Genomic DNA, 57,078 nt, shown 5'->3' with positions numbered 1-57,078 from the left:
GTTCGCGCGCGTTCCCTGACCCGGGACCCGGGTCGATCCTCTTGCCCAACTGGTCGAGCAGGAACATGGGGATGAAGACGAAGGCCGACGTCGAGCAGGACCATGTGCAGGGGTCGGGCGATCGCAGCAGTCGCCGGTCGCGTGCCCGCCGCGCGTGCAGGGGAAGAAGACCCCCGTACACCGAAAGCGACGAGCCGCCGAGCGCATCCGCCCGCAGGGAATGGTCGATCTGCGAGGGCGCGGGGATTCCGACGTCACCCTGTCCTACCCGCACAACGCGGACGTCATCGTGGCCGGGCTTCCCGGGAGTGGGAAGAGCACCCTGCTGAATGCCTGGGAATCCGCCGCCACCGTGGTCGACCCGCGCGCCACCCGCACCGCCTGTCAGGCGTTGATGCCCGCGCCGCCACCTCCCCTGGCAGTGGCACCCGCAGCATCTTGGTGACGACTTCGTGGACCCGCCGGCAGGCGGTGAATGGCGACTGCTGATCCGGCGATGAGCCCGTTGTCGATGGTGTGGGCAGTCGCCAAAAGTGCCGCGATGAACCCGTGCGGCCACCGGGAAGCCAGCCGCAAGGCGGCGGTTCGGGCTGGTGGCCCCGTCACGCAAGCGGGTCGTCGGAGGCATCTCCCGCTGCGGCAACGCCGTTCATCAGCAGGGTGACGGCCTGCTGGGCGAAGCCCTCGGTGACACCTCGGCGGCGTACGAGGATCCGGAGCCACAGGGCTCCGGCGAGTGCGTCGACGAGGAGGGCCGGATCGAAGTTCGCGGGGAGTTCGCCGCGGGCCACGGCGCGTACGAAGATCGGCTGGTGCCTGCCGAGACGGTCATCGAGGAAGGACGAGACGAGGTCGCGCATAGCAGGATGCCGTACGGCACCGACGAGGGCGGACTCGACGACCGCGCGCTTGTGCTCGTCCGCGAGCAGGTCCTGGACCCGGGCGCCGAGGGCGGCGAGGTCACCGGCCAGGCTGCCGGTGTCGGGCAGATCGAAGGCGAGCAGGCCCGAGTTGAGCAGGGCGTCGCGCAGCAGCTCGGACTTGGACGGCCACCAACGGTAGATGGTCGTCTTGTTCACGTTCGCCCGCTGGGCGACACCTTCGATCGTCAGCAGGTCATAACCGTGCTCGGCCAGTAGATCGAGGCAGGCCGCGAAGATCTCGCCGCGGCGGCGGGGACCGCCGCCCTTGCCTGGTGTCCGTGTGTCGTCCGTCATCGTGGCCCACCGTATCAAGCAAAACGCAACGGTGCGTTGCAGTCTCAGGTGCTCAACACCTAATATCGCAACGCATCGTTGCGTTGCATTGAAGGCTCCTGCCACCCCCCGTCACTGGAAGATCACTCATGTCACACGCCCTCCCCGGGCGACTCGCCCTGGGCGTCCTCCTCCATGGTCCCGTCGGTCACCGGGCCGGCCGGCGGCCGCAGCGGTCGACGAGGTCCGGCGCCGGCGGGACCCGGCCCACGCGGTCGACGCCTCGCAACTCGCGCCGCCGCAGGGGCATCCTGTGCTGTTCCGGGCAGTCTCCTCCGAGGCGGGGCGCGCCTTCGCCGCCCGCTACGCGGAGGTCGCTTTCACGGACCAGCGCGAGCTGGCCTCCGCGTGTCGTCCCGGCGGGCTGTGCGGGGCTCTCGCCCCCCCGGCAGGAGCCGTGGTTCTGCGGCTTCCCTTATTCCTGAAAGGCAGAGCACCCCTATGACGGCAATCGACGCGGGCACGCCCCCGCGGTTCGCCTCGCTCAACCCCGTCACCGGCGAGGAGATCGGCTCCTTCCCCGTCGACGACGAGCACACCGTGCAGGACAAGGTGGCCCGGGCCCGGCGGGCCTCCGAGGCGTGGGACCGCCTCGGCCACTCCGGGCGGCGACCGCTCCTGCTCGCCTGGCGTCGCGTGATGGCCCGCCGCCTGCCGGAGATCATCACGCTGATGGAGCGTGAGAACGGCAAGGTGAAGGCCGACGCCCTGGTCGAGATGGCGGCGGCCCTGGCCCATCTGGACTGGGCCGCGCGCCACTCCCGCAAGGTCCTCGGCCGGCGCCGGGTCCCCTCAGGGCTGCTCATGGCCAACCAGTACTCGACGGTCGAGTACCGGCCGTTCGGAGTGATCGGCGTGATCGGCCCCTGGAACTACCCGGTGCACACCCCGCTCGGCTCCATCGCCTACGCGCTCGCCGCGGGAAACGCCGTGGTGTTCAAGCCCAGCGAGTACACGCCGGCCATCGGTACCTGGCTGGTGGACGCGTTCGCGGAGGCGGTGCCCTCCCATGAGGTCCTCCAACTGGCCACGGGCGACGGGAGCACGGGAGCGGCCCTGTCCACGGCCGGGGTCGACAAGATCGCCTTCACCGGCTCCGCCCGGACCGGCGCGCGCGTCCTGGCCGCCTGCGCACCGTCCCTGACCCCCGTCCTGCTCGAACTGGGGGGCAAGGACGCGCTCGTGGTCGCGGCGGACGCCGACGTGGACGCGGCGGTGGAGTCGGCGCTGTGGGGCGCGTGCAGCAACGCGGGGCAGTCCTGCGCAGGCATCGAACGGGTCTACGTCGCCGCCCCGATCTACGAGCGCTTCCTCGACCGCTGCACCGAACGCGCCCTGGAGCTGCGGGCCGGCGCGGACTTCGGTCCCGTCACCATGCCGGGACAGCTGGACGTGATCCGGCGGCACATCGACGACGCCCTCGCCCGCGGGGGCCGGGCGGTGGTCGGCGGTCCGGAGTCGGTCCAGCCGCCGCATGTCCTCGGGCCGGTCGTCCTCGCCGATGTGCCGGAGGACTCCGCGGCCGTACGGGAGGAGACGTTCGGCCCGGTGCTCGTGGTGAACCGGGTGGCGGACGCGGACGAGGGCGTCGCGCGCGCCAACGACTCCGCCTACGGCCTGGGCGGCGCCGTCTTCGCCCGCCGCGACGCACGACGCCTGGCGGAGCGGATGCGGACCGGGATGGTGAGCGTCAACGACGTGCTGTCGTTCCCCGCCGTGCCGGCGCTGCCCTTCGGCGGACGGGGCGCCTCGGGCTTCGGGCGGATCCACGGCCCGGACGGCCTGCGGGAGTTCACCGTGCCGAAGGCGGTGACCCGCAAGCTGTTCGACGCGCCGATCGCGGTGTCGACGTACGCGCGCGGCGCGAAGGACATACAACGCCTCCAGCGCCTGATCACGTTTCTCAACTCCCGCTGATCCACAGGTGGCTTCCGGACTCCCGCCGACCGAAGAGGAGAAGGACATGTTGCGGATGCGTCCGCGCTGCATGGGCTGCACGCAGGAACTGGCCGGGGGCGACCCGGCGTTCATCTGCAGCTACGAGTGCACCTGGTGCCCGCCCTGTGCCCAGGGCTTCGCCGAGGTGTGCCCCAACTGCAAGGGTGAGCTGGTGGCCCGGCCGCGTCGTACGAACGGGGCGGCCGCGATCGTCTCCCGCCTCCCCGACCGCATGCGGCGCTTCGCGCGCAGGGCGACCGGACGGGTGTGAGAGCCGGGCGTGCGGCCGTGAGGCTCAGGCGAGCTCCACGGCCGCACGCGAGGTGATGAGCCCCGTGTAGGTCCGGCAGTCGAGGCCGGTCAGCTCCTGCCAGCGGTCCAGGCGGTACCTGAGGGTGTTGGCGTGCACGCTCAGGACCCGGGCGGCCGCCGCCACCGAGAAGCCGTGATCGGCGAACTCTCCCACGGCATCGGCCAGATGGGGGTGGGACCGGGCCGTGTCGAGGGCGCCGTCGAGCAGCGGTATGTGTCCCACGCCGACGTCGGCGATGAGTGCGAAGGGCCAGATGTCCGCGTAGCGGTGCATCCCCGGGCGGCCGCCGCCCGCGCGCAGCGCACGGCGGGCGTCGCCGATGCTCCGACGCGCCCCGGCGGGTCCGGAGCGGACCAGACCGACACCCACCGGTCCGCCCCCGTCCTCCAGGAGAGCGGCCTCGGCCTGGGCGGCCGGCTGGCAGTCCTGTCATGGCCCCGCCGACGGCGGTCGACGCCCTGTGCGACCGCCTCGCGGACTGCGCGGTCGAACGCGTCCACCACACCCCGGCCGGCCCGTCCCTCCGCGGCCACACGCGCTGGGCACGCGACGCGAAGGGCATGGCACAGCACCTCACCAACTGGCTGCGCCAGGCGTCCGCGCACTCCGATTCGGGGCTCTAGCCGGGCGGGCGCGGACCTCGGCAGTGGTCCGCGCCCGCCCGGCAATCGCGGAGTCGCCCTCGCCCGGTGAGACGTACACAGGAGCGGTCCGCCCCGGCAGGGCGGACCGCTCCTCGGGGGAGGGGTCGTGCACACCTCAGCGTGCGCTCTCCGGTGCCTGCTCCAGGGGCTCACCGGGTGCCTCGGAGGACGTCACGTCCAGATCGAGGGCCCCCATCGGGCAGGACCTGACCAGCCTCTCCAGGTGACGGACGTCCCCGTCCCCCTCGCGGACGACGAGCTGCTGCCCGGAGGAGGTGAAGAGCGTGTCCGACAGGCCTTCGCACTGCTGGTGCAGTTCGCACCGCCGGACGTCGATCCTGACCACCGCCAGCACTTCGCCGGGTTCAGGACGTTCGTCCATGGAGCGTCACGTCCATCTTCTCGATGCCGCGGATGGTGTTGTGCAGCCTCCACGCAGGTTCTCCGACCTCGATCCTGTCGACGTGGCGGATCAGCGCCTCCAGGAGGCTCTGCCCCTCCAGGCGCGACAAGGCCTGGCCGACGCACGCGTGGATGCCGTGCCCGAAACCGACCTGCTGGGCCACGCCCGGCCGGGCGATGTCGAACGTCTCCGGGTCCTTCCAGAACCTCTCGTCGCGGTTGGCCGAGCCGAACAGCAGGAGCACCCGCGACCCGCGCGGCAGGGGCGCGCCACCCAGCTCGGTGTCCTCCGCCACGTAACGGGTGAACCCGCGGAGCGGCGATTCGAACCTGATGATCTCGTTGAAGGCCGACGAGACCAGCGAGGGGTCCTCCTTCAGCCGCTCCCACTGGTCCTGGTGCGTGCCGAGCAGCCACATCATGCTGGACAGCGCGCTGACGGACGTGTCCATGGACGGGGCCAGGAAGTCGCCGAGCAGGCCGGGCAGCAGCTTGTCCTCGATCTTGCCCTCGCGGGCCTCGGAGACCAGTTCGGCCCCCCAGCTCCCCGGGCGCAGATTGCCCGGCTGCGACATCCGGTGGAGGAACTGGCTCATCTCGCCCAGCAGGGGGAGCCCGGCCTGTGTGCGCTCGTTCATCGGCCCGAAGGCGTTGAATCCGGCACTGGCCCACTCCAGGAGCCGTTCCTTGCCCTCGTCCTCCGGCCATCCCAGCAGATCCGGGACCACGGCCAGGGGGAACGCCACGGCGAAGTCCTGGACGGCGTCGAACGACTGCCGTTCCACGAGCTCGCGTACCAGCCGGTCCGCCCAGGAGGTGACGTACCCCGTGATGTCGGCCATCGCCCGGGGCTTGAGGTGCCGCGCCACCAGTCCGCGTACGTAGGCGTGGTAGGGCGGGTCGCTGGTGAAGCTGCTGCCCTTCTGCGCCTTGTTGAGGGTGTCGGTGAGGCCCACGCCTTCGCCGGAGACGAAGGTGCCGTGCTGGTGCAGGGCCGTGTACACCTCGTCGTACCGGGCGGCGCAGTGCACCTGGTGCGAGGTGAGGTACACCACGGGTGCGGCGTCGCGGAGCGCGCTGTACAGCGGGTACGGGTCGGTGATCGAGGCGTCGGTGTACGGATCGAGATCGGTCTGAGGAATTGTGGTCGTCGGACTCACCGGTTCACCTTTTCCCGCGCAACGAGGTCTTCGATCAGCGGCACCATTCCCACGGCGGTGGGCGCCGTGGCGGCCCGCTCGGCCAGTTCCCGGGCCTTGAAGCAGTACGAGGAGTCGCCCAGCATCTCCTTGACGACCTGCGCGATCGCCTCCGGACTGCCTTCCTCGCGGTACAGCGTCCGGGCGCAGCCGAAGTCCGTGAGCCGCTTCAGGGTCGGGGTGAAGGCCTCGAACGGGTTGAGGATCAGTTGCGGGGTCGCGGTGTTGATGGCGTTGACCGCCGTCAGGCCGCCCGCCGGATGGATGATCACCTCGCAGGTGGGGAGTATGGCCTCCAGCGGGATCCAGCCCGCCCGGACCCGCGGGTACTTCTCCTGGAGCTGCTTCCCCTCCGCCTCGCCGATGGCGACGACGACTTCGACGCCGAGCTCCAGCAGCCGCTCCACGATGGCCGAGATCCGGTCCATCGCGCCCGGGAAGGCGTACCGGAAGCTCCCCATCGTCAGGCACACCCGGCCGCTGTCCGGGGTCTGCAGCATCCACGGATCGATCTGCCGCTGCTTGTTGTGCGGCGTCCAGCGCATGAAGGTGCCGGTGGTCTCGGTCAGGCCCGGCGGGCAGATGTCGATGCGCAGCGACGGGTCGGGCAGCGTGTCGGCGCCGATCCTGGCGAGCTGGTCCGCCAGCTCCTCGTGGAGGTAGTCCTCGTAACCGTGGATGTCGAACAGGTCCCAGGACTGGCGGACGAAGGGGATGCCGGCCGCGCGGGCGGCGATCTCCGCCCCGTGCCCCTGGCTGCCCGCGATCAGGACGTCGGCGCCCCACAGCTGGCAGATGTCCACCAGGTCGTCGCACACGTAGCTGCCCTGGCGGCCGAACCAGTGGCCCAGGTAGGGCATCTCCTGTTCGGGCCGGTGGGGGTACTCGATCGCCGGCCTGCCGTGGGCGGCGGCCTTGATGCTCTCGGTCGAATGCCCGCGGGCCACGGGGATGGACGGCAGGCCGATTCCGGTGACCGCGCCGGACATCTCCTCGAAGGAGGCCACCATGATCTCGTGCCCGGACGCCCGGAGCGCCGAGGCGAGGGGACCGATCGCGAACGCGCTGGCCGGGCTCGTGCCCGCGGCGTAGAACAGGGCCTTCACGCGGCGACCGCCGGCAACCGGTCCTTGTCGCGCTCCGCGAAGTAGGCCTCCTCCAGGCCCACGGTCTCGAAGTCGATGACGGCGAGGCCCGCGGTCAGCAGGTGACTCGAACGCAGCTCCCGGACCAGGTCCAGGTAGTCCTCCATCTCGTCGAAGCCCAGGATGAAGAAGCTCTCCGCCTCACGCCCGTACTTGATGGCGCGCACCGGGGTGAGCTTTCCGCCCCTCTTCACGAAGGCCCCGACGCTGGGGAAGACGTGCTCGTGCTCGATTGCTACGCGCTCTTCGAGCGACAACTCGTACCAGGGGGCCAGGTAGTTGACGACGAGGACGGCGGCGAACTTCATGCGCGGATCTCCGATCGGGTTTCCTGCGGGCGCAGTACGGCGTGCATGTGCCAGATCCGGGAGACGACGTTTCCGGCTTCGTCGATCAGCTGGTCGGCGAGGTTGTCGGTGGGGGCGTCGACCTCGAAGGTGCGCGGGTCGACCATCTTGGCCACGGCTTCGGCGGGCAGCGAGCTGTGGTAGCGCGTCGCCTCGATCACCTTGATGTCCCAGTCCGCGGAGAACGCCTCCCGCAGCTCCGGCTCCGAGACGCGGCGCGGGCCCGGGTAGTCGGGGGTGAGCTCCTTGGAGAAGGTGAACAGGTGGAGTTCGGCGCCGTCGTTGCACACGGCCCTCAGGAGTTCCGTGTACCGCGGCGTCTCCTCGGCCGGCAGCGTGTGGAAGAAGGCGCTGTCCAGGACGACGTCGTACCGGGGGCCGTCCGCCGCGAGGGAGAACGCGTCGGCCACCCGGAAGTCGACGGTCGTGTCGTTCCTGCGGGCCTTCTCGCGGCCGCACTCGACGGCGACCTCCGACACGTCGACGGCGGAGACCCGAAGGCCCTGGGACGCCAGGTACAGCGCGTTGTCCCCGAGGCCGCACCCCAGGTCGAGCACGTGCCCGTGGAAGCCGCCGTCGTCACAGATCCGGCGTACGGCCGGCTGCGGGCCGCCGATGTTCCACGGCATGAGGGGGCCCGACTTCTCCCCCTCCTGGTAGAGCTTTTCGAAGGGGATCTTCTCCGTGCTGCCGGTGCGCATCGTTCGCGGTTCCTCTCAGAGTTCTACGGACATGGCGTGGTGGAAGACGTTCAGGGGGTCCCATGTGCGTTTCGCCGCCCGCAGACGCGCGTAGTTGTCCTTGTAGTACAGGTGGTGCCAGGGCTGCTCCGACCGGTTGCGCTCGGCGTCCAGCAGGTCGGTGTCGGGGTAGTTGATGTAGCAGCCGTCCGTGCGGTCCCCGGTGACGGGCACCCCTCCCGTGCCGGCGAAGAACTCCTCGTACAGACCGCGCAGCCAGCCGAGGTGGAGCTCGTCCATCGAGGCGTCCTGCCAGGCGGTGAACCACGACGACTTCGCGACGGAGTCCCGCTGGGGAGCGGCGGTGGCCGACGGCGCGCGGCGGTTGATCTCGCCGCCGTAGCTGTTGAACATGACGTACGACGCCTGGCCGGGATGGTCGGAGTTCAGGTGCCGGTGGAGCACCGCGAACTGGTCGTCGGTGGGTGTCGCGCGGTGATAGGCGGACTTGGAGGCCGACCGGGCCCCCATGACGTCACCGCAGTCGGCCTGGCTCATGTAGCGGGTGCCGGTCAGCCAGCTCATCACGCCCCCGCGGGGGATGCCCACCGCGCGGGTGCCCTCCGTCAGCGACGCGACGAACTCGCCCAGGATCCTCCCCTCGGGGTCCACGTCGGCGTCCTGCTGGACCATGAGCTGGAGGAACCCGGAGTTGCGGTGGTTGACGAAGAAGCTGGCGAACAGCGAGTTCTCCGGTGTTCCTGGCGCGGAGTGGCGTTCGTGCCATTCGAAGAAGCGCCGCATCACGGTGACGAAGGACTCCTCGTCCATCGCGGCCCAGGGGTAGACGATCTTCTGCACGTGCACTCGGCTGCTCGCGCGAGCCAGTCCGATCGGCTCGGTGGCGAGGTGCTCCGGGCTGCGGAACTCGTAGGCGGTGACCACGCCGAAGTTGCCGCCCCCACCGCCGGTGTGCGCCCAGAAGAGGTCTCCGAGGTCGCCGGTGTCGTCGGCGCGCGCCGTCACCAGGCGGACGTCGCGCGACTCGTCCACGACGGCGACCTCCACGGCGTGCAAGTGGTCGACGGCCAGGCCGAGCTGGCGCGACAGCGGACCGTAGCCGCCGCCGGCGACCAGCCCTCCCATGCCCACCGCGGAGCAGGCGCCGAGCGGCAGGGACGCGTTCCAGCGGCGGAAGAGGGCCTTCTGCGCCTGGTCGACCGTCGCACCCGCACCGATCCACACCCCCGGCCCTTCGGCGGACGGGCCGACGGTGTTGAGGTTGTGGAGGTCCAGGACGAGGTCCCGTCGCGGCGAGCCGACGAAGTCCTGACCGCAGTGCCCGCCGGACCGGCAGGCGACGGCCCGCCCTTCGGCGACGGCCTTGCGCAGGGAGGCGACGACGTCGTCCGGCGTGAGGGGAAGGTGGAACTCCGCTGGCTCGACGGCGAACCGGTGGTTGTCCGAGTGCGAGAGCTCAAGGTACCGGGGGTCCTCGGGACCGACGGTGAAGGGTGACATCGGCAGGGTCACGACGCGTAGCCTTCGCACGACTGGGAGAAGACGGTCTGGTAGGTGTTGGCGTCCCGCGAGGTCAGCAGGGACTTGCCGCGTGCGCGCATCTGCCGGTCGTGCGCGGGGCGCTGTTCCTCCGGCATGGTGTGGAAGGCCTCGTAGGAGGCGGCGTCGTCCCACTGGGCGTAGTTGACGACCATGGTGCCGTCGAGCGCGCGCAGGATGCTGTGGGAGCGGTACCCGGGCACCTGCCGCATCCACTCGTCCGGCTTGTCGAGCAGGGACACGAGCTCGCTCTGGTCCTTGCTCTCGCACCCCATCAGGACGATCACGGTGAAGTCGTCCCGGTCCGGGCCTATTTCCGTCCGGGCGTCGCCGTCCTTCGTCTGGACGGACACCACCTCGGTCTTCAGCAGGTGCACCGACGTGGTGAGGTCGGTGAAGTAGGGAACGGTGTTGTGCTTGAAGTTCTCGCCGTCGTACCGCTCCTTGAGGTCGTCGATGGACCTCCACTGGATGTAGTTGGCCGCGCAGGGCTTCGCCACCCCCGCGTGCAGCGTGGACGACCGCCATCCCGGGTAGTTCGCCTTGGCGATGATGCCCCGCATGGCGTCCAGGAGAGTCGCCTGCTTCTCCGAGTCGGTGGTGTTGAACAGGTTGAACACGGTCAGGGAGCCGTTCTCGGGCTCGATGATCGGCATACGTCCTCCTAGGAGACTTTCTTGCCTTCGATGACGGACTGCAGTCCCGCGCGGCTGACCCCGACCAGCTCGATGCCGACCTCGGACATCAGGGTCCGGAACTCCTGCACGGTGCGCTGCTTGCCCTCGCAGAGGACGAGCATGTCCATGTCCATGAGCGCGATGGCCTGGTCCGCCTTCTCGTCCACGCCGGCCACGGCCTCGACGACGGCGAGGTGCGCTCCCTCGTGCATGGCCGACGCGATGTTCTTGAGGATGAGGCGCGAGCGCGCATCGTCCCAGTCGTGGAACACGTTGGAGGCCATGTACAGGTCGCTCCCCGCGGGGACGCTGTCGAAGAAGGAGCCGGCCTTCACCGTCACGCGGTCGGCGACGCCCGCGTCCGACAGCTCCGGCCAGGCCCGCGACACCACGTCCGGCTGGTCGAAGAGGACGCCGGAGGTTCCGGGGTGTTTCTGCAGTACGGCGGAGAGGAGCGCGCCTCGCCCTCCACCGACATCGGTGATGCTGCCGAACCGCGAGAAGTCGAATGCCTCGACCACGGGTCGGATGATCCTCTTGGAGAGTTCGGTCATCGCGGAATTGAAGACCGCGGCGGTGTCGGGATTCGATTCCATGAATTCCCATACGCCGGAACCGTGCATCGCGGCGAAGGGGGATCGGCCCGTGCGTACCGCTGTGGGCAGGTGCGCCCATGTCGCCCTTTCTGCAGTGGATCCCGTCCAGCGCGCGAAGTTGCGCATGGAGGCGTCGTCGTCGGTGGCCAGGGCGTGGCCCAGAGCGGTCAGCTCCATGGTGTGCTGCTCGGTCTGCCGCAGCAGGCCCACGGAGGCGCTGGCGCGGAAGAAGCGTTCCGCCATATCGCGTTTCAGGCCGAGCCGAACGGCGAGTTGCGCCGGCGTCAGGCCGCCGGGACCCAGCGCGTCGGCCACACCGAGTTCTGCGAATGTGCTGACGACACCGGCGCGCCAGCTACCCATGAGGAGATCGAGAAGCTGAATGCTGACGGGGGGCGACGGCGGGCGCAGCGATCCCGTGCTTGTAATGGTCATGATTTCCCTTCGACTGGTTGCCATGCGTCGAAATGAGGCACCGCTGCAAGGGCAGTTCGTTCTCGAACACACTCTGTTGCCGGTGCCGGAGCGGCGCTAGGTATTCCCATGGGATGGTCCTGGGAATCAGCGCCGGAACAGTGCAGAGTGCTGCGGGACGGAGCGGATTCGCCCGTCCTGCAGCACTCTGCGGCTGGTGGAGCTATGGGGCCGTGCGCTCTAGGAGGCAGGCGTCTGCTGGACGTCGGCGCCGGCTTCCGGCGCCCCGCCGGAAGCGTCCTGTCCGCCCCACTGCCGGGCGTCCGGCTTGCGCTGGGGGATGAGGAAGGTCGCGAGCATTCCGAGCACCAGCAGCGCGGCGCAGGTGTAGCCGTTGATCTGGACCCCGTAGGACATGGCGTCCCGGGCGGCGTCGGCGGCCGAGGCCGTCTCGGGGTTCTGGCTCAGCCCGGAGATCATCGCGCCCGCGCTGTCGGAGACCGCCGAGGACAGCTTGTCCGCGTCGGGCGTTCCCTGCTGGGCGAGCCGCTCGGACAGGTCGGAGTCCAGCGCCGTGAAGAACGTCGACGTCAGGATCGCGATGCCGAGCGCGGAGCCGAGCTGACGCGCGGCGCTCTGGATTCCGGAGCCCTGGCCGGCCTGCTGCGGCGGTACGTCCGCCAGGACGACGTTGGTGACCTGCGCGGTGGCGAAGCCGACCCCCATGCCGTACAGGAACAGGGCGATGCCGATGACCCACCACTGGGAGTCGCTGCTCGCCAGCAGGCCGAACATCAGCAGACCGAGCGCTTCGAGCACCAGGCCGATGCGGACCAGGCCGACGGGGCCGGTCTTCTCGGCCATGCCGAAGCTGGCACCGCTCGCGAAGAAGCTGCCGACCGCGACGACGAAGACCATCAGGCCGGTCTGGAGTACGGAGTACCCCAGGGTGTACTGGAGCCACAGGGGCAGTACGGCGAGGATGCCGAACTCCGCCAGCGCGATGATCAGCGTCGCGATGTTGCCCGTGCTGAAGGACTTGATGCCGAACAGCGAGGTGTCCATCAGCGGTGCCGTGCCGTTCGCGCGCGTCAGCCGGACCTGCAGCCGGAGGAAGAGCGCGAGGCTGACCACGGAGACGGCCAGGGCGACCGGGACGACCGACAGGTTCACCCCGTCACCGAAGGGGCCGAAGCTCTTGCGGGCCTCCCACCAACCGTAGTTGCGGCCCTCGATCAGACCGAAGGCGAGAAGTCCGAGGCCCAGCACCGACAGCACTCCGCCGACGGCGTCGACCTTGCCCGGCTGCCGGGGGGACGGCTGGAGGAACCGCATGATGCCCGCGAGGATCAGAACCACGACGAAGATGTTGATGCCGAACGCCCACCGCCAGGAGTACTCGGCGAGCCAGCCGCCCAGCAGCGGTCCGACCGCCGCGGCCGCACCGATCGTGGACCCCCAGATGGCGAAGGCCTTGCCGCGGTCGCGTCCCCGGAAGGTCATGTTGAGCAGCGCCAGCGACGTCGGCATGACGATCGCGCCGCCGACGCCCTGGGCGAACCGGCTGACGATCAGGGACTCCCCGGAGGGCGCCACCGCCGCGGCGATGCTCGCCAGCCCGAAGATCACGGTGCCGACGACGAACAGACGGCGTGCTCCCACGATGTCCGACAGGCGCCCCATCAGCAGCAGCAGGGCTGCCAGGATGATCGCGTAGGACTCCTGGATCCACTGGGCGCCGAACGCGGTGATCTTCAGGTCGTCGATGATGGGGGGCATCACCACGTTGACGATGGTGAAGTCCACGACCACCAGCGACACACCGAGGGAAATCGCGACCAAACCCAGCCAAGCGTCCCGATTGGCCGATGAGGGTCGAGTTGGATTTTCAGACACTGCGTTCTTCCGATCTTCTCGATGCAGCGCACCCGGTGGAACGCCGGGGGCGAAATACTGGAGCGGGAGGGGGACGTGCGCCGCCCCCGGAGCAACGGGACCATCGCAGGAGAAGAGGACGCGTGCTGACCTCTACCGATCGCAATCGGAGGGCAATTCTTGATCGCCAACCGCACACTGGAGCTCCTCAGCCTGCTTCAGGCACAGAAGGAGTGGACCGGCGACGGGCTGGCCGAGCGCCTGGGGGTGTCCCCGCGAACCGTCCGCCGCGACATCAACCGGCTCCGCGAACTGGGCTACCCCGTTACGGCGACGAAAGGCCCCTCCGGCTACTACCGGCTGTCCCGCGGGGCGCGTCTTCCCCCGCTGATAGTCGACGACGAGCAGGCCATCGCCATCGCGCTGTCCCTCCAGACGGCGCCCGCCTCCGTGGCCGGCATGGGTGACGCCACCAAGCGCGCGCTGAACTCCATCAGGGAACTCCTGCCGCCCCATCTCTCCCGCCGCCTCGCGACCTTCTCCATCGAACAGATAGAGAACGCCTGGGAGCTGGCCCCGCCCCAGGTCGACCCCGGACTGGTGGCGCAGCTGAGCGCCGCCGCGCAGGAGCGGGAACTCGTGCGGTTCACCTACCGGTCCATCGAGGTCGACGAGGTGGACGGCAGTGAGGTCCTCGCCGAACCCCACCGGCTCGTCGTCTGGTCGGGACGCTGGTACATGGTCGCCTACGACCAGCGCGGGTGCTCCTGGAGCGCCTACCGGCTCGACCGGATCGAACAGCCGGCGTCCACCGGGTGGCGCTTCCCTCAGCGCGACGTCCCCGAGAGGGACATCACCCGCTTCGTCCAGAGCCAGCCCGACCGCGGAGACACCCCGGACACCTGGCCCTGCTGGGGGACCATCCTGATGGAGTGCCCCGCGCCGCTGGTGGCCAAGTGGGCCCCGGGTGCGGCGAGTTTCGAAGCGATCGACGAGCGGATCACCCGGATACGGATGGGGGCCTGGTCGTGGTCGGCGCTCATCGGCTTCCTGGTCACCTTCGGCTGCCGGTTCACGGTCGAGAGCCCGCCCGAACTCGCCGAGGCTGCCCGCCGTGTGATGGGCCGCATCGACGTCGACATCCCCCGGGCCGACGCGCGTGCGGCGGCCCCGGCCGACGCGTCCGCCCCGGGGGGCGAACCGGCCCTGTGATCGCGCTCACGTGAGGCAGTAGAGGTCAGAAGCTGACCTCTACTGCTCCTAGCCTGGCTCGCCCAGCCCCGGCAATCACAGGAGACTCCTTGAATCCCGCCCGATCACTGACCGAGGCAGCGACAGTGGTCGCCGCGGAGCAGCCCGTCGACAGCGCACACCGCCACGAAGCGGCCGGGGCGACGAACAGGCTGTCCCACGACAGCGGCCACATCGAGGTGCGCGGGGCACGCACCAACAATCTCCGAGACGTCTCGATCGACGTACGCAAGGGCGCGCTCACCGTCTTCACCGGTGTCTCGGGCTCAGGCAAGAGCTCCCTGGTACTCGGCACCATCGCGGCCGAGTCGCAGCGCCTGCTCAACGAGACCCAGCCGACGTTCGTCCAGGGGCTGCTGCCCCAGACGGTGCGTCCGGACGTCGACAGCCTGCGCAACCTCTCCGCCGTCGTGACCGTGGACCAGAAGCGACTGGGCGCGGACCCGCGGTCCACCATCGGGACCGCCACCGACACGTACGGCCTCCTGCGCCAGCTCTTCTCGCGGCACGGCTCCCCGCACATCGGGTCCCCCAGCCGGTTCTCGTTCAACGACCCCTCCGGCATGTGCCCGACCTGCTCGGGCACCGGAGTGGTCACGGAGGTCGACATCGATCAGCTGGTGGACCGGGACCTCTCCCTCAACGACGGCGCGCTGCTGTTCCCCACCTTCGCGGTCGGCACCGGATTCTGGTCGATCTTCGTCAACTCCGGTTTCTTCGACCCCGACCTCCCCCTGGGCAAGTACGACGACCAGGAGTGGGAGAGGCTGCTGCACCTGGAGCACGCCAAGACCGACAGCCGCTCGCTGAAGGTGACGTACGAGGGCCTCCTGCCCAAGCTGCGGCGCCTGTACCTGAACAAGGAGCGCGAATCGCTCCAGCCGCACGTGCGGGCCGCGGTCGAGCAGATCGCCAGCACCGCGCAGTGCACGGCGTGCGAGGGCAGCCGCCTGTCGGAGGAGGCCCGCTCGGTACGGGTCAACGGCGTGGGCATCGCCGAGTGCACCGGTATGGAGATCGCCCGGCTCCTCGAAGTCGTGCAGCAGTGGAACGATCCCGCGATGGCGGGCGTCGTCCACGGCATCCGCGGCGCGCTCACCGCCATGGTCGAGCTCGGCCTGGGCTACCTCAACCTCCAGCGCCGTGCGGGCACGCTGTCCGGCGGCGAGTCCCAGCGGGTCAAGATGGTGCGCCACCTCGGCTCGGCGCTGACGGACCTGACGTACGTCTTCGACGAACCGACGACCGGCCTGCACGCCGACGACGTCGACCGGGTGCTGAAGGTGATGGCGAGCCTGCGCGACAAGGGCAACACCGTGCTCGTCGTGGAGCACGACCCGCAGGTCCTCGACGTCGCCGACGCCGTCGTCGACCTGGGACCCGGCGCGGGCACCCACGGCGGGACGATCGTCTACGCCGGTCCGCCGAGCGGGCTTCCCGCCTCCGACGGACCCACCGCCGCATCGCTGCGTACCGTGCCGCAGCTGCGGACCGCCCGCGAACCCCGGGGCTGGCTGCGGGTGGAGAACGCGGACCTGCACAACCTGCGCGACGTCACCGTGGAGATCCCCCTCGGCGTCTTCGTCGCCGTGAGCGGTGTCGCGGGCGCGGGCAAGAGCTCGCTGGCCCGTGGAGTGCTGCCCTCCCGCCTGGACTCCTACGTGATCATCGACCAGAGCCTGCCCCGGGGCAGCAGGCGCAGCACCCCGGCGAGCTGGACGGGCATCCTCGACCCGATCCGCAAGGCCTTCGCCCGCGCCACCGGGGCGAGCGCCGCTGAGTTCTCGTCGAACTCGGCGGGCGCCTGCCCGGCCTGCAACGGCCTCGGCGTCGTCGTGACGGAGCTCGGCCGCGGCGACACCGTGGAATCGCCCTGCGAGGAGTGCGAAGGCACCCGGTTCCGCAGCGAGGTGCTCGCCCACCGGCTGCGCGACCGCAGCATCGCCGACGTCCTCGCCATGTCCATCAGTGAGGCGTGCGCGTTCTTCACGGAGCCGGCGATCCGGGAGGTGCTGGCGAGCCTGGAAGGGGCCGGGCTCGGCTACCTGGGGCTCGGACAGCCGCTGTCGACGCTCTCCGGGGGAGAGCGCCAGCGGCTCAAGCTCGCCGTCGAACTCGCCTCGCCCTCCGACTTCTACGTGGTCGACGAGCCGACGGCCGGGCTGCACCGCCAGGATGTGGGGCGTCTGCTCGGTCTTCTGCACCAACTCGTCATGAAGGGCAGCACCGTTGTCGTGGTGGAACACGACCTGGACGTCATCGCGCAGGCGGACTGGGTGATCGACATGGGGCCGGGCGCCGGTGCGGCCGGCGGCGACGTCGTGTTCGCGGGGCTGCCCGAGGACCTGATGGAGAGCCGGGCTTCGGTCACCGGACGCCACCTCGCGAGCCGGGTCCGGGGCGAAGGCGCCGGCCACCCCGGGGCGTGACGCCGCCGTACTTCCCAGGACACGAAGCCGCCGGGCGGCCCGGGGCTCGGAACAGACAGAAGGAGCACATCAGATGATCAGGATCGCCGTCGTACTCGGAAGCACCCGCCCCGGCCGTCGCGGTGAGGCGGTGGCGCGGTGGGTCACCGAGGTCGCCGCGCGGCACCCCGCGGCAGTGGTGGGCGAGGTGACCTTCGAACTGGTCGACCTGGCGGACTACGCGCTGCCGTTGCTGGACGAGCCCGTCCCCGCCATGTTCGGCCAGTACCGGAACGAGACCACCCGGCGGTGGGCCGACGCCATCGGCTCGTTCGACGGGTTCGTGTTCGTGACCCCCGAGTACAACCACTCCGTGCCCGCGGCGCTGAAGAACGCCGTCGACCACCTGTTCGCCGAGTGGAACGACAAGGCGGCCGGATTCGTCAGCTACGGCGTGCACGGCGGGACCCGCGCCGTCGAGCACCTGCGGCTGGCGCTGGCCGAGGTGAAGGTCGCAGATGTACGGAGCCAGGTCGTCCTGTCGGTGTTCGCCGACTTCGACTACACGGGATGCGACATGACGGACCCGACGTCGGCCGGCCGGTTCACGCCGGGGGAGGGGCAGGAACCGGCGGTGAACACGATGCTGGACGAGGTCGTCGCCTGGTCGGCCGCGCTCAAGCCGCTGCGCGCGGACGTCGCCGCGGAGTCCGGGGAAGACGTCGTTCCGGTATGACGCACCAGGGCCGCCGCCTGCCCGTCACGGGAGTTCCCCTGCGATAGCACGGATATACCCCCGTCCTCACCACAGGTGCCCTACTCCGGCCGCGCAATTCCGAGCACTGTAAACGGCATGACGTTGCACGCCGCAGAAGCCATTCGGTCGCACGTACCGGTTCTCGTCGTGGGAGCCGGTCCCGCAGGTCTCATGCTCAGTGCCGAGCTGGCGCTCCACGGAGTCCAGCCGCTGCTGATCGACGCACTGCCGAGCCCGAGCGGACAGTCCCGGGCCCTGGGCTTCACGGTCCGGACGCTGGAGATCTTCAAGCAGCGCGGCATCCTGGGCCGCTTCAAGGGGCTCGCCCAGGTACCGGGAGTGCATTTCGCCGGCCTGAACATCGACGGCGACTTCCTGTCCAGCACGCTGAGACCGGCCAACCAGTACCCGCAGTCCAGGACCGAACAGGTCCTCGCCGACTGGTGCGAGGAGTGGGGGGTCACGGCCCTGAGGCCATGGAGGCTGGAGTCGATGGAGCCCACCGGCTCCGGATACCGCTGCGTGCTCAGCGGTCCGGCCGGGCGGCGCACCGTCGAGGCGGACTACGTGGCCGGTTGCGACGGGGCGGCCAGTGGCGTTCGCGAAGCGATCGGCATGCCCGCCCGCCGCACGCCCCCTTCCGTCCAGATGCTCCTCGGCGACCTGCGCGGTTGCGGGCTGCCGAACGAGCCCTTCGGGGTCAAGCACGAGAAAGGCATGGTCATGTCCGCGCCGCTGGGCGACGGGACGGAACGGGTCATCGTCTGCGACTTCTCCCAGCCGATGCGGCCGCAGGGCGCACCGGTCACCCACGCCGAGATCAAGAACGCGTACGAGAACGTCGTCGGCAAGCCCCTGACGGACGGCGAATGCCTGTGGGCGAGCTCGTTCTCCGACGCCTCGTCCCTCGTGGATTCGTACCGGGACGGCCGTGTGCTGCTCGTCGGGGACAGCGCGCACACGCACCTCCCGGCGGGCGGCCAGGGCATGAACGTTTCGCTCCAGGACGCGGTGAACCTCGGCTGGAAGCTCGCGCTGGTGAGCCGGGGCCGCGCACCGGATTCCCTCCTGGACAGCTACCAGGCCGAGCGGCACCCGGTCGGCCGGGAACTGCTGCTGAACACGGCCGCCCAGGGGCAGCTGTTCCTGCGCGGACCGGAGGCGGACCCGCTGCGCGAGATCGTGAGGCGGCTGCTGGAGGTGCCGGAGGTGTCGGTCCGGCTGGCCGACGGAGTCAGCGGACTGGACATCCGGTACGACATGGGCGACCCGGAGGCGTCGCCACCGGTGGGTGAGCGGTTGGCACCGGACGCCTTCACCGTGGTCGGGGCCGGCGGCGACGTCGTCGAAGAGCTGCGGCACGGCTCCGCCCTGCTGGTCCTCCTCGCCGACGACGGCGAGGCGTCCCCGCTCGCCGCGCAGTGGGGGGACCGGGTGCGCGTGGTGCACGCGCGGCCGATGGAACCGCGACGGAAAGCCGGTTCCGCCGAGCCCCTGAACCTGTTCGTCCGGCCGGACGGCCACATCGCCTGGGCGGGCCCGCGGAGCGACGGGCTGAGCACCTCGCTCAGCCGTTGGCTCGGCGAGCCCGCCGCGTAACCAGAGGAGGAAGACCCTTGTACAGCTCTCTGATCGTCGCCCGGATGGACCCCGGCCACGCGGGCGCGGTGGCGGACGTCTTCAGCGCGTTCGACGCCACCGACATGCCTGCGCGGATGGGCACCCTGCGCCGCGAGCTCTTCCGGTACCGCGGCCTCTACTTCCACCTCCAGGACTTCGAGACCCCCGACGGGACCGCCGCGGTGGAGGCGGCGAAGACCGACCCGCGGTTCATCGGCATCAGCAACGACCTCAAGCCGTACATCGAGGCCTACTCCCCGACCTGGCGGTCGCCGAAGGACGCGATGGCCGAGCGCTTCTACCACTGGAGGGCCGAGCGTTGAGCCGCCGCGTATTCATCACCGGGGTCGGGGTCGTCGCACCCGGCGGCGTCGGCCGCGACGCCTTCTGGGACCTCCTGACCCAGGGGCGTACCGCCACCCGGAGGCTCAGTCTCTGCGACCCGGAGCCGTTCAGATCCCAGGTGGCCGCCGAGGTCGACTTCCGGGCCGAGGCCGCGGGACTGACCGAGCAGCAGTCCGTGGAGCTGGACCGGGCAGCCCAGTTCGCCCTGGTCGCCGCCCGTGAGGCGGTGGAGGACGCGGGCTGGCGGGACACGTGCCCGCCCGACCGCGCCGGGGTCGTCGTGGGCTCCGCCGTCGGCGCCACGACCAAGCTGGAGGAGGTCTACCGGCAGCTCAGCGCGGACGGGTCCCTCTGGGACGTGATCCCGGACTCCCCCGCCCAGCTCTACTCGTACTTCGTGCCCAGCTCCTTCGCCGCCGGCATCGCCCGGGAGTTCGGCGTCACCGGGCAGAGCGGCGTCGTGTCGACCGGCTGCACCTCCGGGATCGACGCCGTGGGCAACGCGTGGGAACTGATCCAGGACGGCATCCTGGACTCCGTCGTCTGCGGGGCCACCGACGCGCCCATCTCGCCCATCACCGTCGCCTGCTTCGACACGATCAAGGCGACCTCGACCTACAACGACACCCCGGAGACCGCCTCCCGGCCGTTCGACGCGACACGGGGCGGATTCGTCCTCGGCGAGGGCAGCGCGATGTTCGTCCTGGAGTCCGAGGAGTCCGCCCTGCGCCGCGGCGCGCGCGTCTACGGCGAGATCAAGGGGTACGCCAGCCGCTGCAACGCGTACCACATGACCGGCCTGAAGGCCGACGGGCGTGAGCTGGCGCAGGCCGTCACCGCCGCCCTGACCCAGGCCCGGATGGACCCGGGCGAGCTCGACTACGTCAACGCCCACGGCAGCGGGACCAAGCAGAACGACAGGCACGAGACCGCGGCGCTCAAGGTCTCCCTGGGCACCGCCGCCCGCCATGTGCCCATCAGCTCCATCAAGTCCATGGTGGGCCACTCGCTGGGGGCCATCGGCTCGCTGGAGATCGCCGCGTGCGCCCTGGCGCTGCGGTACGACGTGATCCCGCCGACGGCCAACCTCACCCGGCCGGACCCGGAGCTCGACCTGGACTACGTACCCGTACATGCGAGGAAACAGCAGACCGACGGAATCCTGACGACCGGCAGCGGTTTCGGAGGGTTCCAGAGCGCCATGGTCCTCGCGGATCCGGAGAAGCGCTCATGACCGCACACATCACCGGCATCGGTGTCGTCTCCCCGCTGGGCCTGTCCCGGGAAGAGCACTGGAAGGCCCTCCTGGACGGGTGCAGCGGCCTGGGTCCGACCCGGTCGTTCGACTCCACCCGCTACGACAACCCCATCAGCGGCGAGGTCCCCCACTTCAGCCAGGAGGAACTGCCCAGAAGGCTGCTGCCCGCCACCGACCGCATGACACAGATGTCGCTGGTCGCCGCAGCAGGGGCGTTCGACGACAGCGGCATCGACAGGGACCAGGTCGACCCCCTCGACATCGGCGTCATGACCGCCTCCACCGCGGGCGGATACGCGTTCGGGCAGAAGGAACTGCAGAACCTGTGGTCCAAGGGCCCCAAGTACGTCAGCACCCACCAGTCCTACGCCTGGTTCTACGCGGTCAACACCGGCCAGATCTCCATCCGCCACGGCTGCCAGGGGCACAGCGGAGTGATCGTCGCCGACGACGCCGGCGGCCTCGACGCGATCGCGACCGCCGCCCGCCGCCTGGCGCGCGGGAACCGCGTCATGCTCACCGGCTCGGTGGACAGCACCATGTGTCCCTGGGGGCGGGTCGCGCACACCTCGACCGGCCACCTGTCGAAGTCCGCCGACCCGCGCACCGCGTACCTGCCGTTCGACGAACGGGCAGGCGGGTGGGTCAACGGCGAGGGCGGGGCCCACCTCGTCCTCCGGTCCGAGAGCGACGGCCGGTACGCGTCGGTGCTCGGCCACGGGGCGACCGTGGACGACCCGCGGGCCGACCCGGGGGCGGGTCTGGTCCAGGCGATCCGCCTCGCACTCGACGCGGCGCGGCTGCGCGCCCGCGACATCGGCGTGGTCTTCGCCGACGCGGCCGGCACCCGGCAGGCGGACCGGGCCGAGGCCGCCGCCCTCGCGGAGGTCTTCGGGCGGAACTCCGTCCCCGTCACCGCGCCCAAGGCGGCCACGGGCCGCATGGGCTGCGGAACCGCCTCGCTCGACGTCGCCACGGCGGTACTCGCCCTGCGCGACCAGACGATCCCCCCGACCGTCAACGTCGAAGCGGACGCGTCCCTCGGGATCAACCTGTGCACCGCGGCCGCCCCGCACCGCATCACCCACGCCCTGGTGCTCGCCAGGGGCATCGGTGGGTTCAACTCCGCCCTGATCGTCGGGGCATGACCGAAGGAGAGAACGACATGACCGCACGCGTCACCATGGACGACCTCAAGCGCGCCCTCCAGGAGGGCTCGGGGGTCGACGAGGGCGTCGACCTCGACCGGGACCTCCCGACCAAGGCGTTCGCCGACCTCGGCTACGACTCCCTGGCCGTCCTGGAGACCGGCCTGCGCCTCGGACGCGAGAACGACATCGAGATCGACGACTCGGTGTTCAACGACCTCGACACGCCCCAGCAGCTGCTGGACGCGATCAACCAGGCCCTCGAGAACCAGGCGGCGGCATCATGACGGCTCTGCGTCACGCCCTCGTCACCGGCGGGTCGAGCGGCATCGGCAAGGCCGTCGCGCAACGCCTCGGGAAGGCCGGGCACACCGTGTCGATCTGCGGCCGGGACCCCGAGAAGCTCCGGTCCGCCGCCAAGGAACTGGCCGAACTCGGCGTGCCCGTCACCACGTTGAGCGCCGACGTCAGTGACCCCCAGCAGGTGCGCGAGCTGGTCGGCCGGGCCGTGGAGGCGAGCGGGCCCATCGGGATCCTGGTCAACAACGCCGGCAGGAACGGCGGCGGCAAGACGGCGGAGCTGACCGACGAGCTGTGGCGGGAGGTGCTCAGCACCAACCTCGACAGCGTCTTCTACGTCACCCGGGAGGTGCTGGCCCGCGGCGGCATCCACGAGGTCGAGCACGGCCGCATCGTCAACATCGCCTCCACCGCGGGCAAACAGGGCGTCCTGCTGGCCGCCCCCTACTCCGCCTCCAAACACGGCGTGGTCGGCTTCACCAAGGCCGTGGGCAAGGAGCTCGCGCCCCAAGGCATCGCGATGAACGCGGTCTGCCCGGGATACGTGGAGACGCCGATGGCCACCCGGGTGCGGCGCGCGTACGCCGACGCCTGGGAGACCACGGAGGCGGAGGTCCTGTCCGCCTTCGAGGCGAAGATCCCGCTCGGCCGGTACAGCACGCCCGACGAGGTCGCCTCCCTCGTCGAGTACCTCACCACCGAAGGCGCCGCCTCGATCACGGCCCAGGCACTCAACGTGTGCGGCGGCCTCGGAAACTTCTAGGAGATGATCCGCATGACCGACCGGCCCCGCGTCGACGTGCACACCACCACGATCAGCAGCAGCGCCGACGAGGTGTACCGCCGCTTGGAGAGCGTCGGACAGTGGTCCCAGATGTTCGAACCGACCATCCACAGCACGGAACTGGCCCGGGAGGGGAACAAGCAGACGATCCAGCTGTGGGCCGTCGCCAACGGGGAACCCAAGTCCTGGGTCTCCGAGCGTCACCTCGACCCCGTCGCACGCACCATCCGCTTCGCGCAGACGGTCACCGCGCCGCCCGTCGCGGAGATGTCGGGCGAGTGGAAGGTCCTGCCCCTGACCGAGGACAGCTGCTCCGTCCGGCTGACGCACACCTACCGCGCGGAGGACGACTCCGAGGAGGCGCTCGCCTGGATAGCCAAGGCCGTGGACACCAACAGCACCAAGGAACTCGCGGCGCTGAAGACCGCCCTCGAACGCGAGGCGGACAGCGAGCTGAGCGCCTTCACGTTCGCGGACTCGGTGGAGACGACGGCCGACCCCGTCCTGCTGTTCTCCTTCCTGGACCGCGGCGAACTGTGGTCCGGACGGCTGGACCACGTCGCCGAGGCCGAGATGAAGGAGTTCTCCGACGGGCTGCAACTGCTCCGGATGCGGACGAGGACCCCGGACGGCGACAGCCACGTCACGGAGTCCTACCGGGTGTCCCAGAGCCCGGCCAGGCTGCTGTACAAGCAGGTGACGCTGCCGGCGCTGCTGGACCTGCACACCGGCGAGTGGACCATCTCCCCGTCCGGCGAGAGCTGGAAGGTCACCTCGAAGCACACGGTGGCGATCGACCCCGAAGCGGTGCAGAAGGTCCTCGGCCCGGACGCGACCGTCGCGGACGCCAAGGAGATCGCCCGGCGGAACCTGGGGAACAACAGCCTGCGGACCCTCGAAGCAGCGGTCCGCTGGGCCGATGCCGCCGCGCCGCAGCGGTGAGCGGGAACGTGACCGCGCCCGAGGTCTCCGACGTCGTCGTCGTCGGCGCCGGGCCCAGCGGCCTGCTCCTGGCGGGGATCCTCGCCGGGGCAGGCGCGCGGGTCACCGTACTGGAATCGCGCGGCGCGCCGGACCCGCAGATCCGCGCCTCGACCCTGCACGCCCGCGCCATGGAGATCTTCGACTCCCACGGAGTGGAGTTCGCACCTGAGCTGCCCCACAGCACCCACGGGCACTACGGCGGCCTGCCCGTGGACCTCTCGCACGTCGAGTCCGACCGGGCCGGCGTCTGGCGGTGCCCGCAGCCCGAACTCGTACGGACACTGAGCGGCTGGGCCGGCCGCCACGGCGCGCGGCTGCTGTACGGGGAACACGTGGAGTCCGTCCACGGGCAGGGCCGGCACCGTCTGGTACGCACCCGGACCGGCCGGACCTTCGGCGCGGCGCTGCTGGTCGCGACGGACGGACAGCAGAGCACGGTCCGTGCGCTGCTCGGCATCGCCTGCGAGGGTGCCCCGGCCACGCGCGTCCTGGTGCAGGCCGACCTCCGCCGGTGCCGCGTGCCGGGACGGCGCTTCGAGCGGCGGGGGCGTTACACCGTCACCGCCGCCCCGCTCAGCGACGAGGTCACGCGGCTGATGATCCACGATCCGCGGTGGCCCGTGGGCCGGCCGCGCACGGCGGAGGACCTCCGCGCCGCCTGGCACGCCGCCACCGGCGAGGTGCTGCCGGCCGAGCCTTCGTGGCTGCGGACGTTCAGCGACGACACGAGCGTCGCGCACCGACTGGTCAAAGGCCGTGTCGTGCTGTGCGGTGACGCGGCCCATCCCTTCATCCCCATCGGAGGGCAGGCGTTGAATACGTCCCTGATGGACGCCGAGGCACTCGGCTGGCGGGTCCTGGCGCACCTGGAGGACGGGGACCCGCAGGGGCTCCTGGAGTACGGGGAGGAACGCGCCGCCTGGCTGGACGTGCTCGCGCGCAGACTGCGCGCGCAGGCGCGCCTGCTGTTCGACACCGACGAGGCAGCCACCGCGCACAAGGCGCGCGTGGCCGAGCGCCTGAACAGCGACGAGGCCTACCGGCAGAAGATCGCCGACTCCCTGGCGGGTGTCGACGTGTGCTACCCGGCGGCCACCGGCGGGATCCGCCGCCGTCTCGGCCCGGCCCAGCTGCGCGAGGCCGGGGCCGCCCGCCGCACGACCCGCGTCCGACGGGGGTCCGTGACCGACGGCGGCACCCGGGTGGACGCCTGGATCAGGCCCGATCACCACTGGTACCCGACGGCCCCTGACGAGGCCCGGCAGGACTGGAATGACGCGGTGCGCCCGCTTGACGACCACGAAGCCGAGGTGGCGCGGTGAAAGCGTTCCTGTTTCCCGGCCAGGGGACCCAGAAAGTCGGCATGGGCTCCTACCTGCGCGAGGAGTACCCGGGCCTGGTCGAGCCGCTGTGGCAGGAGGCGGACGAGATCCTGGGGTACTCCCTGACCCGCCTCTGCGAGGAAGGGCCGGTCGAGAAGCTGCGGCACATGCCGGTCACGCAGCCGGCCGTCTTCCTGTGCAGCTACACGGCCCTGGTCGCCGCGCGGGCCAAGGGCGCGGAGCCGGACGTCGTCGCGGGCCACAGCCTGGGCGAGTACTCGGCTCTCGCGGCGGCCGGTGTGCTGACCTGGAGGGAAGTGCTCCAGCTCGTCCATCGCCGTGGTGAGCTCATGGCGCAGGTGCAGGAGCGGGTGGACGGGAAGATGGCGGCCCTCCTCGGACTGCCGATCGAGCAGGTCGAGCGGGCCTGCGCGCGGGTGCGGTCCGACACCGGGGAGGTGGTCGAGGTGGCCAACCACAACGAGCCCCTCCAGGCCGTGGTCTCCGGCCAGACCGCCGCCATCGACCTGCTGGTCGAGCGGGTCACGACGATGACGGACGCCCGCGCGACCGTGCTGAGGATCGGCGGCCCGGCCCACTCCAGTCTGATGGGCAGCGCGACGGCGGACTTCGTGGAGTACCTGCAGCGCTTCGACTTCCGGCCGCCCCGGGTGCCCCTGATCTCCGGTTCGACCGCCGCACTGTACGCGTCCGGTGAGGAGATCAAGCGCCAGCTCGGCGATCAGCTGGTGCACCGGGTGCGCTGGGTCGACGTGATGGCCGAGCTCAAGCGGCTGTCGGTGTCGCGGACCTGGGAGCTGGGACCGGGCAAGGTCCTCTCGGGGTTCGTCCGGAGGTCGCTGCCCGGCGTGCCGACCTATCGTGCCAACGACCTGCCGTCCTTCCTGGCCGGCGTGACGGGCTGGTGAACCGGTGAATCACATGGTGCGACGAGCGCCGACCGCTGCCCGGGGGGAGCGGTCGGCCGACGGGGCGGGCACCTCGCCCGGCCCCCTCGTCCTGATGCTGCCCGGCCAGGGTTCGCAGTTCGGCGCGATGGGGGCCCCGCTCTACGACGCCGACCCCCGTTTCCGGCGGGCGCTCGACGACTTCTTCGACGCGTTCGGCGCCGGCGCGCAGCGGCTCAGGCAGGTGTGGCGTCACGGCTCTCCCCGGGAACTAGAGCAGGGGGCCTTCGCCCAGCCGCTGCTCTTCGGGATCGGCTACGCCGCCGGAAGGGTCTGGCTGGAGGACCTGAAGGGCGCCGACGTGACCCTGATCGGGCACAGCGTGGGTGAATTGGCGGCGGCCACGCTCGCGGGCGTCTTCGACCTCGAACTGGCCGGTGCGCTCCTGAAGGAGCGGGCCCGGCTGCTCGAAGAGGCTCCCCGCGGCGGCATGATCGCCTGCCGCGGCACGGAGGCAGAGGTTCAGGAGCACCTCGACGCCCTGGGCGGACGGGCTGTCGTCGCGGCGGAGAACGCGGACAACCAGTGCGTCGTGAGCTGTGCGGAGGAGGACCTCCCGGACATGGTGCGAGGCCTTGGCGCCCAGGGGGTGCCGTGCATGCGCGCCGCGGCGGCCGAGCCGTTCCACTCCCCGCTCCTGGCCCCGGCCGCCCTTGAGTTCGAGGAGTTCCTGGCGCGGCGCGAGCGGGAGCTGTCGCCGGCGAAGTCACCGATGGTCTCGGCCTACTCGGCACGAAGGGTCAGCGACCGGAATACGGAGCCAGCTCGGTTCTGGACGCATCAGATGGCTGAAAAGGTGTTCTTCTGGAAGGCGATCGTCAGCAACTGTGGTTCCAGTCCGCACACATTTGTGGAGATCGGCCCCGGAACGGTCCTTTCCATGGCTGTCCGCCGGTTGCCGTCGGTTCGCGGCGGAGGTTCCGAAGTAGTCACCACGATGCCGCGTCATCGACGTGAGGTCGAACAGTGGAATTCCGTCCGGCGTGAGGTGGTCGAGCTGTTCAGTTGAGTTCTCAACGATTCTTAATGGGGCCGGGGTGAGGGCTCCTGAAGTCGTGCTGTGTGCAGAATGTGTCAAAAGTTTGCATGTTCCAAAAAATAAGTACATGGATCGGAAGATACTGGTACTGTTGCCGAGCGTTGAACAGTTGCTGATTCCGCAGATGTTTTCTCGTCCTCTTCTCTCCGGTGTCCCTCTCGAATCTCGCTCCCCCTTCTTTCTTCAGCTTTTTTCGCTGCGCGTCAGGAGGTTGATGGCCAAGATCACGCGGAAGGCTCTTTGATAAATATTCACCCTGGCCGGGTCGAATAGTTAGCACGGGGGAAATGCAATGGGTTTAATCCGTTTCGATGTGCTGGGGTCACTCCGGGTGCGGTGCGACGACGCGCTTGTGCGGCTGACCGGACAGAAATACCGGACCGTGGTTTCGTGCCTCGCTCTCCATCCCGAGAATTCGGTGAGAATGGAGGAACTCCTCCACGCCGCATGGAAGGGGAAGCGTCCGTCCAGCGCCCACCACCAGGTGCGGAAGATGATTTCCGCGCTCAGGCTCAGCTTCGACCAGGGCTGGGACCTGGTGGCGACGTCCCACGAGGGCTACATGCTGAAGTTGACGCCCGAGCACTCCGACGTCTCCGAGTTCTGCCGGCTCTACGACCGGGCGATGTCGAGTGCCTTCGCGAGCGACGAGGACCTGTCGGTGGCGTATTCGGCGCTGGCGCTCTGGCGGGGGAGGCCCTGCGAGGGATCGGAGCCCCGCGGGCAGGAGCACTGGATCTCCGAACTGGTGGAACAGCACCGGGTGCTCGTGAACAAGACGGTGCACGCCTTCCAGGAGCGGGGACGCTCCGACGAGTTGACCTCGATACTGCGCGTGGCGTCGAAGATCCACAGGCAGCCGGTCCACCCGCACTCCGATACCGCCCTACCCGCCCCGGCCGGCCGGCCGTCGGGCGGGACGCACGCCCGCGAGAGTCCGGTACCGCCGCCCCTCCCGGCACGGCCCGGCGTCCCGGTCGGGCCGAACTGCCTGCCGCGGGACCTCCAGGACTTCGGCGGACGCGAACGCGAGATCGACGAACTGCACACCCTCCTCTCGGGGCAGGGGACCCACTCGCCGTCGGTGGCGACCCTTCACGGAATGGGCGGAGTCGGGAAGACGGCTGTCGCCGTCCGGCTGGCGCACCTGCTGGCCCGCCACTATCCGGACGGCCAGCTCTTCGTCTCCCTGGACGGCTTCTCGCCGTCCTGCACGGCCAGCGTGTCCAGCGCGCTCGGGGTGCTGCTGCGGCAGAAGGGCATCCCGGACGACGAGATCTCCTCGTCGGAGGAAGGGCGGCTGGCGCAGTGGCGGACCATCACGGCCGGTCAGCGGCTGCTCGTCGTGCTGGACGACGCCCGCGACATCGAGCAGGTGGAACCGCTCATACCGCCCTCGCGCGACAGCGCCTGCATCATCACCTCCCGCATCATCCTCAACGGCATCGACGGAGCTCATCACACCTCGCTCGAAGTGCCGGACGAGGACGAGTGCCTGGAAATGCTCAGCTGCATGCTCGACCAGCGCTTCGAGAGCCTCGACACCCAGGACGCGCGGGCGCTGATCCAGCAGTGCGCCAACCTGCCGCTGGCCCTGCGCCTGGCGGCGGCGCGCATCTCGACCCGCGACTTCCTCGACCTCCGGGAGCTCAGCGACCGGCTCGCCGCCACCTCCGTCTTCAACGAGCTGGAGGTGCCCGGACGCAGCCTGATCGGCCGGCTCATCACCTCGTTCACCTCCCTGGAAGACTTCGACCACGACCGCTATCTGCGGCTGTCGCTCCTGCCCTGCCCCGATCTGGACGAGACCTCGGTCGCGGCCGCGCTCGGCCTGTCGACCGATCTGGTTCGGTGCGCCTGCCGGCGCTTCGCCGACCGGGCGCTGTTGCAGCGGACACGGGCCGGCGCCTACCGGGTGCATCCGCTGCTGCTGCACGCGGCGCACCTGGAAGCACAGAAGAAGATCACGTTCGACGAGCAGCGCCGCGTCATCCGCGCCGCCTTCCTCCACTACAAGGCATCGAACGGCCTCGTGGGCTCCAGCCGTGTCAGCCCCTCGCCGAGTCCTGACGGGCATGTGGTGCTGAGGACCCTCACCCGGTCCGCCGAGCTGGCGGCGCGGCTCGACCTCCAGCAGGAGTTCATCGAACTGTGCGTGGCCTGGGAGGGGATGGTCAGCCAGGTGCTGGACACGCGCCAGCAGGAAGTGGTGTGGAACCTCGTGCGCGACGCGACGCAGCAGTCCTCGCAAGCCGCATCGCAGCACCACCCCGGACCGCCCGCACGAGAGCACGTCACGAACGTCGCCCGGGGCAGGGAGACGGAGCTCGTCCGCCTGACCTAGCGCTGTGACCGGAAAGGTTTGCCGGGTTGCGGCGTCCGGTGCATGGGGTCTCCCCAGGCCCGCAGGGCCTGGGAGAAGCATCGCGCGGCGGAGGGGCGCCCGTGTACTGGACGTACTCGGGTGTCCCGACAACCTGGCGGTCCCCCCCCCGGACGGAGTCTGGGGGATGAGGTGCCGTGCCGGGCGGGCCGGGCCCGGCAAGATCCGGAAGAGACGGCCTGGTCCCTGGTCCCTGGTCCAACGGCGGCCCTCTTCGCGCGAAGGGCCGGAACTCCACGCCGTGCGCGTGATCGGCACAAGACGCCTCCACCCGTGATCCCCAGAGGAAAGGAAGTCGGACGATGGGCCGTGTCCTTCCGTATCCGCCGGACGGCGAGGTACTTCTGCTGCCGAGACAGTACGGACCGGCAGCGGGCGAGCAGGCCGTCACGACGAGGGAAGTCGTGGTGGGCGGGGGAGGCCTTCTGGGGAGGCACGTCCGCGCCGCGCTGGGCGGCCGGCTGAGCGAACGGGTGCGCGTCCCCTGGGACGACCACGCCCTCGCCTGTGCCCGACTCTACGAACTGGGAAGGGAGCTGGCCGCTCGAACCGACCGCTGGAACCTCTACTGGTGCGCCGGCCTGGCCGTGTTCCACACCCCTGCCGAGCAGGTCGAGCGAGAACGCGTCCAGGTCGGTCGGCTGCTCGCGGGAATCCACGACGGACTCGAACGGTCCGGCCTCCCTTCCGACGGCGCCCTGTTCTTCGCGTCGTCGGCGGGCGGTGCGTACGCGGGCTCGGCACACGCGCCCTTCACCGAGTTCTCCACCCCCGCTCCCCAGAACGCCTACGGCGAGGCCAAACTCGCCGTGGAGAAGGAGGCCGAGGCCCTGTCGCGCCGATGGCGGCTGCCCGTGGTGGCGGGCCGGATCACCAACCTCTACGGTCCCGGACAGAACCTCGGCAAGAACCAGGGACTGGTCAGCGCCCTCGTCAAAGCACAGCTGACCGGAGAACCCCTGCGCCTGCGGGCCGCGCCGAGGACGACGCGCGACTACATCTACGCGCGGGACTGCGCACGGATGGCGGTCGCGACGATGGATGCCGTGCGTTCCCGCACCCTGGGCAGGGACCCGTACGTCTGCAAGATCTTCGCCAGCGGGCGGTCCTTCCGGATCGACGGGCTTCTGGAGGTGGCCGAGCGCCTCTTCGACCAGCCGGTGCCCGTCCTCCACGAGTACCCGGCGGGCGGCGCGAGCACGGACTTCTCCGTCACGTCCCGGGTGTGGGCGGACCTCGTGCCGTCCCCCTTCCTCAACATCGAGGAAGGGATGCGGGCCGTCCGTGCGGACCTCAGATACCGGCTCGACCTCGACTAGGCCGTCTCTTCCGGATCTTGCCGGGCCCGGACCGGCCGCCCACCCGGCCCCCGGCACCGCCGTGTCCACCACCGCGCAGGCCCTGAACGTCCGTGGCGGCCCGGACGATTTCCGACCCGGGGAACAGGAGTCGACCAGGGCAGCCGCCCACCCCGGAGGACGGCCGCCGTATCCCGGCACGACTGCTTGGAGGCAAGGACAGTCCGTTACGTCATGGGAATCGCCGAGGCCGGCTGACAACCCCCACTTCGAACCGCGGAGAGTCATGTCCCTCATCTCGCCCCACGCCCCCCAAGCCCCCCGAGGTACCCACCCAGCCGGGCGCCGCTCTTTCCCCACCCTCGTGAGCGGCGCCGCCGTCGGCCGGCTCTCCGAGCCGAAGGAGGCCGTGTCATGAGGTTCCTGGTGACCGGGGGCGCCGGGTTCATCGGCTCCCACTACGTACGGTCCCTGCTCGCGGGGGAGTACAAGGGGGCGGAGAACGCCAGGGTCACGGTCCTGGACAAGGAGACCTACGCCGGGAACCGCGCCAACCTGCCCGCGGAGCACCCGCGGATGACCTTCGTCCGCGGCGACGTCTGCGACCGGGAGCTGCTGCTCGACCTGCTGCCGGGGCACGACGCCGTAGTCCACTTCGCCGCGGAGTCGCATGTCGACCGCTCCGTCACGGGCGCGGCCGAGTTCTTCCGCACCAACGTGCTCGGTACGCAGACCGTCCTCGACGCGGCGCTGGTCACCGGCGTGGAGCGCGTCGTGCACGTCTCGACCGACGAGGTGTACGGCTCGATCGAGAAAGGTTCCTGGACCGAGGACCGGCCGTTGCTGCCCAACTCCCCCTACGCGGCGTCCAAGGCGGGCTCCGACCTCGTCGCCCGCTCCTACTGGAACACCCACGGCCTCGACCTCTCGGTGACCCGCTGCTCCAACAACTACGGCCCGTACCAGCACCCCGAGAAGCTGATCCCGCGGTTCGTCACCCATCTGTTCGAGGGCACTCCGCTCCCGCTCTACGGCGACGGACGGAACCGCCGCGAATGGGTGCACGTCGACGACCATTGCCGGGCCGTGCACCACGTGCTGATGTGGGGCGGGGCCGGCGAGATCTACAACGTGGGCGGCGGAAACGAACTGACCAACCTGGCCCTGACCGAGCGGATCCTGCGGCTGTGCGGAGCCGACCGGTCGATGATCCGGTACGTCACCGACCGAACGGGACACGACCTGCGGCACTCCCTGGACGACACCAAGATCCGTGAAGAACTCGGCTGGTCGCCGCGCATCGCTTTCGACGAGGGGCTCGCCGGGACTGTCGCCTGGTACAGGGACAACCCCCAGTGGTGGAAGGCGGCCTGGAACCCGTCGTCGGCGGTCCTGCCCTGATGCCGGTGATCGACGAGATCCTGCCCGCCGCCGTGGCGGTCTCCGAGGCGTTCGCCGACGATCCCGCCGCCTTCCTGTTCCCCGAGGAGGAGGCGGCGATCGCGCGGGCCGTGCCCGGCCGCCGCCGTGAGTTCGCCACGGCCCGCCTCTGCGCCCGCCGGGCGCTGGCCAAGCTGGGGCGGCCGCCGGCCCCCCTGCTGCCGGGCGCACGCGGAGCCCCCTCATGGCCCGCGGAGGTGGTGGGCAGCATGACGCACTGTGAGGGCTACCGGGCGGCCGCGGTGGCGCGCCGTGGCGACTTCGCCGCCCTCGGGATCGATGCCGAACCCCACCGGCCCCTTCCCGCGCATGTGCTGGAGGCCGTCGCGGTGCCCGCCGAACACGCCAGGCACCGCGTGCTGAGCGCCACTGTCCCGCGGGTCTGCTGGGACCGTGTGCTGTTCTGCGCCAAGGAGGCGGTGTACAAAGCGTGGTTCCCGCGGACCGGCCTGCCGCTGGAGTTCGGAGAGGCCGACATCGCCTTGCGTACGGACGGTTCGTTCACCGTCCGCGTCCGACGCCGCCACCCCTCCCCGGAGCACTTCACACCCCTTGCCTACGAGGGCCGCTGGGTCGCCACCTCCGCCCTGGTGGCCGCCGCCGTGGCCGAACCCGCCACCGTCCCGTCCACCGCCGCGGGGCCCGTACGTGCCGCGGACCGCTGAACACGAGAGCGCCGGTCCCGGACGCGGCCGACCACATCGCAGACTGGGCGAAGAAATTGTGGACAGTCAACAAAGCGCGATGTTGAGGCAGACGCCATCCGGCAGGCTCGCCAGATGCGCGAGCAGACGGGGCACGGGGACGGCGCCGTCGCACCAGCTCCTCGGGAGCGGGCTGTCGGGAGGGGAACCCGCCCGGGACCGCTGACCGGGCGGCCGGCGGCGCGGCCGCGGTGGCCGTTGACGCACCTGCGCGGGCCGGACTCTGAGCTCGCGCGAGGATGGAGGTGTGGGGGATCCGCGAGGCGCAGGCCTGGCACACCTCGGCCAGAGTCCAGAATGGTTCGCCTGATCGCAGTCCTCAGGCGTGCGGCTCTGCTCCGACGCCGATCCACCGTACCGATCGGGCGCGCGGTGATGCCTTCTTCTTCGGCTTGCGGCGTTGGCTGCTGCCCTTCCCTCGTGTCCATCTCCGGCAACGAGTCTTGGGTGCGCCCCGACGGACTGCCACTGCTGCCCCTCGTCGCCGCCATCCGAGGTACAGGTTCACGTCACCGGGTCAGGCGGGTGACGTCCCGCAGCGGCCCGCCGCGCCCAACCCCGCACGCGGAGGCCGGACCCGCACCCGTCCGCCGTCAGGAACCCGGCGCGTCGACGGGGTGGAGGTCCAATTCCGTCCGGACGCGGCGTCGGATGGTCGCGACGACGGGAGAGTGGGTGAACGCTTCGGCGACGAGGGCGAGTCGGGAGCTCTCGGTGCGGAGGTCGGGAGCGATGGTGGGCGGGGTGTGGCCGTGGGTGCCCGGGTACGGGTAGCGCCGACCGGCGGCCAGCGCCTCCAGTGCGGCCGCGAAGACCGCGGCCTCGACGGTCGCGGCGGTGCGCCGCTGGTCGAGGCGGGCCGCGCGGCAGGCTTCGGCGGCCCACTCGGGTACCCCGGCGTGGAGGTGTGCGCGGAGGGCGAGCTGCCCGTCGCGGATCTCGATGACCCGCCGGTAGAGGGCGAATTCGGGGTTCACGGTCAGGCTGCCGAGGCGGCTTCCGGTGGTGGGCGGTTCCAGGGCGATCTCGGGGCGGACGGCGTACAGGGCCGACCAGAGCGGGCCGATGCGGCGGTGGTTGCGGCGGGCGCGCATGCGGTGGACCGGCGCCGCCAGGCGGTCCCCCCAGGCGGTGAGGGTCATTCCGCAGATGATCAGCACGAGCGTGGCCAGGCCTACGGAGGCGGAGTACAGGTTTGCCCCGCCGTTCTGACGGCCCGTGCGGAACGCGGAGATCAGGGGGAAGACACTCCGGGCGGACCAGAGCAGCCCGCAGGCGCCGGCTGCGACGATCAGCCACAGTCCCGTCCGCAGGAGGCCCGGGCCGAGCTGCCGGACCGAGCGGTGGATCATCACGGTGAACAGCCCGACGCACCAGAGGCTGTGGACGGTGAAGAGCACGTCGTAGCCGGTCAGCGCCGCCCGTCCGCCGTCCTCGACGGTGAGCATGGAGCCCACCGGCGTTACCCCGGCTGCCCGGTAGAGGACCGCGGAGGCCACCATCACCAGGACCGAGCCGACGACCTGCCACCTCATCCGGAGGCGGTTGCGGCCGCCGGGCCGCACGGCCAGCACCGTCAGGACGAGGAAGCACTCGGCTGCGAGTTTGAGCTCGGCGGACAGTAGGGGCATCAGGCGGCACGACGGCGTGGTGATGTGCAGGCCCTGGGTCAACGGCGTCAGGACCATGGACAGTCCGATGGCGACCGTGAAGGCGACCAGGTGGCGGGCGCCGGGCTGGAGCGGGCTGCCGCGCCAGAGCCGGATCCGGAAGAGGAGCCCGACGATCGCGACGGCCCCGGCCAGCCACGAGACCGTGCCGATCACGGCGCGGCCGGCGGGCGGTGCTGCAGGCGCCGCGGGGTGTCGAGGATTCCGCAGAGCCCGACCGTCTCCTCGCTCGGGTGCGCGGCGCCGGGCGCGGCCGGACCACTGGGTCTGGCTGTGCGGTGCAGAACCAGCGAGGCGAAGAGTTCGGCCTCCTGCTCCTGGGTGCTGTCGTACACGCTGCGCCCCAGCACCCGGCGGACCAACTCACCGGAGAGGTGCGGCACCAGTACCGCGACGCCCGCGTGGGCGGAGTGCCCGGCCGCCGGCGCCGCGCCCTGGTGGCCGCGGAGCAGGTGGCCGACCTCGTGCAGCACGATGTGCTGCTGGTGCAACGGGGTGGTGTCGGTCGGGTAGCCGATGTACTCGGCGCGGTCGGTGCTCAGCAGCATGCCGCAGGTGCCGGCGGCGCCCGCGGGCAACGGGAGGAACTCGACCGGTCGGCCCATGCGTGCGGACAACACCTCGGCGAGGGCGGGCAGTTCGAACGGATCCGGCAGGGCCAGCGTCGCAGCCAGCCGCCGACAGCGCCGCCAGAGCCTGCGCCGCTCCCCGTTCGTCATTTCCGCCCCCAGCCGTCGCGCCTCCCGTTGACCGACCCTGGTGGGGTGTCGGCCCCGCGTGCCCAGCGCGCCCCGCGCACCGGACAACGCCTCCGCGAGATCACTCGGAGGACCGGGCTCTCGCCTCGCGGCGGGCGATCGCTTCGATCATGTCGCTGATGGTACCCAGCCCCTCCGGCGAGAGGGTCACGGCCCGGAGGGCGACGTCGTGGACGCCGGCGTCCCGCAGTGCCCCGAGCAGGGCCAGCTCCTCGGCGATCCGCGCGCCCTGCTCGTCCTCGAAGAAGTAGGCGGGCGGTACCTGGAAGAAGTGGGCCAGGGCTTCGAGGTGACGCTTGGTCGGGTTGTCGCGCCGCCCGGTGCGCAGCTGCCAGAGGTAGGTGGCGGAGAAGCTCTCGCCGGTCGCTTCCCGGCAGGCCCGGGCGACTTCCTCGTTGCTGTGCGGCTCCCCGCCCGGCCGGCGGACCGTCCGGAAGAGCTGCTCGATCCGGTCCGCGAGGGTGGCTGGTGCACCCGGCCCGTCTGCCGTCACTGTGCGCCTCCCCGTCCTGCCTATGTGTCCGGCACCATCGTACTCATTCATTTCAGCTAACGCGCGGATGGCTGAAATTCATCCTAGCTAATGCCCTGAGGCTCTGTCAGTGTTGCGCCGACGCCCCGACAGTCGCAGAACTGTTCGAACGGGCTTCCCCGAGCCGAACCCTCAAGGAGCACCAGTGAAACTCCGGACGTCCCTGGCAGCCGTCACCGTCGGCGCCTCGCTGCTCACCGCCGTGCCCGCCGCGGTGGCCCCCAACCTGGCCGCCGCGGTCGGCGATTGCTACATCATGTGGCCCCAGTTCGACGACGCCATGGGGTGCGCCACCACCTTCTCTGAGACCATCAACTGGAGCAACGGCGGCATCGGTGACACGTATGACATGCAGCGGGTCGAGATCGTGGGGAAGTCCGAGCGCGTGAACCCCCCGTACAACCCCTTCGGCTGGGAAAGCGTGCCCGGCAGCGGCGGCGGAGGCCCGAGCGGGGGATCCAACGGCGGCGCCAAGCCCTACAGCTACGGCCAGAAGTGGACCGTTTTGACGGACTGTCTGCAGAACAATTCCGGGGTCGACCAGGAGTTCAAGAAGGACTCCACCTACACCGTCAACTACGAGGTGAGCGCGAACGCCTCGGTGAAGGCCGTCGAGGTCCTCAACGCCAGTCTCGGAACGAAGGTGAGCTCCACGGAATCCCGGGTCACGGGCTGGAAGGTCACCATCAAGGCGGGTCAGAGGATGGGTCTGGCGGTGGAGTACCAGACCATCACCTACCTGGTCTCCACCGGCAGCCGTGCCGAGCTCGTGAACGTCACCGCTCCGACCGCCATGGTCGCCGGCGTCCCCTGCTGACGGCCCGCGTGCGTACGGCGTCCAGCGTCCTCAGATCGGGCAGGTCGAGGGTGTAGCGCATGTAGCCGCCGTGCCGGCGGGCCGTGAGACCGCTCGCGGCCCGCCGGCGGTGCGCGCACCCGGGCGCGTGGACGGCCGACACGGCGACGGTGAAGATGTGCCTGGTCAGCGGGCGAGTACGTGGCCGTCGTGGGGGCGGTGGTCGCGGGAGCGGCGCAGGTCGGTGGTGACGTAGGTGCGTTGCAGCCAGCGGTCTGCTCCGTCATAACGAGGGTGGAAGGCGGTCCGTCCGTGGACGGTGACGCGGTTGTCGATGACGACCAGGTCGCCGGGTGTCAGGCGCAGGGTGCGGGCACTCGCCTCGCAGGCGCGGCCGAATTCGGTCAGTGCCGCGGCGGCCCGGGGGGTGAGCGGAGTAGTGACGAGTTGGGCCATGCGTATGTCGGGGTCCTCGACTGCCCCGGAGAGCACCGCTCGGGGCCTGCGGCCCGGCTCACCGGCGGCGTCGGGGCTGAAGGAGGGTGGTGGTGTGGTGATGAACTCCGGTTCGAACAGGGCCTGACGGCTGGCCGGGGTGAGGTGCGGCAGTGCCTGGCGGATACCGGCGATGCGCATGCCGGCGCGTCGGTCGTGGTCGGCGCGCAGGCACAGGAAGACCACATAGTCGGGTGGGTGGGGGTGGAAGCCGTTCTCGGTGTGGAAGGACAGTGGCACCGATCCGGCGTTGCCGTGGAAGGTCTCCTGCCCAGGGACGGGCACGACGTCCTGCACGAGGGCGCCGGATTTCTCGGCCAGGTAGGCCAGGGGCTCGCCGAGCCCGCATGCCACCATGGTGAGCACCGCGGCCGAGATGGTGGCTTGGCGCTGGACCGAGCCGGGTACGGTCGGCGTCGGGGGCAGCGCCGCCTGATCGACGGGCAGGCCGCCGATCACCAAGGTGCCGTGCGGGCCGGAGTGCCGTCGGAACCGGCGCACCTCACGGCGCAGCAGTAGCGGAAGGTCCTCCCAGGCGTCCCGGGCCCGTGCCACCCACTCGGGGTTGTCGACCTGGTCGTGCCCGCGGCTGCACAGGGTGCGGGCCAGCCGCTCGCACGCGCCGGCATCGGCCGGGTCAAGTGCCCTGTCGGCGGCGACGGCAGAACGCGGGGTGGTGTCGGGCGTCGTCTCGGGCATCAGGGTCTCCTGCCGGAGGTGGGGGCGGCGGACACGCGGACTCACGAGTGGCGCAGGCCGGCCACGGCGTCGGCGATGTAGTGGTCCCCGAATCGGATCAGCGAGGCGTACTGGGCCGCGCGGCGATGCCGCATCAGCCGCAGTTCGGCGACCGCGTTGTCAGGGCCTTCGGGCTTCTGCGCGATGGAACGGCGCAGGTGCACCATCGAGTACGCGAGGGTGACGTGCCGTTCACCGTCCACGATGTCGGCTTCCAGGAGGGCACCCCGTGCCTCGGCCAGCTCCGGGGCGCGGGCCGCCAAGTGCTCGTAGGAGTCGGGAACCACGGACAGCAGGTCCTTCATCGCCGCCCGGAACAGCTTGTATCCGCGATGCTGGCGCCCGCTCAACGGGACGTCCACCGACGGAGGCGCCATGGTGTGGCGTATCGCCGCCATGTAGTAGTCGGCCGGGATCGTACTGGCGTGAGCCATCGCCGCCGGGAAGCCGCGCACGTACACCGTCGCATCGGCCAGCCGCGTGAGCGCGGCAACGCCGTCGCCGAGCCGCAGATGGTGGGCGGCGTCGGCCACGGCAACCGCGGCGCAGACGTTGAACAGGACATGGACCTGGTGACCGATGAGCCACCGAGCACTCCACACACTCTCCAACGACGATCCCGCACCGGCCTCGGGGACGGCCACCGGCGGGACGGAGCCATGATCCGCGCCCGGAGCTGCGCCGGTGAGATCGAGCACCGACCGCCGCATCCCGGCCACCTCCAGCGCCAGGTCGGAACCCGACAGCGGAGCGTCACACAGATCTTCCAGACCGCGGTGGATGACCAGGACACCGTGCAGGGCAGCCTGTTGATCCGACAGCTCCCGCTCACGGACCTGGAAGAACGACTGACTAGTCGACTCGGCCGGCAGTCCCTCACCGACCACGGCCGGAGCCAGATCCGACAGCGAGGCCGCCAACTCACCGGCGACCGTGGCGGCCTGCCGCAGCGCGAGGGTGCGCTCGACAGGTCTGGCATGGCTCGACACCGCGGCCAGCACGCGCGCGGTCTGCTTCGCCTCAGCATCGACCCGTGGACCCAACACCGGGACGGACCGGCCGCCTCGAGGCTCTCGGAAGACAGCGACAGCAGGATGACCGGCAACCGGTGATAAGCCCATGGTGGAAGTACTTCGCCAGGAACACTCCGCGCGAAACCTGATCTGCGAGACCGTTCCCATGCAGCGCACCGGAGTTGGCAGAGAAGGTGAGCGGCGGCGAGCCCGGTACGCCCGCGGACTCCGTCCGACTCAGGCCGTCAGCGCCGCCGCCACCGCGCCTCTGGCACCCGCTCCGCGGACTGGGCATCGCGCGTTCGGTGCTCCTCCACGGGACGCGGTGGAGGCGGGCGCAGCCGGACGACCTGCCGAACCCCATGACAGCGGCCCGCCGATTCATGGCCGCCGTCACCCGAGTCCGGCTACGGCCCCCGGCGTGCGGCCACCCGTGCGCTGGGCCGCCGACAGCCGCTCCCAGCGGATGGCCCGGCTGCAGGCCCGCGCCGCCGAGAACGTGGCCGAGGCCGAGCCTCAGCCGGCGAGGGCGGCCTACTCCAGCGGCTGACGATGCGATTGGCGGCTCGTCCGGATCCGGCCCCAGGCCCTGCTGGTCGATGTGGTCGCCCACCCAGCAGACGAACGCCCCACAACAGATGGCGATCGTCCACTGAGCCCGGCAGCGCGTCGAGGCGGTGTTGGCCGCGGCCGTGCCCCTGATCAACGCGGAGCGGTTGCCTGCGCGAGTTGGGCCGGCGGGTCGGGAAGGGGCTTGGCCGGGCGGGTCAGGTGGAGTTCGGCGGTGGCCCACCGGACCTCGCCGCCGAGGCGGGCCTGGAAGCGCAGCAGCCGGCCGTCGGCGTCGATCCAGTAGCGGGTGTTGCCGAGCCGGCCGCGTCCCGCGGGGGCGCCCGGGGCTCCCGGGCCGGCCGCGACGATGACGGGGACGTCGTCGATCCGGTCGTCGCGCAGCCAGCGTGCGTCGCTGCGGGCCAGGAGTTGTGCGTTGTCGGGCCTGTCGGAGCCGAGGTGCAGGAGGAGGAGCAACAGGGAGTCCAGCGCTGTCGAGTGCGGCCGGAGTGGATGGAACTCCCACCCGGAGGCGGGTGGCCGGTCCGGGAGCCCCCCGGTCCACCGGGGGCGGGTGGCGACCCCGTGCGGGCTCCAGTGCACCAGCTCGTGGGTGGGAGGTGTGGCGTCGTCGCGGATCTCCGCGTAGCCGTGGTGGCCGCGCCAGTCGATGCGCCCGGTGAGGGTGAGGGTCCGGCCGTGGGACGGGATGGTGGCGGTGACGTCGCCGGTGCCCCGACGGTAGGTGGCGAACCGGGCCAGCGCCATGCGGTCGGCTTCCGCGGAAGTGAGGCGCCGGGGTGCGGCGGCCTCGGTGTCGCGGGCCGGGGCGGAGCAGGCGGTGAGTGCGAGCAGGGACGCCGGCACAGCGGACAGGAAGGTGCGGCGGTTCATCGGCGGTCCCGGCTGTGGTCCGCGAGCAACGTCGGTGAGGGCACGGGGACGTCTGCCGGATCGACCGGTGCGGGCGCTGTGACGGGTGTGGCCGGTGCGGTGGCGGCTCGGGGGAGCTGGGGCTGCGCGGGGGGCAGCGGGACGTCGAGGAACGGGAGCCCAGGAGGTGCCGGCGGGGTGGCGGGCAGTGTGTGGCCCCCAGGCGCAGGGGTGGTGCGACCCGGGCAGGCCATGGCCGTAGCCAGGTCCGCGGGCACCGTGCGCCCGACCGGCCCGGTGAAGCAGTTGCCGGTGCCGGGAGCAAGGGCCGAGGCGAGGTGGGCGGCGTCGAAGGCGTTGGCGGCGAAGACGTTGCCGGTCACCCGGTTGCCGACGGGCGGAAGGTCCTCGGTGGAGGTGAGGACCAGTCCGGCCCGGGGGTGGCCGGTGATGCGGTTGCGCGTGATGGTGTTGTCGCGGCCGCCGGCGATGCCGAGGCCGATCCCGTAGCCGCCATCGGCCTGTTCGGGGGTGCCGGGGGCGGCGTTGCCGGCGATGAGGTTGCCGGCGATGGTGGCTCCGGTCTGGGGAGTGAGGGCCTCGAGGTAATCGGAGCCGATGGTCATCCCGACCCGGTTGCCGGTGAAGCGGTTCCCGACGATCCACAAGGGGCCGCTGGCGTTGGTGTTCTCGTAGCCCACCGCGTTGCGCTCCGCGGTGTTGCCGCGCACGAGGATCCCGCACGGCTTGCACTGACCTACGTAGATGCCCGAATCGGCGCTGCCGGACGCGTAGTTGTGCTCGATGGTCCCGTGGCGGGCGTTGAAGGCGTAGATACCGTAGAGGCCGTTGTTCGCCGCGGTGACGTAGCGGATGCGAAAGCCGTCGAGCGGAGGGTCGGTCGCCGGGTCGAGGCGGTGGTAGCCGTCGCTGCCGCGCCCGACGCCCTCGTCGCCGTTCTTCAGCCCCGTCACCAGGACGCCGTTCTGCAGATGGCTTCGGACGGTGAGGTTCTCGACGGTGACGCCGGGCGCGGTGACCACGATGCCGTTGCCGCGTCGGCCCTCGCCGTCGATGACCACCCGATTGCGGTCGGTGCCGCGCAGGGTTACCTGGCGCGTGCGGAGCCGAACGGTCTCTCGGTAGCGGCCGGGTGAGACCAGTACCAGGTCGTGGGGGCGGGCCCGTCCGAGTGCTGCGGTGATGGTCGGGGCTTCGGCGGGTACGCGGATGGTGACCGGACCGCGCGGGGCGTCGTCGCCCGGGCCAGTGGTTCCGGCGGCGCAGGCGGTCGCCGCCACGCAGGTCAACAGCGCTGCGGCAAGTCGGAGTCGGTGTGGGGAGCGGGAAACGGACACGGTGTGACGTCCTCGTCCGGGAGCGTGCGGAGCGGGCCGCGACAGTCGGCCGTCGATCATTACTGCATAGAGTACTCGCATGAATACACAGCGTGACAACTCTTCGACGGTTCGCCGGTCCCTGCTCGGTCTGCTGCCCATCGCGGCGGCCCTGGGTGCCTGTCGGCCCGACATCCACTCGGTCACCCTGCCGCGACCACGCGCGGCGGGAGACGGATCCCCTGTGCACGGCGGGGCCGAACCGGCCGACGCGCACCAGGCGGGGGTCGACCGCCCGGCGCAACCGCAGACCCACGCGGTGGTGTCGGTGTACGACCTCCCCTTGGAAGCCGGTCCCGCGCGGGTGGCCGCCCGGCTGGGAGAGGCCGTCCTGGAGCTGACCGGGAAACCCGGTACGGGTAAGGCGCTGGGCGTGGATGCCGGAGGCCTGACCGTGACCGTGGGGTTGGGGCCGCGTCCGGTCGGATCCGCCGGACAGGGACTGTCGGGCGGGCTGGAACTGCCGGCCTTCGCCCGTGAGGAACGGACGGCTCGGACGTGGGGCGGTGACCTGCTGGTGCAGGTGTGCGCGAACGACCCGGTCGCCGTCGCCCTCGCCGACACGCGTCTTGCCGAGATCCTCACCGCCGGGGGTGCGTCGGGCCGGTGGTCGCAGGCGGGCTTCCGGCCGCCGGGTGGCGGGCCTGTCCGTAATCTGCTGGGGTTCCCCGACGGGATCGAGAACCCCCGCACGCGCCCCGAACTGGACCGGGAGGTGTGGCTGGACGGTCCCGGCCCGTTCGCCGACGGGACGATCGCCGTCGTGCGGCGGCTGCGCATCGACGTCGCCGGTTTCCTCGACCAGTCCGTCGTCCGGCAGGAGGAGGCGATCGGCCGCCGCAAGGCGGACGGCGCACCGCTCAGCGGCGGGGAGGCGCTGGGCCGGCTCGACCTGTCGGCGAAGACGCCGCGCGGCCGCTACCTGGTGCCGGCCATGGCGCATGCCCGGCGGGCCAATCCGAACGCCACGGGCAGCGGCAGGATGCTCCGCCGGGGATACGGCTACCGCAACGGCCCCGATGACCAGGGGCTGCTCTTCGTCAGCTTCCAGCGCCGGCTCCGGACCTTCATCGCCACGCAGCGACGCCTGGACGACGGCGACGACCTGATGCGGTTTGTGACCGCCACCGCCTCCGGAGCCTTCTTCGTACCGCCCGCGTTCACACCCGAACGGCCCCTTGGCGGAGGCCTCTTGGGGGAGCGGGGCTGAATCCGTTCTTCAGGGCCCAACCCCTTGGTGGGGAGGGTCACTCAATGGTGCGAACTGGACGCCGCAGCCTTTCAGGGAAGATCGGCAACGCGAAACGATGGTCACTCAACGTATTCATCCGCACTTTGCGTGACATCGAGGAGAGTCTTGAGAGCCCTGAGGAAGGCCCTGGTGGCAGTCGCCGCCGGCCTCGCCCTGACCACCGGCGTGCTCCAGCAGCCCGCCCTCGGCGTCGATCCCAGCGACGGCACCGTCCGCATCAAAGTCATCCGAGACTCCAACACCGACGGCCGCCACGACAGCGCGACCGAACCCCCGGCAGCCGGCATCACCGTCGAGCTGACAGACGTCGACGGCAACCAGGTCACCGCAGTGACCGGTCCCGACGGATACGCGGTCTTTCCGCCGAACACCACCCTTACCGGCGGCAAGTACTACGTCCGGATGAAGATGCCCAACGGCTCCTTCCTCCAGCCCACCTTCGGTGCCGCTGGTGGCCTCGCGTCGAACGCCACCGTCATCGACGTGATCGACGGGGACGCCGAGCTCACCATGGGCGTGCGCAACCCGGCCGACTGGTGCGAGGACAACCCCCGGCTGAGCACCGTCTGCCAGGTCGCGGCCACCAAGTCCGGCGGCGTGCGCACCACGGTGACCTTCGACTTCAACGAACGCGGCGACAGCAACAGCGGCAACACCACCACCCTCGCCACGCGCAACGACACGGGCAACACCTACGGCGTCGCCTACCACAAGGCGCAGCGCCGCATCTTCACCGGCGCCCACGCCAAGCGGCACACCGTCTACGGTCCCTCGGGGCAGGGCGCCATCTACGTCACCCCCCGCGCCGGCGGAGCCACCACGCTGTTCACCACCGTCCCCAACGCCGGCACCACCGCGCACCAGGACTCCGTCCGCTTCGACGGCCCCTTCGTCGGCACCGTCGGCAAGGAGTCCCTCGGCGACATCGACATCTCCGAGAACAACCGGCAGCTCTACGCCGTCAACCTCAACGACCGCCGCCTGTACACGTACGACGCCGGGCAGCCGACCGCCGCCGCGCCGGTGACCTCCGTGGCCATCCCCGACCCGGGCTGCCGGGCCGGGAGCGACTGGAGGCCCTTCGGACTCGGCGTGCGCGACGGCGTCGTGTACGTCGGCGGTACCTGTTCGGCCGAGTCCACCCAGAGCGCGGGCGACCTCAGAGCGGCCGTGTGGGCCTACAACCCGGTCACCGCGACGTTCGGCGCGACGCCGCTCCTCACCAAGACCCTCAACTTCCCACGCGGCGAGGCCTCCGTCGGCACCCCCTCGTCCAACCGCTGGTACCCGTGGACGACGGGCGTCGCCACCTTCCCGCAACCGAGCCAGATGGTCGCCCACCCCGAGCCGATCCTGAGTGACATCGCCATCGAGGGCAACGGCGACATGGTCCTCGGCTTCCGGGACCGCTTCGCCGACATGACCGGCTTCCAGATGGAGCATCCCAATACCGCCTACAGCGGCCTGTACTCCACCATTTCCGGCGGCGACCTGAACCGGGCCTGCCGCAAGGCGGACGGCTCCTTCGAGTGGGAGGGCACCGGTAACTGCCCGAACAACGCCGCCACCCGGCCCAATGGCGGCCAGGCCGCCAACGTCATCGAGTTCTACCCGGGTGAGAACTGGCCCAACGTCCACCAGGAGGTCGCCCAGGGCGCCATCGGCCTCTCGCTGCGCGAGGGCCGCCTCGCCGGCACCGCCCTGGACCCGACCAACCAGGCCTGGACCGGCGGCATCGGCTTCTTCGACCGCAACACCGGAAGCCGCGGCACCAACACCTTCGAGCACGGCTTCAGCATCCAGAAGCTCAACGACCCGCTCGACGGCGGCTTCGGCAAGGCCAACGGCCTCGGTGACCTGGAGACGCTCTGCGACGAGCCGGCCGTCCAGATCGGCAGCCGCGTCTGGTACGACCGCAACAAGGGCGGCGCGCAGAGCGTCGACGACGACGAACCGGGCATCCCCGGCGTCACCGTCCAGCTCCTGGCCGAGGACGGCACCCTGATGGCCACCGTCCGCACCGGCGCGGACGGCGCCTACTACTTCGGCCCCGAGCACGGTGTCCGTCCGAACACCAAGTACAAGATCCGCTTCGACAAGTCCACCGCCGACACCAGCGTGATCAACTCCCGCCGCCCGCCCGCCGCGAGCGGCCTCGTGTGGTCCCCCGTGCAGAGCGCCGGCCCGGGCTCCACGGACATCGACTCCGACGCCGTCCCCGAGACTGTGGCCACCGGCCAGTACGCCACCGCCGAAGTGACCACCGGCGTACCGGGCACCGTCGACCACACCATCGACGCCGGCCTCTTCATCAACCGCCTCTGACCCCTCCCGAGACATGGGTCCGCCTGTCGCAGCGCGCTTGGTACCCGCGCTGCGACAGCGGGACCGCGACGCGCATCGAGATCAACTGTCGGGTGGCCGGAACGCCACGGGCAGCAGCGGACCGGGGCCGAGGGACGACCCGAGACCCGCCCCACGACGGGGCAGGAGCTGGACCGTTTGAGCCCCGGCTGCCCGGCTGCCCGGCTGCCCGGCTGCCCGGCTGCCCGGCATGGCGGCCGAGCAGGATGGCGGGCCGGGCATCCAGTGGCCGGGTCCGGCCGGCAGGGGCGAGCGGCCGGCCGCTTGGATCCGTGCACCGAACAGCGCAGATGCGTCCATGCGGTGGTGGAACTGCCCGCTCCCGTCCCGGCCGGTTTCCCCGGGAGTTGGCTGCCGGAGGAACCGAGCCGGTCCACCGATCCTGAATCGTCGGCAGCACACACCTGGACCGGACGCGCGAGGACTGCACTGTTTGCGTCGCCGAATGGGATAGTCGGAGCTTCATCTCCCCTGTGCATCACGGCTCGTGACGGATCGCCATGGAGGCGTACGGAGACATGGCACCCCTCGACCCGTCTGCGGGACCCACGGACGAGGAACTCACCCGCAGGGCTCAGGTCGGCGAGACCGGAGCCCTCGGGCTGCTGCTGGCCCGCCATCAGGCATCGATGCGCGCAGTGGCGCTGAGCCTGCTCGGATACGGCCCCGACGCGGAAGACGTGGTCCAGGAAGCCGCATTGACCGCGCTGCGGCGCATCGGTGACGTGCGGGATCCAGCGGCCGCGGGAGCGTGGCTGCGTGCGATCGTACGCAACGCCTGCCGCATGCGCCTGCGCAGCACACGGGAGGTGCCGGGCCTGGACGGCCTCGACCGACTGCACCTGAGCGACCGCGAGGCTTCGGACCCCGAGCGGCGCATCGAGCGGCACGCGATGCGCGACTGGATCTGGGACGCGGTGGAGGAACTGCCGCAGCAGCTGCGGCTGGTGCTGATGCTGCGCCACTTCAGCGGTATCACCTCCTACCAGGAGATCGCCGACGCCTGCGAGGTGCCGGTCGGCACCGTGCGCAGCAGGCTCAGCCAGGCCCGCACGAAGATGGCCCAGGTGCTCATGTCGACCGCCGAGCAGGCGCACGACGACGCTTCCACAGTGACCGACGGGAGCAGGCGCGAGGCGCTGGCGACCCTGCAGGCGTGGGAGACCGGTGGTTTGCCCCGGGAGATCTCCGAGCTGTGGCCGGCGGAGACCGAAATGGTCGGCAGGCTCGGCAGGCCGGGCGAGCGCGTCCATCCCGTCCCGGTCATGCGCAGCTACCTGGAAGGCGGGGTGCGCCAGCACCTGCGCCACGTCGTGGCCGGTCGGGACATCGCCATCTGGGAGATGGACGTCACCCACCACGGCGCCGACCACGTCTGCCCGCCGTCGCTCGCCTGGCTCATGTTCCGTCGCGACGGACGAGTCGAGAAGCTCCGGGTGGTCTTCCCCCGGCCGGCGCAGTAACGACTCGGTACGCGGTAGCGCGGGGTCGGCAGTGACATGACGACGGCCGCGCCGGTTGAGTGGATTGTGACGTCCTTCTCGGCCCGCGCGGCCTTGTCCCGTCCTGCCTCTGCGGCCTTGATCGTGCACATCTCGGCGACTTGATCGAGGAAGTGGCCGGGCCGTGGGCGGCACAGCGCGAGTCTGCGCTCCAGGAACGGCGCGGCCACGACCGTCGGCGGGCGGCCGGTGCCGGGCCCCATCACCAGCTGGTCTTCGTCGACCGGGTGCTGATCACCCTGGTCTGCCTGAGGCTGCAGCTGCCGCACGCGGCGCCGGCCGAGCGCCGAACTGGTTCCCGTCCACCGCACGGCGTGCTGATCACCACCAGACAGTCCACCAGGCCGGCACGTCCCGACCTCAGTCGCGTACCAAGTCGTAAGGGGCTTAACGGGTTCAAGAGGCGGGCTGGCTCGGCGACGTCGCCCTCGACAACCCGCCGCGGCCCGGCTTCAGCACCCTCGGCCCCCACGGCGGCCTGATGGTCGCGCCGCTGCCCGGCGGGCGCTACCGCGTGGTCGGCGTCAGCCCCGACAGCCTCACCAGCACATGGCCGGGCGACCTCACCCTGGAGGAGCTGCGGGCCAAGGCCGTCGCCATCGCCGGAGAGGACTTCGGCATGCGCGATCCCGAGTGGCTCTCCCGGTTCGGCAACGCCACCCGGCTGGCCGCGCAGTACCGGCGCGGGCGGGTGTTCCTCGTGGGCGACGCCGCCCACCAGCACTTCCCCGCCGGCGGAGTCGGCATGAACGTCGGTATCCAGGACGCGCACAACCTCGGCTGGAAGCTCACCGCGACACTGAACGGCCGGGCGCCGGAGGGCCTGCTGGACACCTACCACGACGAGCGCCACCCCGTCGGCGCCCAGTTGATGGAACACAGTCGCGCCCAGACCGCCCTGATGACCGGCTTCACGCCCGAGAACCTGGCCCTGCGCTCACTGCTCAGCGCAATGGTCGCCCGTGAGCCGGAGTTCAACCGGTCCCTGTCCGAACGCCTCACCGCGCTCTCCGTCAGCTATCCCTCGGCAGATCCGGCGGCCCACCCCCTCACCGGCACCCGCGCCCCGGACCTGGGCTTCATCGGCTCCGAGGGTGGCCTGTTCTCCCTGCTGCGCGCCGACGCGCACGTCTTGCTCGACCTGGCGGCCGATGGCGGGCTCTCTGTCCTGGAGCGGCCCGGACTCGCCGTACGCATCGCGACCCTCCGCCGGCCCCCGGCCGCCTGGGCCGAGGTGCGGGCCGCGCTGATCCGCCCGGACGGGCACATCGCCTGGGCCGGAACCGAGAGGGGTGGAGCGGCTCTGGTCGCGGCCGCGGAGAGGGCGCTCGCTCCATTCCGGTCGTCGTGACGCACGTCACGTCGGCGCGGTCGAACTTTCCCTCCATCCGGGCATCTTGCCGGTGTCATCGACCGCCCTCGAGATCGGGAGCACTGATGGTGCCACCTCTGACCGGCCCGCTGGCCGAAGGCGTCCACACCCTCGTGGTGGAGGGCGTCACCTTGCGGTACCACGTCCACGGAAGGGGGCCGTTGTGCGTGGCGCATCCCGGTGGACCCGGCATCGAGTGGGGATACCTGCGCGCACCGGAGCTGGAGAAGAGCCTGACCATGGTGTACCTGGAGCCGGCCGGTACGGGCGGCTCGGACCGGCTCGGCGTCCACCCCGACGGTTACACCCGAGCCCGCTACAGCAGTCATCTGGCCGCGCTGATCGACCACTTGCCCGTTCACCGGGCGCATCTCCTGGGTCACTCGTACGGTGGATTCGTCGCCCAGTTCCACGCGCTTCACCGGCCCGACCAGCTCGCCGGAATGGTGCTGTACGAGAGCGCTCCGGTCACCGGGCCCGAGTTCGGGGAGGAAATGATGCGCAAGGTGGGGGAGTTCGCAGCCCGCCACGCCGGCCGCCCGGAGTTGCAGGCGGTGATGGAGGCCTTCGCGGCGATCCCGGCGATCGCCGACGACGAGGCCATGGTGGCGGCGGCCAAGGGGATCGTGCCGGCCTACGTCGCGGACTACTGGTCTGATGCGCAGCGGTGGGGCGAGCTGCAGGACGCGCTGCGGGCCACGTACATCTCCGGGCGGGACGAGAGCGGCGAACCCGACCTGATCGACGACCGCGAGGCACTCGGTGCCTTGAGGCTGCCCGTACTGGTCGTGGCCGGACGCCACGACGTCGTGTGCGGGGTGCGGTGGGCGGAGGAACTGCACAAGCTGGTTCCCGCCTCGCGGCTGCTGATCCTGGAGCGCAGCGGACACTTCGGCCACCTGGAGGAGCCGGAACTCTTCGCCCGCGAGGTCGCCGGGTTCGTGCTCACCGGAAACTCCTAGGACGCCCTCGATGCCACCCACTTCGTACGGGGGTGCCGGCGACGGCGCCGGCCCCGGCCGCGGCGAACACGGCCGTCCGGCGGACCAGGCCGCTCCGCCGGTGTCGGACGCGGACGGCCCGCTCATCGGGCGCACGGTGGAGATGACCCGGATCGACCTGTTCCTGGACGGGATCGCGCGGGCGGGCGGAGGCGGTCCGCTGTTGCTGCTCGGCGAGCCGGGCGTCGGCAAGACCGCGCTGCTGACCGCCGCCGCGTCCCGGGCCCGAAGCCGCGGTATGCACGTCCTGACGGCCGCCGGCGCGGAGTACCGGGCGCGGCTGAGCTTCAGCGGGCTCGGGCAGCTGATCGAGACGGCGGGCGGCGGACAGCCGTCCGTCGACCCGGGGGAGGCGCTGGCCGTGGTGCTGGGTCGCCGGGACGGCCCGGCACCCGAACCCGAGGCGGTCGTGAGCGACGTGCTGTCGGTGCTCGGACGGTTCGCAAGTCACGGGCCGACGCTGCTGGTCGTGGACGACGTGCAGTGGCTGGACCCGGCCAGTGCCACGGTCCTGGGCGAGGTCGCGCTCCGGCTGGCGGGCCGCGGAGCCGGGATGCTGTGCGCGGCCCGGGAGGGAGCGGACGGCTTCTTCGACCACAGCGGACTTCCGGTCCGCGACGTGGGCCCTCTCGACGAGGACGCGGCCGAGGACCTGCTGGTCCAGCGGTTCCCGGCGCTCGCCCGGCGGGTACGGCGGCGCCTGATGGCCGAAGCACAGGGCAACCCGCTCGCACTTCTGGAGCTGCCGGTCACCCTCAGCGGCCCGCAGCGGGCGGCCTCCGAGGCCCTGCCCGCGCGGTTACCGCTGAGCCGCAGGCTGCAGTCGGCGTTCGCCTCCCGCATCGCCGGCCTGCCCCCGGCCACGCGGTACCTGCTGTTGCTGGCCGCGCTGGACGGGACCGGCGACCTGCAGGTCCTGCGGCGCGCCACTGCCGGACGGTGCGCTCTGGGGCACCTGGGCTCCGCCGAACGGGCCCAGCTGATCCGCGTGGACGAACCGTCCGGCCTGCGGTTCCGGCATGCGCTGACGCGGTCGGCGGTCGTGGAGCTGGCGACCAGCGACCAGCGTCGTAGCGCCCATCGTGCGCTGGCCCGCGCCTGGCAGGAGGCTCCGGAACGCCAGGCATGGCATCTCGCCCAGGCGGCGGAGGGCCCCGACGAGCGGGTCGCCGCACTCCTGGAACGGGCGGCCGCAGTCATCGCCCGCCGAGGCGACGGGCCCGCCGCGGTCGCGGCGCTGCTGCGCGCCGCCGAGCTCACCCCTGCGGGTCCCGGACGGGCCAGGCGCCTCGCCGAGGCGGCCTACACCGGCGCGAACATCACCGGCGACCTGCGCGACGTACCCCACCTGCTGGACGACGCCCGCCGCACCGCGCCCGGGGAGGCGCCGCTGGCCATGGCGGTGGCCGGGGCGGCCTACCTCCTCAACGGCTCCGGAGACATCGACACCGCACACCGGCTGCTGTGCGGGGCCCTCACCATGCGGCCCGAACCCTACGACCCCGGCGACGCCACGCTGGCCGAGGCGCTGCACACCCTGCTGCTGGTGTGCTTCTTCGGCGGCCGGCCCGAGCTGTGGTCACCGTTCGACGCCGCATTGGCCAAGTACCCGGTCGCTCCCTCGGTGCTGGCCACGGCGCGCAGCACGTTCGCCGATCCCGCGCGCACCGCCCCGTCCGACCTGGCAGTGCTGGATGCTGCCATCGCGGAGCTGGCGTACGAGTCGGACCCGCTGCGTATCGTCCGGGTGGCCATCGCCGGAGCGTACGTGGACCGGTTGGACGGATGCGTGGAAGGCCTGCACCGCGTCGTGGCGGGCAGCCGCCGGGGCGAGCACGTCACGCCCGCCATCGACGCCCTGTTCCTGCTGGGCAACCACGCCTGGCTGAGCGGGCAGTGGCCCGAGCTGCGGCAGGTGGCCCGCGAGGGGCTGGACCTGTGCGACCAGTACCACTATCCGATGCAGGCCTGGGTCGGGAAGTACCTCCTCGCCTGCGCGGCCGCGGCCTGCGGCGACCACCCGCAGACCATGGCGCTGACCGACCAGATGGACCAGTGGGCCCGGCCGCGGCGCGCGGACGCCGTGCGCGCCTACGCCGCCCACGCCCGGACCTTGTCGGCTCTGGGCCGGGGGGACTTCGAGGAGGCGTACCGGCAGGCGACGCTGATCACACCCCCCGGGTCGCTGCCGGAATTCGCCCCGCAAGCACTGTGGACGGTCATGGACCTGGTGGACGCGGCCGTGCGGACCGGCCGTCGCGGCCAGGCCCGGGACCACGCCGCAGCCGCCCGGAGCGCCGGCCTGGACGCGGTCTCCCCGCGGCTGCGGATGCTGGTGCACGCCGCTGGAGCCCTCGCCGGCGACGACGATCAGCACGCGGGCTTCGAGGGCTTCGAGGCCGCCGTTGCCGTCGACGGAGCCGAGCGCTGGCCGTTCGACCTGGCCCGCATCCGCCTCTCCTACGGTGAACGGCTCCGGCGCGGCAGATCACGTGCACGAGCCCGCCACCACCTGGCCGCCGCGGCCGAGACCTTCCGGCAGCTCGGCGCGACCCCGTGGGCCGACCGGGCCCACCAGGAACTGCGAGCCTGCGGCACCGCTGCGCGCACGGCTCACCGGCCCGGTACGGCGGCCCTGACACCGCAGCAGCGGGAAATCGCCCACCTGGCCGCCGCCGGCCTGACCAACAAACGGATAGCCGAACAACTCTCCCTGTCTCCGCGCACCGTCTCCACCCACCTCTACCAGGTCTTCCCGAAACTCGGCGTCACCTCCAGGGCCGCGCTCCGGGACGCGCTGAAACAGCTCAACCAGCACTGACACGCCGCCTGCGTCCCTCCGGGGGCGTCACCTACGTCATATGACGGAAGCGGCGAAATCGCCCGCATTCGTAGCGTTCGCAGCAAGGGACGCCCAGGCAGGGCATCCCGACGGACACGGGAGGAATGAATGAACGACACCGCACCCCGCGGCAACGTCGTGCTCGTTCACGGAGGCTTCGTGGACGGCTCCGGCTGGCAGGGCGTGTACCACGCACTGAAAGCCGACGGCTACAACGTGGCCGTCGTGCAGAACCCCACGCTCTCACTGGAGGGCGACGTGGCCGCCACCCAGCAGGTCATCGACGGGATGCCCGGACCGGTGACCCTGGTCGGCCACTCCTACGGCGGCGTCGTGATCACCGAGGCGGGCAACCACCCGAAGGTGAACGCCCTCGTCTACATCGCCGCGTTCGCTCCCGACAAGGGCGAGTCGGTGAGCACCCTCATCGCCGACCCGCCCCCCGGCGCCCCCGTCCCGCCGATTCTGCCCCCGAACCAGGGGTTCCTGTTCCTGGACCGCGACAAGTTCGCCGAATCCTTCGCCGGTGACCTGCCCATCGCCCAAGCCGAATTCATGGCCGACTCGCAGGTGCCCTGGGGCCTGGACGCCCTGGGCGGCGCGGTCTCCCAGCCCGCCTGGCGCACCAAGCGCGCCTGGTACCTGATCGCCACCGACGACCGCATGATCCCGCCCCCGGCTCAGCACGCGATGTCCGAGCGGATCGGCGCCCAGGTCGTCGAAGTGGCAGGCAGCCACTCCGTGTACGTCTCCCAGCCCGACGCCGTCGCCGACCTGATCAGGCAGGCTGCCCGCGCCTGAACACCGCGCAAGCCTCCTCACCGCGCAAGCCTCCTCACCGCGCCCGCCGACCGCCCCGTCACGCCTGGTCGGCGGGCACCGAACCACCCTCCTCAGGCCGTATCCGGCGACGCAGGTCATCCCGTACAGGAGCACTCCCTTGACTGACCGCACCGGCTACCGCTGGCACACCATGCGCAGGCTCAGGTACCGGGTTCCGCCTGCTCGTCGGAGGGCAGCAGATCCTTCGCCCGGCGCTCCATCAGAACGGGCAGGTAGGTGCGTACCCGTGCGTACCTGAGCTCTTCGTACGCCGTCCGCACCGAACTGTGCACCAGGGCGGCGTCCAGGTGAGAATGCGCCTTCACCAGCCGCTCGGCGACGTGGCGGATGGCGAGGGCATCCTCGGATTCCGTCATGGTGTACCTCAGTCTTCCTTGGGGAGCCCTTCCTCATTTTCGCGGAGCGGCCGTCGGCCCGGAAGTCGATCTTTCGCCGCTGTCGGCAGTATCCACCGGCTGGAACCTGGTGTGCCTGATGTGTCGAGTGGGCGCTCGCCGGGGTGACCGGCCGGGCTACGCGCCTGCGCCGACGTCGGTGCGGTCGAGCAGGCCGAGCAGCGCGGTGTGCTCGGCGGGGGACAGGTTTGGACAGCACGCGGCGAGGACCTCGTCGGCGATCCTGTGTCCTGCGCTCAGGACCTCCTCGCTGGAGTGGGGTGAGGTGGTGCTCGATGAGCCGGCCGGTGCCCGGGGTGCTCGGCTGATCGCGCGGAGGGCGTCCCACCAGCAGCTGGCGTCTGACCGGGCCGGCCCGGGCCGCGCCGGCGCGGGGCCGGCCCGGCGGGGCGGGCGGGGCGGGGACTGGCTGGCATCCGTACGGCCGGTCGCGTGAGTCGAACGGGAGATAGGGGCGGAAGACGGTGAAAATAGTGCACTGATTGGCCCCTGCCTGCTGTGTGCCTCGGGCGCTGGAGGGGCCCTGGAAGGTGAGGTGGCCGCGGTGGTGGAGTCCTCGTCCGATGCCCCGGGCGATGCGGGGGCCGTCGAGGCCGGAGGCTACCGGCAGGAGCTGAAGCGGACGCTCGGCCCCTTCCAGGTGTTCGTGATCTCGTTCGCGTTTATCTCGGTGGCCGTCGGCATCTTCGCGACCTTCGACGAAGTCCTGGTGACCGCCGGGCCGGTCGGGATCTGGTTGTGGATCGTCGCGGCGGTGGGACAGACCCTGGTGGCGTTGGTGGTCGCGCAGTTCGCGGCCCGCATCCCGCTCAGCGGTTCCTCCTACCAGTGGGCTTCGCGGCTGGCCAATCCGAAGATCGGCTGGTGGTTCGGCTGGCTGACCTTCTGTTACCTGGCGATCGGCGTGGTGGCGGTCGACAACGCGCTGGCCAGCCAGGCGTTCATGCCGCTCGCCGGCATCACACCGAACGAGGACACCGCACGTCTGATCACGCTCGTGGTACTGCTCGTCCAGACCGTGCTGGCCGTGGCCACCACCCGCCTGGTCAGCCTGATCAACACGGTCGCGGTGGGGCTCGAACTGGCGCTCGTCGTGGTGGTCGCGGTCGCGCTCGTCATCGCTGTCGCGGTCACGGGCGACGGCGCGGTCGGCAACCTCACCTCGCGCGGCGTCGTCGAGCACGCCCCCGACTAATTCGCGGTCGGCGGCGGGCTGATGCTTGCGATGATCATGGGGCTCGCGACCCTCGTCGGCTTCGACTCGGCGGCGAACCTGGCCGAGGAGGCCAAGGATCCGTTCCGCACCGTCCCGCGCGCGATCGTGGGATCGGTCGTGGCGGCAGGTGTCCTGGGCATGCTGTTCCTGATCACGCTCACCGTCGCGATCGACGACATCCCCCGCATCAGCGCCAACGGCTCACCGGTCGCGGCGATCATGCGTGACCAGCTCGGTCCGGCGATGGAGAGGACGCTGCTGGTCGCGATCACCATCGCGTTCTTCGGGGCCGGGATCGTGGTGATGGTCGCGTGCTCGCGCCTCGTCTTCGCGATGTCGCGCGACGGGCGCTTCCCCGCCCACCGGCTGATGCGGCGGGTGAACCCCCGCACGAGGACGCCGATCCCGGCGACCGTGCTGGTCTTCGCCCTGGGCGTCGTCCTGATGGTCGCGCTGCCGGGCGCCGCGCTGCTGGAGCTGGTCACGGCCTCGACCATCTTCCCCGCGGTCACGTACGGCTCGACCATCGTGCTCTACCTGACGGTACGCGGACGCCTGAGCCGCAAGAAGGGTGCCTTCGACCTCGGACGCTTCGAACTGCCGGTCTCGATCTGCGCCCTGGTGTGGACGCTCATCGCGTTGTTCGTGCTGGTGACTCCGAACGAGGCGCTCGTCTCCGTCGTGATCGTGGTGGGTCTCCTCCTCCTGGGTGGCCTGTTCTTCCTCGCCATGCTGAGGTTCGACCGCCAGGCCATGGAGACGGAGCCGGGTGAGGTGGACTCCTTCACCGGCTGACCGGGAAGCGTGCCCCTGCTCCGCCGTCTCCGGCGCGTCGACGTTCCCGCCCTCCTGCTGTGGGGCGAGAGCGACCGTATCGTCACCCGTCCACGGAGCCGTGTACGACGAAGCCTTCGGCAGGGGCCGGCTGTGGAGGCCATCCCCGAGGCGGGCCGCCTGCCACAGCTGGAACGGCCGGAGGCGACCTTCGCCGACCACTTGGAGGGCAGCGGCGCCACCCGAACGGCACTGGAGAACCTCACGGACTCCTGGATCCGCTACGCCTCTCGCTGATGGCCTTCAACTCGGTTCGCTCCGGCTTGATCTCCGCTTTGTTGGTCGCGGTGCCCCGGTGAACTGTCCGGGCGAGAGCGGTAGTCAGGCGTCGAAGCGGCGGGATGCCTCGATGTGACCGAAGTGCCGGTGGGGCCAGTCGCACATGACGTCGACGGTCTTCTGGAGGGCTCGGCCCGGCCCGGTGAGGCAGTACTCGACCCGTGGTGGCACGGTGGGGTGCACATCGCGTACGACGAGGCCGTTGCGCTCCAGCATGCGCAGGTTCTGGGTGAGCATCTTGTGGCTGATGCCTTCGACTTCGTTCCGCAATTCCGTGAAGCGCAGGGTGCGCTCACCGAGGGCCACGATGATCAGGAGCGCCCACTTGTTGGCGACGTCCGAGAGATCTCCCGTGCCGGCGAGTCCGCACGCCTGAGGTCCGCATCGTCGGATGAGTCGTTGAGCTGCTTGGTCACCATGAGGTTCCCCAGTCACCGAAAAGTGCGTCCTTCCAGGTCAACGTTCAGTCTCCTACGGTTACCCAGTAACCACAGGGGACCGCGTGCCGTCTGCTTCGGTGGCACCGTTCCCGCGATTCCTCACGGCAGGGAGCAGACATGCCCATCAACCTGGTAGACCCCGCAGGGCTGGCGAAGGTGGACCTCTACCGGCAGATGTCGGTCGCCACGGGGTCGAAGCTGGTCTTCATCGCCGGGCAAGTCGCCTGGGACGCCGACGGGGTCATCGTCGGCGAAGGCGACCTCGTCGCCCAGGTCGAGCAGTGCTATCTCAACGTCGCCGCCGCCCTCGCCGAGGTCGGTGCCTCTTTCGACCAGGTGGCCAAGCTGACCGTCTACCTCGTCGACTGGGCTCCCGACAAGATGCCCCTGTTCGTCGAAGGCGTTGCGCGGGCGGCTGCGAAGCTCGGGGCCACCCCGGCTCCGCCGCTCACCGGGATCGGTGTCGCCGCCCTGGCTGCCCCCGGCCTCCTCGTCGAGGTCGAAGCCACAGCCGTCATCGACTGAACAAGGGGCCTCGGGGTCACCCTCCGCCAGGCCAGGGGCAGCCGAGCGGCCCGGGTTCGTCACCAGGGCCACTCGGAGCGGTCGGACGGTTCGGGGCCGTCCTGCGGTGGTGAACTGGGTGCAGTCGTTGGTGTTGCCGCCGGTCAGCGCGAACGCGAGCGGGCGTTCGGATCCGTCGCAGGCCAGGTGGATCTTGCTGGTCAGCCCGCCCCTGGACCGGCCGAGGGCCGGGCTGCGGAGCCCCGTTACCGTCTTCGTGGCCTCGCAATGAGGCTCCCGGCCTTCGGCCCCGGTATGACTTGAGCCCCCAGTCGAGATGATCGAAAAGGTGGTG

General features: G+C 70.8%; 50 protein-coding genes and 3 pseudogenes. 32 read left to right on the top strand and 21 right to left on the bottom strand.

Annotated features, from left to right (window positions below):
* Positions 1-602: 602 nt before the first annotated feature.
* Positions 603-1,217: a TetR/AcrR family transcriptional regulator gene (locus ACZ4YL_RS34635; RefSeq protein ID WP_468121821.1), complete on the bottom strand. Its 615-nt coding sequence runs from the start codon at positions 1,215-1,217 to the stop codon at positions 603-605.
* A gap of 480 nt (positions 1,218-1,697) precedes the next feature.
* On the opposite strand from ACZ4YL_RS34635, the gene ACZ4YL_RS34630 reads away from it, so the two are divergent.
* Entirely contained in the window at positions 1,698-3,173 is a 1,476-nt protein-coding gene (locus tag ACZ4YL_RS34630; RefSeq protein ID WP_468121820.1) for an aldehyde dehydrogenase family protein, read from the top strand.
* Positions 3,174-3,219: 46 nt separating this feature from the next.
* A complete protein-coding gene (locus ACZ4YL_RS34625) occupies positions 3,220-3,465 on the top strand; it encodes a DUF1272 domain-containing protein (protein WP_468121818.1) in 246 nt (81 codons plus the stop codon).
* A 24-nt stretch (positions 3,466-3,489) separates the two neighbouring features.
* On the opposite strand, the gene ACZ4YL_RS34620 is transcribed toward ACZ4YL_RS34625, so the two are convergent.
* The gene (locus ACZ4YL_RS34620; protein ID WP_468121816.1) at positions 3,490-3,876 is read right to left on the bottom strand and encodes a PucR family transcriptional regulator; all 387 of its coding nucleotides are present in this window, start codon (positions 3,874-3,876) and stop codon (positions 3,490-3,492) included.
* 62 nt (positions 3,877-3,938) lie between these two features.
* Between ACZ4YL_RS34620 and ACZ4YL_RS34615 the strand changes: the two genes are divergently transcribed.
* Positions 3,939-4,130, top strand: coding sequence for a hypothetical protein (locus ACZ4YL_RS34615; protein WP_468121814.1), 192 nt, complete (start codon positions 3,939-3,941; stop codon positions 4,128-4,130).
* 136 nt (positions 4,131-4,266) lie between these two features.
* On the opposite strand, the gene ACZ4YL_RS34610 is transcribed toward ACZ4YL_RS34615, so the two are convergent.
* From ACZ4YL_RS34610 to ACZ4YL_RS34570, 9 genes are all read right to left on the bottom strand, one after another.
* Positions 4,267-4,533 carry a hypothetical protein gene (locus ACZ4YL_RS34610; RefSeq protein ID WP_468121813.1) on the bottom strand — a complete coding sequence of 89 codons (267 nt, stop codon included), beginning with the start codon at positions 4,531-4,533 and terminating at the stop codon, positions 4,267-4,269.
* On the bottom strand, positions 4,517-5,713 hold the full coding sequence (locus ACZ4YL_RS34605) for a cytochrome P450 (protein WP_468121811.1): 1,197 nt from the start codon (positions 5,711-5,713) through the stop codon (positions 4,517-4,519). The genes ACZ4YL_RS34610 and ACZ4YL_RS34605 overlap by 17 nt, the downstream gene beginning before the upstream one ends.
* Positions 5,710-6,858, bottom strand: coding sequence for a glycosyltransferase (locus tag ACZ4YL_RS34600; RefSeq protein ID WP_468121810.1), 1,149 nt, complete (start codon positions 6,856-6,858; stop codon positions 5,710-5,712). The genes ACZ4YL_RS34605 and ACZ4YL_RS34600 overlap by 4 nt, the downstream gene beginning before the upstream one ends.
* On the bottom strand, positions 6,855-7,205 hold the full coding sequence (locus ACZ4YL_RS34595) for a hypothetical protein (RefSeq protein WP_468121808.1): 351 nt from the start codon (positions 7,203-7,205) through the stop codon (positions 6,855-6,857). The genes ACZ4YL_RS34600 and ACZ4YL_RS34595 overlap by 4 nt, the downstream gene beginning before the upstream one ends.
* Positions 7,202-7,945: a class I SAM-dependent methyltransferase gene (locus ACZ4YL_RS34590; protein WP_468121807.1), complete on the bottom strand. Its 744-nt coding sequence runs from the start codon at positions 7,943-7,945 to the stop codon at positions 7,202-7,204. The genes ACZ4YL_RS34595 and ACZ4YL_RS34590 overlap by 4 nt, the downstream gene beginning before the upstream one ends.
* A gap of 15 nt (positions 7,946-7,960) precedes the next feature.
* Complete coding sequence (locus ACZ4YL_RS34585) at positions 7,961-9,457, bottom strand: FAD-binding oxidoreductase (RefSeq protein WP_468121805.1); 1,497 nt, start codon at positions 9,455-9,457, stop codon at positions 7,961-7,963.
* A complete protein-coding gene (locus tag ACZ4YL_RS34580) occupies positions 9,454-10,140 on the bottom strand; it encodes an antibiotic biosynthesis monooxygenase (protein WP_468121804.1) in 687 nt (228 codons plus the stop codon). Before ACZ4YL_RS34580 ends, ACZ4YL_RS34585 begins: the two co-directional genes overlap by 4 nt.
* A gap of 8 nt (positions 10,141-10,148) precedes the next feature.
* Positions 10,149-11,120 carry a methyltransferase gene (locus ACZ4YL_RS34575; RefSeq protein WP_468121803.1) on the bottom strand — a complete coding sequence of 324 codons (972 nt, stop codon included), beginning with the start codon at positions 11,118-11,120 and terminating at the stop codon, positions 10,149-10,151.
* A gap of 291 nt (positions 11,121-11,411) precedes the next feature.
* On the bottom strand, positions 11,412-13,013 hold the full coding sequence (locus tag ACZ4YL_RS34570) for an MFS transporter (protein WP_468121802.1): 1,602 nt from the start codon (positions 13,011-13,013) through the stop codon (positions 11,412-11,414).
* Positions 13,014-13,226: 213 nt separating this feature from the next.
* Between ACZ4YL_RS34570 and ACZ4YL_RS34565 the strand changes: the two genes are divergently transcribed.
* The 17 genes from ACZ4YL_RS34565 (at position 13,227) to ACZ4YL_RS34485 (ending at position 33,016) form a co-directional block, all read left to right on the top strand.
* A complete protein-coding gene (locus ACZ4YL_RS34565; protein ID WP_468121801.1) occupies positions 13,227-14,258 on the top strand; it encodes a helix-turn-helix transcriptional regulator in 1,032 nt (343 codons plus the stop codon).
* A 191-nt stretch (positions 14,259-14,449) separates the two neighbouring features.
* A complete protein-coding gene (locus tag ACZ4YL_RS34560; protein ID WP_468121925.1) occupies positions 14,450-16,726 on the top strand; it encodes an ATP-binding cassette domain-containing protein in 2,277 nt (758 codons plus the stop codon).
* A gap of 73 nt (positions 16,727-16,799) precedes the next feature.
* Complete coding sequence (locus ACZ4YL_RS34555) at positions 16,800-17,441, top strand: NADPH-dependent FMN reductase (protein ID WP_468121799.1); 642 nt, start codon at positions 16,800-16,802, stop codon at positions 17,439-17,441.
* Between the two features lie 117 nt (positions 17,442-17,558).
* Positions 17,559-19,061, top strand: a complete 1,503-nt coding sequence (locus ACZ4YL_RS34550; protein WP_468121797.1) for an FAD-dependent monooxygenase — start codon at positions 17,559-17,561, stop codon at positions 19,059-19,061.
* A 17-nt stretch (positions 19,062-19,078) separates the two neighbouring features.
* Entirely contained in the window at positions 19,079-19,405 is a 327-nt protein-coding gene (locus ACZ4YL_RS34545; protein ID WP_468121796.1) for a TcmI family type II polyketide cyclase, read from the top strand.
* Positions 19,402-20,661: a beta-ketoacyl-[acyl-carrier-protein] synthase family protein gene (locus tag ACZ4YL_RS34540; protein WP_468121794.1), complete on the top strand. Its 1,260-nt coding sequence runs from the start codon at positions 19,402-19,404 to the stop codon at positions 20,659-20,661. Before ACZ4YL_RS34545 ends, ACZ4YL_RS34540 begins: the two co-directional genes overlap by 4 nt.
* Positions 20,658-21,833 carry a ketosynthase chain-length factor gene (locus tag ACZ4YL_RS34535; RefSeq protein WP_468121792.1) on the top strand — a complete coding sequence of 392 codons (1,176 nt, stop codon included), beginning with the start codon at positions 20,658-20,660 and terminating at the stop codon, positions 21,831-21,833. The genes ACZ4YL_RS34540 and ACZ4YL_RS34535 overlap by 4 nt, the downstream gene beginning before the upstream one ends.
* Positions 21,830-22,120 carry an acyl carrier protein gene (locus ACZ4YL_RS34530; protein ID WP_468121791.1) on the top strand — a complete coding sequence of 97 codons (291 nt, stop codon included), beginning with the start codon at positions 21,830-21,832 and terminating at the stop codon, positions 22,118-22,120. Before ACZ4YL_RS34535 ends, ACZ4YL_RS34530 begins: the two co-directional genes overlap by 4 nt.
* Positions 22,117-22,896 carry an SDR family NAD(P)-dependent oxidoreductase gene (locus ACZ4YL_RS34525; RefSeq protein WP_468121789.1) on the top strand — a complete coding sequence of 260 codons (780 nt, stop codon included), beginning with the start codon at positions 22,117-22,119 and terminating at the stop codon, positions 22,894-22,896. Before ACZ4YL_RS34530 ends, ACZ4YL_RS34525 begins: the two co-directional genes overlap by 4 nt.
* Before the next feature lie 12 nt (positions 22,897-22,908).
* On the top strand, positions 22,909-23,859 hold the full coding sequence (locus ACZ4YL_RS34520) for an aromatase/cyclase (RefSeq protein ID WP_468121787.1): 951 nt from the start codon (positions 22,909-22,911) through the stop codon (positions 23,857-23,859).
* Between the two features lie 8 nt (positions 23,860-23,867).
* Positions 23,868-25,223 (top strand): FAD-dependent monooxygenase, encoded by a 1,356-nt coding sequence (locus ACZ4YL_RS34515; protein WP_468121786.1) that lies wholly within the window; start codon positions 23,868-23,870, stop codon positions 25,221-25,223.
* A complete protein-coding gene (gene fabD / locus ACZ4YL_RS34510) occupies positions 25,220-26,152 on the top strand; it encodes an ACP S-malonyltransferase (RefSeq protein ID WP_468121784.1) in 933 nt (310 codons plus the stop codon). The genes ACZ4YL_RS34515 and fabD overlap by 4 nt, the downstream gene beginning before the upstream one ends.
* Positions 26,153-26,165: 13 nt before the next feature.
* Positions 26,166-27,200, top strand: coding sequence for an acyltransferase domain-containing protein (locus ACZ4YL_RS34505; protein ID WP_468121783.1), 1,035 nt, complete (start codon positions 26,166-26,168; stop codon positions 27,198-27,200).
* A gap of 523 nt (positions 27,201-27,723) precedes the next feature.
* The gene (locus tag ACZ4YL_RS34500) at positions 27,724-29,574 is read left to right on the top strand and encodes an AAA family ATPase (RefSeq protein ID WP_468121782.1); all 1,851 of its coding nucleotides are present in this window, start codon (positions 27,724-27,726) and stop codon (positions 29,572-29,574) included.
* 341 nt (positions 29,575-29,915) lie between these two features.
* Positions 29,916-30,932 carry an NAD-dependent epimerase/dehydratase family protein gene (locus tag ACZ4YL_RS34495; protein ID WP_468121781.1) on the top strand — a complete coding sequence of 339 codons (1,017 nt, stop codon included), beginning with the start codon at positions 29,916-29,918 and terminating at the stop codon, positions 30,930-30,932.
* 393 nt (positions 30,933-31,325) lie between these two features.
* Entirely contained in the window at positions 31,326-32,312 is a 987-nt protein-coding gene (gene rfbB, locus ACZ4YL_RS34490; protein WP_468121779.1) for a dTDP-glucose 4,6-dehydratase, read from the top strand.
* Entirely contained in the window at positions 32,267-33,016 is a 750-nt protein-coding gene (locus ACZ4YL_RS34485; protein WP_468121778.1) for a 4'-phosphopantetheinyl transferase family protein, read from the top strand. The genes rfbB and ACZ4YL_RS34485 overlap by 46 nt, the downstream gene beginning before the upstream one ends.
* A 632-nt stretch (positions 33,017-33,648) precedes the next feature.
* On the opposite strand, the gene ACZ4YL_RS34480 is transcribed toward ACZ4YL_RS34485, so the two are convergent.
* The 3 genes from ACZ4YL_RS34480 to ACZ4YL_RS34470 all read right to left on the bottom strand — a co-directional run bounded on the left by ACZ4YL_RS34480 (position 33,649) and on the right by ACZ4YL_RS34470 (position 35,976).
* Positions 33,649-34,881: an MAB_1171c family putative transporter gene (locus tag ACZ4YL_RS34480; protein WP_468121776.1), complete on the bottom strand. Its 1,233-nt coding sequence runs from the start codon at positions 34,879-34,881 to the stop codon at positions 33,649-33,651.
* On the bottom strand, positions 34,878-35,444 hold the full coding sequence (locus ACZ4YL_RS34475) for a ParH-like protein (protein WP_468121775.1): 567 nt from the start codon (positions 35,442-35,444) through the stop codon (positions 34,878-34,880). The genes ACZ4YL_RS34480 and ACZ4YL_RS34475 overlap by 4 nt, the downstream gene beginning before the upstream one ends.
* Positions 35,445-35,544: 100 nt before the next feature.
* Positions 35,545-35,976: an XRE family transcriptional regulator gene (locus ACZ4YL_RS34470; protein ID WP_376163141.1), complete on the bottom strand. Its 432-nt coding sequence runs from the start codon at positions 35,974-35,976 to the stop codon at positions 35,545-35,547.
* A gap of 184 nt (positions 35,977-36,160) precedes the next feature.
* Here ACZ4YL_RS34470 and ACZ4YL_RS34465 point away from each other — a divergent pair, with 184 nt between their 5' ends.
* Positions 36,161-36,832, top strand: coding sequence for a DUF6426 family protein (locus ACZ4YL_RS34465; RefSeq protein WP_468121774.1), 672 nt, complete (start codon positions 36,161-36,163; stop codon positions 36,830-36,832).
* Between the two features lie 165 nt (positions 36,833-36,997).
* Here the strand turns inward: ACZ4YL_RS34465 and ACZ4YL_RS34460 are convergent, their stop codons facing one another.
* Complete coding sequence (locus ACZ4YL_RS34460) at positions 36,998-38,005, bottom strand: TauD/TfdA family dioxygenase (protein WP_468121772.1); 1,008 nt, start codon at positions 38,003-38,005, stop codon at positions 36,998-37,000.
* 41 nt (positions 38,006-38,046) lie between these two features.
* A complete protein-coding gene (locus tag ACZ4YL_RS34455; protein ID WP_468121771.1) occupies positions 38,047-39,045 on the bottom strand; it encodes a hypothetical protein in 999 nt (332 codons plus the stop codon).
* Between the two features lie 433 nt (positions 39,046-39,478).
* Between ACZ4YL_RS34455 and ACZ4YL_RS34450 the strand changes: the two genes are divergently transcribed.
* A complete protein-coding gene (locus ACZ4YL_RS34450) occupies positions 39,479-39,607 on the top strand; it encodes a hypothetical protein (RefSeq protein ID WP_468121769.1) in 129 nt (42 codons plus the stop codon).
* Positions 39,608-39,759: 152 nt separating this feature from the next.
* On the opposite strand, the gene ACZ4YL_RS34445 is transcribed toward ACZ4YL_RS34450, so the two are convergent.
* A complete protein-coding gene (locus ACZ4YL_RS34445; protein WP_468121768.1) occupies positions 39,760-40,503 on the bottom strand; it encodes a hypothetical protein in 744 nt (247 codons plus the stop codon).
* Positions 40,500-41,840: a right-handed parallel beta-helix repeat-containing protein gene (locus ACZ4YL_RS34440; protein ID WP_468121766.1), complete on the bottom strand. Its 1,341-nt coding sequence runs from the start codon at positions 41,838-41,840 to the stop codon at positions 40,500-40,502. The genes ACZ4YL_RS34445 and ACZ4YL_RS34440 overlap by 4 nt, the downstream gene beginning before the upstream one ends.
* Before the next feature lie 79 nt (positions 41,841-41,919).
* On the opposite strand from ACZ4YL_RS34440, the gene ACZ4YL_RS34435 reads away from it, so the two are divergent.
* The 7 genes from ACZ4YL_RS34435 (at position 41,920) to ACZ4YL_RS34405 (ending at position 53,013) form a co-directional block, all read left to right on the top strand.
* Positions 41,920-43,089, top strand: a complete 1,170-nt coding sequence (locus ACZ4YL_RS34435) for a Dyp-type peroxidase (RefSeq protein WP_468121765.1) — start codon at positions 41,920-41,922, stop codon at positions 43,087-43,089.
* A 171-nt stretch (positions 43,090-43,260) separates the two neighbouring features.
* Positions 43,261-45,456, top strand: a complete 2,196-nt coding sequence (locus ACZ4YL_RS34430) for an SdrD B-like domain-containing protein (protein ID WP_468121763.1) — start codon at positions 43,261-43,263, stop codon at positions 45,454-45,456.
* Positions 45,457-46,013: 557 nt separating this feature from the next.
* A complete protein-coding gene (locus ACZ4YL_RS34425; RefSeq protein ID WP_468121761.1) occupies positions 46,014-46,958 on the top strand; it encodes an RNA polymerase sigma factor in 945 nt (314 codons plus the stop codon).
* Between the two features lie 520 nt (positions 46,959-47,478).
* The gene (locus tag ACZ4YL_RS34420; protein WP_468121759.1) at positions 47,479-48,348 is read left to right on the top strand and encodes an FAD-dependent monooxygenase; all 870 of its coding nucleotides are present in this window, start codon (positions 47,479-47,481) and stop codon (positions 48,346-48,348) included.
* Positions 48,349-48,434: 86 nt separating this feature from the next.
* Entirely contained in the window at positions 48,435-49,331 is an 897-nt protein-coding gene (locus ACZ4YL_RS34415; protein ID WP_468121758.1) for an alpha/beta fold hydrolase, read from the top strand.
* 10 nt (positions 49,332-49,341) lie between these two features.
* Positions 49,342-52,191, top strand: a complete 2,850-nt coding sequence (locus tag ACZ4YL_RS34410) for an AAA family ATPase (protein WP_468121756.1) — start codon at positions 49,342-49,344, stop codon at positions 52,189-52,191.
* Positions 52,192-52,320: 129 nt separating this feature from the next.
* A complete protein-coding gene (locus ACZ4YL_RS34405) occupies positions 52,321-53,013 on the top strand; it encodes an alpha/beta hydrolase (protein WP_468121755.1) in 693 nt (230 codons plus the stop codon).
* Positions 53,014-53,195: 182 nt separating this feature from the next.
* On the opposite strand, the gene ACZ4YL_RS34400 is transcribed toward ACZ4YL_RS34405, so the two are convergent.
* Complete coding sequence (locus ACZ4YL_RS34400; RefSeq protein WP_468121753.1) at positions 53,196-53,411, bottom strand: three-helix bundle dimerization domain-containing protein; 216 nt, start codon at positions 53,409-53,411, stop codon at positions 53,196-53,198.
* 574 nt (positions 53,412-53,985) lie between these two features.
* Between ACZ4YL_RS34400 and ACZ4YL_RS34395 the strand changes: the two are divergent.
* Together ACZ4YL_RS34395 and ACZ4YL_RS34390 are read left to right on the top strand one after the other, a co-directional pair.
* Positions 53,986-55,461: pseudogene (locus tag ACZ4YL_RS34395) on the top strand (APC family permease).
* 132 nt (positions 55,462-55,593) lie between these two features.
* Positions 55,594-55,737 carry a hypothetical protein gene (locus ACZ4YL_RS34390; RefSeq protein ID WP_468121751.1) on the top strand — a complete coding sequence of 48 codons (144 nt, stop codon included), beginning with the start codon at positions 55,594-55,596 and terminating at the stop codon, positions 55,735-55,737.
* 84 nt (positions 55,738-55,821) lie between these two features.
* Here the strand turns inward: ACZ4YL_RS34390 and ACZ4YL_RS34385 are convergent.
* A pseudogene (locus ACZ4YL_RS34385) lies at positions 55,822-56,198 on the bottom strand (winged helix-turn-helix transcriptional regulator).
* A 138-nt stretch (positions 56,199-56,336) separates the two neighbouring features.
* On the opposite strand from ACZ4YL_RS34385, the gene ACZ4YL_RS34380 reads away from it, so the two are divergent.
* Complete coding sequence (locus ACZ4YL_RS34380) at positions 56,337-56,744, top strand: RidA family protein (RefSeq protein WP_468121750.1); 408 nt, start codon at positions 56,337-56,339, stop codon at positions 56,742-56,744.
* An 87-nt stretch (positions 56,745-56,831) separates the two neighbouring features.
* Here ACZ4YL_RS34380 and ACZ4YL_RS34375 read toward each other — a convergent pair.
* Positions 56,832-57,078, bottom strand: a pseudogene (locus tag ACZ4YL_RS34375) (IS5/IS1182 family transposase); the annotation flags it as partial.

Source organism: Streptomyces sp. NPDC030021 (assembly GCF_055574035.1).
Note: the sequence above shows the minus strand (reverse complement) of the source record. Positions and strands in the feature narration are given on the sequence as shown.

Excerpts from the sequence above, each read along its gene's own strand:
- ACZ4YL_RS34500 (WP_468121782.1), top strand. The coding sequence starts at position 27,724 with ATGATTTCCGCGCTCAGGCTCAGCTTCGACCAGGGCTGGGACCTGGTG.
- ACZ4YL_RS34535 (WP_468121792.1), top strand. The coding sequence starts at position 20,658 with ATGACCGCACACATCACCGGCATCGGTGTCGTCTCCCCGCTGGGCCTG.
- ACZ4YL_RS34495 (WP_468121781.1), top strand. The coding sequence starts at position 29,916 with ATGGGCCGTGTCCTTCCGTATCCGCCGGACGGCGAGGTACTTCTGCTG.
- ACZ4YL_RS34435 (WP_468121765.1), top strand. The coding sequence starts at position 41,920 with ATGAATACACAGCGTGACAACTCTTCGACGGTTCGCCGGTCCCTGCTC.
- ACZ4YL_RS34400 (WP_468121753.1), bottom strand. The coding sequence starts at position 53,411 with ATGACGGAATCCGAGGATGCCCTCGCCATCCGCCACGTCGCCGAGCGG.
- ACZ4YL_RS34410 (WP_468121756.1), top strand. The coding sequence starts at position 49,342 with ATGCCACCCACTTCGTACGGGGGTGCCGGCGACGGCGCCGGCCCCGGC.
- ACZ4YL_RS34445 (WP_468121768.1), bottom strand. The coding sequence starts at position 40,503 with ATGAACCGCCGCACCTTCCTGTCCGCTGTGCCGGCGTCCCTGCTCGCA.
- ACZ4YL_RS34595 (WP_468121808.1), bottom strand. The coding sequence starts at position 7,205 with ATGAAGTTCGCCGCCGTCCTCGTCGTCAACTACCTGGCCCCCTGGTAC.
- ACZ4YL_RS34475 (WP_468121775.1), bottom strand. The coding sequence starts at position 35,444 with ATGACGAACGGGGAGCGGCGCAGGCTCTGGCGGCGCTGTCGGCGGCTG.
- ACZ4YL_RS34380 (WP_468121750.1), top strand. The coding sequence starts at position 56,337 with ATGCCCATCAACCTGGTAGACCCCGCAGGGCTGGCGAAGGTGGACCTC.
- ACZ4YL_RS34580 (WP_468121804.1), bottom strand. The coding sequence starts at position 10,140 with ATGCCGATCATCGAGCCCGAGAACGGCTCCCTGACCGTGTTCAACCTG.
- ACZ4YL_RS34420 (WP_468121759.1), top strand. The coding sequence starts at position 47,479 with ATGGTCGCGCCGCTGCCCGGCGGGCGCTACCGCGTGGTCGGCGTCAGC.
- ACZ4YL_RS34530 (WP_468121791.1), top strand. The coding sequence starts at position 21,830 with ATGACCGAAGGAGAGAACGACATGACCGCACGCGTCACCATGGACGAC.
- ACZ4YL_RS34425 (WP_468121761.1), top strand. The coding sequence starts at position 46,014 with ATGGCACCCCTCGACCCGTCTGCGGGACCCACGGACGAGGAACTCACC.
- ACZ4YL_RS34630 (WP_468121820.1), top strand. The coding sequence starts at position 1,698 with ATGACGGCAATCGACGCGGGCACGCCCCCGCGGTTCGCCTCGCTCAAC.
- ACZ4YL_RS34590 (WP_468121807.1), bottom strand. The coding sequence starts at position 7,945 with ATGCGCACCGGCAGCACGGAGAAGATCCCCTTCGAAAAGCTCTACCAG.
- ACZ4YL_RS34525 (WP_468121789.1), top strand. The coding sequence starts at position 22,117 with ATGACGGCTCTGCGTCACGCCCTCGTCACCGGCGGGTCGAGCGGCATC.
- ACZ4YL_RS34460 (WP_468121772.1), bottom strand. The coding sequence starts at position 38,005 with ATGCCCGAGACGACGCCCGACACCACCCCGCGTTCTGCCGTCGCCGCC.
- ACZ4YL_RS34520 (WP_468121787.1), top strand. The coding sequence starts at position 22,909 with ATGACCGACCGGCCCCGCGTCGACGTGCACACCACCACGATCAGCAGC.
- ACZ4YL_RS34550 (WP_468121797.1), top strand. The coding sequence starts at position 17,559 with ATGACGTTGCACGCCGCAGAAGCCATTCGGTCGCACGTACCGGTTCTC.
- ACZ4YL_RS34415 (WP_468121758.1), top strand. The coding sequence starts at position 48,435 with ATGGTGCCACCTCTGACCGGCCCGCTGGCCGAAGGCGTCCACACCCTC.
- ACZ4YL_RS34575 (WP_468121803.1), bottom strand. The coding sequence starts at position 11,120 with ATGGGTAGCTGGCGCGCCGGTGTCGTCAGCACATTCGCAGAACTCGGT.
- ACZ4YL_RS34615 (WP_468121814.1), top strand. The coding sequence starts at position 3,939 with ATGGCCCCGCCGACGGCGGTCGACGCCCTGTGCGACCGCCTCGCGGAC.
- ACZ4YL_RS34505 (WP_468121783.1), top strand. The coding sequence starts at position 26,166 with ATGGTGCGACGAGCGCCGACCGCTGCCCGGGGGGAGCGGTCGGCCGAC.
- ACZ4YL_RS34635 (WP_468121821.1), bottom strand. The coding sequence starts at position 1,217 with ATGACGGACGACACACGGACACCAGGCAAGGGCGGCGGTCCCCGCCGC.
- rfbB (WP_468121779.1), top strand. The coding sequence starts at position 31,326 with ATGAGGTTCCTGGTGACCGGGGGCGCCGGGTTCATCGGCTCCCACTAC.
- ACZ4YL_RS34610 (WP_468121813.1), bottom strand. The coding sequence starts at position 4,533 with ATGGACGAACGTCCTGAACCCGGCGAAGTGCTGGCGGTGGTCAGGATC.
- ACZ4YL_RS34555 (WP_468121799.1), top strand. The coding sequence starts at position 16,800 with ATGATCAGGATCGCCGTCGTACTCGGAAGCACCCGCCCCGGCCGTCGC.
- ACZ4YL_RS34625 (WP_468121818.1), top strand. The coding sequence starts at position 3,220 with ATGTTGCGGATGCGTCCGCGCTGCATGGGCTGCACGCAGGAACTGGCC.
- ACZ4YL_RS34405 (WP_468121755.1), top strand. The coding sequence starts at position 52,321 with ATGAACGACACCGCACCCCGCGGCAACGTCGTGCTCGTTCACGGAGGC.